Annotated in this window: 41 protein-coding genes and 2 pseudogenes (1 of these 43 running past the window's edge); 28 read left to right on the top strand and 15 right to left on the bottom strand. The window is 43.3% G+C overall.

Translation table 11 applies throughout. The features are described 5' to 3' along the window. The 4 genes from ACTS60_RS06305 to yccS form a co-directional block, all read right to left on the bottom strand. On the bottom strand, nt 1-8,211 hold the 5' portion of the coding sequence (locus ACTS60_RS06305; protein ID WP_440887540.1) for a VCBS domain-containing protein. The gene continues 4,521 nt to the left of window position 1, outside the view; the window shows 8,211 of its 12,732 coding nt (coding positions 1-8,211); it begins with the start codon at nt 8,209-8,211; its stop codon lies off the left edge, out of view. A 203-nt stretch (nt 8,212-8,414) separates the two neighbouring features. Further along, a complete protein-coding gene (locus ACTS60_RS06300; RefSeq protein ID WP_440887539.1) occupies nt 8,415-8,708 on the bottom strand; it encodes a hypothetical protein in 294 nt (97 codons plus the stop codon). 79 nt (nt 8,709-8,787) lie between these two features. Continuing rightward, nucleotides 8,788-8,982 (bottom strand): hypothetical protein, encoded by a 195-nt coding sequence (locus ACTS60_RS06295; RefSeq protein ID WP_440887605.1) that lies wholly within the window; start codon nt 8,980-8,982, stop codon nt 8,788-8,790. Nucleotides 8,983-9,172: 190 nt separating this feature from the next. Next, complete coding sequence (gene yccS, locus ACTS60_RS06290; protein WP_440887538.1) at nt 9,173-11,326, bottom strand: YccS family putative transporter; 2,154 nt, start codon at nt 11,324-11,326, stop codon at nt 9,173-9,175. Between the two features lie 292 nt (nt 11,327-11,618). Here yccS and helD point away from each other — a divergent pair, with 292 nt between their 5' ends. The 4 genes from helD (at nt 11,619) to ACTS60_RS06270 (ending at nt 16,514) form a co-directional block, all read left to right on the top strand. Then, entirely contained in the window at nt 11,619-13,685 is a 2,067-nt protein-coding gene (gene helD / locus ACTS60_RS06285) for a DNA helicase IV (RefSeq protein WP_440887537.1), read from the top strand. Nucleotides 13,686-13,795: 110 nt separating this feature from the next. Then, the gene (locus ACTS60_RS06280) at nt 13,796-14,725 is read left to right on the top strand and encodes an SRPBCC family protein (RefSeq protein ID WP_440887536.1); all 930 of its coding nucleotides are present in this window, start codon (nt 13,796-13,798) and stop codon (nt 14,723-14,725) included. A gap of 132 nt (nt 14,726-14,857) precedes the next feature. Further along, a complete protein-coding gene (locus ACTS60_RS06275; RefSeq protein ID WP_440887535.1) occupies nt 14,858-16,147 on the top strand; it encodes an alkaline phosphatase in 1,290 nt (429 codons plus the stop codon). Nucleotides 16,148-16,277: 130 nt separating this feature from the next. After that, nucleotides 16,278-16,514 (top strand): hypothetical protein, encoded by a 237-nt coding sequence (locus tag ACTS60_RS06270; protein ID WP_440887534.1) that lies wholly within the window; start codon nt 16,278-16,280, stop codon nt 16,512-16,514. Nucleotides 16,515-16,608: 94 nt separating this feature from the next. Here ACTS60_RS06270 and ACTS60_RS06265 read toward each other — a convergent pair whose 3' ends face one another. From ACTS60_RS06265 to ACTS60_RS06250, 4 genes are all read right to left on the bottom strand, one after another. Continuing rightward, nucleotides 16,609-17,055, bottom strand: a complete 447-nt coding sequence (locus ACTS60_RS06265; RefSeq protein ID WP_440887533.1) for a hypothetical protein — start codon at nt 17,053-17,055, stop codon at nt 16,609-16,611. A gap of 12 nt (nt 17,056-17,067) precedes the next feature. After that, nucleotides 17,068-18,846: a S8 family peptidase gene (locus ACTS60_RS06260; protein ID WP_440887532.1), complete on the bottom strand. Its 1,779-nt coding sequence runs from the start codon at nt 18,844-18,846 to the stop codon at nt 17,068-17,070. 255 nt (nt 18,847-19,101) lie between these two features. Beyond that, nucleotides 19,102-19,437, bottom strand: coding sequence for a hypothetical protein (locus tag ACTS60_RS06255; protein ID WP_440887531.1), 336 nt, complete (start codon nt 19,435-19,437; stop codon nt 19,102-19,104). Between the two features lie 3 nt (nt 19,438-19,440). After that, the gene (locus tag ACTS60_RS06250; RefSeq protein WP_440887530.1) at nt 19,441-21,243 is read right to left on the bottom strand and encodes a tetratricopeptide repeat-containing diguanylate cyclase; all 1,803 of its coding nucleotides are present in this window, start codon (nt 21,241-21,243) and stop codon (nt 19,441-19,443) included. A 309-nt stretch (nt 21,244-21,552) separates the two neighbouring features. Between ACTS60_RS06250 and ACTS60_RS06245 the strand changes: the two genes are divergently transcribed. Beyond that, nucleotides 21,553-21,921: a PilZ domain-containing protein gene (locus ACTS60_RS06245; RefSeq protein WP_440887529.1), complete on the top strand. Its 369-nt coding sequence runs from the start codon at nt 21,553-21,555 to the stop codon at nt 21,919-21,921. 368 nt (nt 21,922-22,289) lie between these two features. Here the strand turns inward: ACTS60_RS06245 and ACTS60_RS06240 are convergent, their stop codons facing one another. After that, nucleotides 22,290-23,546: an aromatic amino acid transport family protein gene (locus tag ACTS60_RS06240; protein WP_440887528.1), complete on the bottom strand. Its 1,257-nt coding sequence runs from the start codon at nt 23,544-23,546 to the stop codon at nt 22,290-22,292. Between the two features lie 220 nt (nt 23,547-23,766). Next, nucleotides 23,767-25,980, bottom strand: coding sequence for an EAL domain-containing protein (locus ACTS60_RS06235; RefSeq protein ID WP_440887527.1), 2,214 nt, complete (start codon nt 25,978-25,980; stop codon nt 23,767-23,769). A 347-nt stretch (nt 25,981-26,327) separates the two neighbouring features. Here ACTS60_RS06235 and ACTS60_RS06230 point away from each other — a divergent pair, with 347 nt between their 5' ends. The 11 genes from ACTS60_RS06230 to nirD all read left to right on the top strand — a co-directional run bounded on the left by ACTS60_RS06230 (nt 26,328) and on the right by nirD (nt 39,778). After that, on the top strand, nt 26,328-26,762 hold the full coding sequence (locus ACTS60_RS06230) for a GNAT family N-acetyltransferase (RefSeq protein ID WP_440887526.1): 435 nt from the start codon (nt 26,328-26,330) through the stop codon (nt 26,760-26,762). A gap of 289 nt (nt 26,763-27,051) precedes the next feature. Continuing rightward, a complete protein-coding gene (locus ACTS60_RS06225; RefSeq protein ID WP_440887525.1) occupies nt 27,052-29,715 on the top strand; it encodes a nitrate reductase in 2,664 nt (887 codons plus the stop codon). A 20-nt stretch (nt 29,716-29,735) separates the two neighbouring features. Continuing rightward, nucleotides 29,736-30,641 (top strand): uroporphyrinogen-III C-methyltransferase, encoded by a 906-nt coding sequence (gene cobA / locus ACTS60_RS06220; protein WP_440887524.1) that lies wholly within the window; start codon nt 29,736-29,738, stop codon nt 30,639-30,641. Continuing rightward, nucleotides 30,638-31,591, top strand: coding sequence for a glycosyl transferase family protein (locus ACTS60_RS06215; RefSeq protein WP_407833225.1), 954 nt, complete (start codon nt 30,638-30,640; stop codon nt 31,589-31,591). Before cobA ends, ACTS60_RS06215 begins: the two co-directional genes overlap by 4 nt. 225 nt (nt 31,592-31,816) lie before the next feature. Next, nucleotides 31,817-32,734 carry a dienelactone hydrolase family protein gene (locus tag ACTS60_RS06210; protein WP_440887523.1) on the top strand — a complete coding sequence of 306 codons (918 nt, stop codon included), beginning with the start codon at nt 31,817-31,819 and terminating at the stop codon, nt 32,732-32,734. Between the two features lie 74 nt (nt 32,735-32,808). Beyond that, nucleotides 32,809-33,390, top strand: a complete 582-nt coding sequence (locus ACTS60_RS06205; protein WP_012842515.1) for an ANTAR domain-containing response regulator — start codon at nt 32,809-32,811, stop codon at nt 33,388-33,390. Nucleotides 33,391-33,655: 265 nt separating this feature from the next. Further along, nucleotides 33,656-35,020, top strand: a complete 1,365-nt coding sequence (locus ACTS60_RS06200; protein ID WP_440887522.1) for a CmpA/NrtA family ABC transporter substrate-binding protein — start codon at nt 33,656-33,658, stop codon at nt 35,018-35,020. A 78-nt stretch (nt 35,021-35,098) separates the two neighbouring features. Further along, nucleotides 35,099-36,064: an ABC transporter permease gene (locus ACTS60_RS06195; protein ID WP_005375889.1), complete on the top strand. Its 966-nt coding sequence runs from the start codon at nt 35,099-35,101 to the stop codon at nt 36,062-36,064. Nucleotides 36,065-36,075: 11 nt separating this feature from the next. Beyond that, a complete protein-coding gene (locus ACTS60_RS06190) occupies nt 36,076-36,912 on the top strand; it encodes an ABC transporter ATP-binding protein (protein ID WP_053053060.1) in 837 nt (278 codons plus the stop codon). 10 nt (nt 36,913-36,922) lie between these two features. Continuing rightward, nucleotides 36,923-39,442, top strand: a complete 2,520-nt coding sequence (nirB, locus tag ACTS60_RS06185) for a nitrite reductase large subunit NirB (RefSeq protein WP_440887521.1) — start codon at nt 36,923-36,925, stop codon at nt 39,440-39,442. Further along, complete coding sequence (gene nirD / locus ACTS60_RS06180) at nt 39,443-39,778, top strand: nitrite reductase small subunit NirD (RefSeq protein ID WP_440887520.1); 336 nt, start codon at nt 39,443-39,445, stop codon at nt 39,776-39,778. It abuts the gene before it with no gap. Nucleotides 39,779-39,876: 98 nt separating this feature from the next. Here the strand turns inward: nirD and ACTS60_RS06175 are convergent, their stop codons facing one another. Beyond that, nucleotides 39,877-40,281: a PPC domain-containing DNA-binding protein gene (locus ACTS60_RS06175; protein ID WP_440887519.1), complete on the bottom strand. Its 405-nt coding sequence runs from the start codon at nt 40,279-40,281 to the stop codon at nt 39,877-39,879. A 1-nt stretch (nt 40,282) separates the two neighbouring features. After that, complete coding sequence (locus ACTS60_RS06170; RefSeq protein ID WP_440887518.1) at nt 40,283-40,858, bottom strand: TetR/AcrR family transcriptional regulator; 576 nt, start codon at nt 40,856-40,858, stop codon at nt 40,283-40,285. A gap of 284 nt (nt 40,859-41,142) precedes the next feature. On the opposite strand from ACTS60_RS06170, the gene ACTS60_RS06165 reads away from it, so the two are divergent. From ACTS60_RS06165 to ACTS60_RS06155, 3 genes are all read left to right on the top strand, one after another. After that, complete coding sequence (locus ACTS60_RS06165; RefSeq protein ID WP_440887517.1) at nt 41,143-41,757, top strand: glutathione S-transferase; 615 nt, start codon at nt 41,143-41,145, stop codon at nt 41,755-41,757. Between the two features lie 254 nt (nt 41,758-42,011). After that, nucleotides 42,012-42,272 (top strand): hypothetical protein, encoded by a 261-nt coding sequence (locus tag ACTS60_RS06160; protein WP_009696295.1) that lies wholly within the window; start codon nt 42,012-42,014, stop codon nt 42,270-42,272. 21 nt (nt 42,273-42,293) lie between these two features. Further along, the gene (locus ACTS60_RS06155) at nt 42,294-43,946 is read left to right on the top strand and encodes a SpoIIE family protein phosphatase (protein ID WP_440887516.1); all 1,653 of its coding nucleotides are present in this window, start codon (nt 42,294-42,296) and stop codon (nt 43,944-43,946) included. A gap of 39 nt (nt 43,947-43,985) precedes the next feature. Here the strand turns inward: ACTS60_RS06155 and ACTS60_RS06150 are convergent, their stop codons facing one another. Both ACTS60_RS06150 and ACTS60_RS06145 read right to left on the bottom strand, forming a co-directional pair. Continuing rightward, the gene (locus tag ACTS60_RS06150) at nt 43,986-44,174 is read right to left on the bottom strand and encodes a hypothetical protein (RefSeq protein ID WP_440887515.1); all 189 of its coding nucleotides are present in this window, start codon (nt 44,172-44,174) and stop codon (nt 43,986-43,988) included. Between the two features lie 216 nt (nt 44,175-44,390). Next, nucleotides 44,391-46,520, bottom strand: coding sequence for a serine/threonine-protein kinase (locus ACTS60_RS06145; protein ID WP_440887602.1), 2,130 nt, complete (start codon nt 46,518-46,520; stop codon nt 44,391-44,393). A 313-nt stretch (nt 46,521-46,833) separates the two neighbouring features. Between ACTS60_RS06145 and tagH the strand changes: the two genes are divergently transcribed. From tagH to tssB, 9 genes and pseudogenes are all read left to right on the top strand, one after another. Then, on the top strand, nt 46,834-48,027 hold the full coding sequence (gene tagH, locus ACTS60_RS06140) for a type VI secretion system-associated FHA domain protein TagH (RefSeq protein ID WP_440887514.1): 1,194 nt from the start codon (nt 46,834-46,836) through the stop codon (nt 48,025-48,027). 13 nt (nt 48,028-48,040) lie between these two features. Further along, nucleotides 48,041-48,490, top strand: coding sequence for a type VI secretion system lipoprotein TssJ (tssJ, locus tag ACTS60_RS06135; protein WP_440887513.1), 450 nt, complete (start codon nt 48,041-48,043; stop codon nt 48,488-48,490). A 16-nt stretch (nt 48,491-48,506) separates the two neighbouring features. After that, nucleotides 48,507-49,832 carry a type VI secretion system baseplate subunit TssK gene (tssK, locus tag ACTS60_RS06130; RefSeq protein ID WP_440887512.1) on the top strand — a complete coding sequence of 442 codons (1,326 nt, stop codon included), beginning with the start codon at nt 48,507-48,509 and terminating at the stop codon, nt 49,830-49,832. Between the two features lie 11 nt (nt 49,833-49,843). Then, complete coding sequence (gene tssL, locus ACTS60_RS06125; protein WP_440887511.1) at nt 49,844-51,136, top strand: type VI secretion system protein TssL, long form; 1,293 nt, start codon at nt 49,844-49,846, stop codon at nt 51,134-51,136. Nucleotides 51,137-51,153: 17 nt separating this feature from the next. Beyond that, the gene (gene tssM, locus ACTS60_RS06120; protein WP_440887510.1) at nt 51,154-54,672 is read left to right on the top strand and encodes a type VI secretion system membrane subunit TssM; all 3,519 of its coding nucleotides are present in this window, start codon (nt 51,154-51,156) and stop codon (nt 54,670-54,672) included. Further along, nucleotides 54,654-55,349 (top strand): type VI secretion system-associated protein TagF, encoded by a 696-nt coding sequence (tagF, locus tag ACTS60_RS06115; protein WP_440887509.1) that lies wholly within the window; start codon nt 54,654-54,656, stop codon nt 55,347-55,349. The genes tssM and tagF overlap by 19 nt, the downstream gene beginning before the upstream one ends. A gap of 4 nt (nt 55,350-55,353) precedes the next feature. Then, the gene (locus ACTS60_RS06110; RefSeq protein WP_440887508.1) at nt 55,354-56,145 is read left to right on the top strand and encodes a PP2C family protein-serine/threonine phosphatase; all 792 of its coding nucleotides are present in this window, start codon (nt 55,354-55,356) and stop codon (nt 56,143-56,145) included. Next, nucleotides 56,142-57,272, top strand: a complete 1,131-nt coding sequence (gene tssA / locus ACTS60_RS06105; RefSeq protein WP_440887507.1) for a type VI secretion system protein TssA — start codon at nt 56,142-56,144, stop codon at nt 57,270-57,272. The genes ACTS60_RS06110 and tssA overlap by 4 nt, the downstream gene beginning before the upstream one ends. Before the next feature lie 12 nt (nt 57,273-57,284). Next, a pseudogene (gene tssB, locus ACTS60_RS06100) lies at nt 57,285-57,530 on the top strand (type VI secretion system contractile sheath small subunit); the annotation flags it as partial. A 30-nt stretch (nt 57,531-57,560) separates the two neighbouring features. Here the strand turns inward: tssB and ACTS60_RS06095 are convergent. Next, nucleotides 57,561-57,671: pseudogene (locus ACTS60_RS06095) on the bottom strand (IS30 family transposase); the annotation flags it as partial.

The following is a 57,671-nucleotide window of genomic DNA, read 5'->3' as shown; positions in this document are numbered from 1 at the left end:
GTAAGGTTGTGAGTTTTCGCCTTTGTCGTCGGTACCAATAACCCAAAATTCCTCTGTAACTACTTGGCCTGGATCTAGGTCTTGAATGGCGTTTCCTACTACTTGATAGATCCATTTCCCATCGTCAGTGATAGTAAACTGACCATATGTACCAAGGCCTGTACTTTGGCTGCTATCTATACTCCAGCCGGAAATCGATGAGTTATCATCAACATCTGTAGCGGTCAACTGGCCTTCGGTTATAGACAAAGAACCGTCATTGCGGCCTGCATCATCTTCAACGATATAACCCGTGTTATCACCACTAATGATTGGTGTATCATTTTCACCATTAATGGTGATCACGACTTGGTCAGTGATAACAGCTCCAAAACTGTCTTTGCCAATTACGTTAAAGGTTTCAGTAACGATCGCACCTTGTTTAAGGCTGTTGACTGCAGAATCGTTCGGAATAAACTTCCAATTACCTTGAGCATCAATAGAGAAGGTACCGTAGTTTCCTTGAGAGGGGGTGCTTTCACTGATGACATTGAAGGTTGGTGAATCGCCATCGTCGATATCAATCAGGTTCAGTTTACCGGTAACGAGATCGGTTGAGTCTTCCACAAATGTTGCGCTTAAATCGCCAGTGATGGTTGGAGAGTCGTTAACACCGTCAATAGTAATCGTGATGGGTTTAGTCGATGCTTCTCCTTTACTGTCAATGACGGTGACATTAAAGGTCTCTTGATAACTTTGATTTGGGTTTAGTTGCTGAACTTGGGTTGTATCTAATATATAAGTCCATTTCCCAGTAACGGAATCGATGCTGAAGCTACCATAGCTGCCAGCTCTGTTATCAACAGAAAATGTGTGGGTATCTCCAGCGTCGGGGTCACCTGAGGATAAATTGCCAGTGGTAGTAATGGTATCTTCTGTCGTGTGCGGAGATAGGTTCCCAGACAGATTTGGGGCGTCATTTGTACCGTCGATATTGATAGTTAGATCTTTGGTTGAGGATTGACCGTATTGGTCGACAACTCGAATGGTTATGACATCTTGTAGACCTGCAATGTCTTCATCAGTAAGCGCATTCACTGCAGGATTTGAGTTATCTAGCTTATAAGAGAACTCACCAGTGACCGGGTCTATGAATGTAAGGGTGCCATACTGGCCAGTCGAACCGACGATACTCCACGTGAGTGATTCTCCATCATCAGGGTCCCCAGAATTAATGGTGCCCGTAATGGTATCAGGTATGGCATCTTCTTTAATTGTGTAAGTATCGGTAATGATGATATCTGGTGGGTTATTAACACCTGCGACATTGATCACCACGTCGATAATAGCAGTTGCACCATTTAAATCTTCTACTTCAACTTGGAAGATATCTTGTCTTGTTTCACCGGGTGGAATTTGCTGTGTTTCAAACTTATTGTTATCTAACAGGTAGCTCCATTTACCGTTTTGATCAACCGTGAGTGTACCGTATTTCCCTGCGGGGCCACCTGTTGGATCTGTATCAAGAACATCCCAAGTATGAGAGTCGTTTACATCAATGTCAGAGACGACTAATTGACCTTGTGCTGAATCTCTATTGTCCGTATTTTCAACTACGCTACCAGTATCACCAGACAAAGATGGAGTGTCATTATCACCGTGTATCGTTATGGTGATGGTTTCTGTGGTGGAGCTGGAACCATTGTTATCTTTAACCGTAACGGTAAATGTATCGGTTAAAGACTCGTTAGGTAGAAGACCTTGTACGGTGGAATTTGAGTTGTTGAGTACGTACGTCCACTTACCATCATTATCTATGGAGATTGTCCCGAACTTACCTTGATCTGAGTTTAAAGACCACGTGTGGGTATCAAGCGTATCTACATCAGTTACTGATAGGTCACCCGTCGTTGTAATCGGCTGGCTCGGGTCTGGGGTGTCTTCGGTGACAGAGCCATTGAGTTGTTCGTTAACAACGATTGAAGGTTGGTCATTGGTACCAATTACAGTAATGGTTACTGTGACGTTATCTGTTGCACCGTATTGGTCTGTTGCATGGACGGTAAACATTTCAAGTGTGCCAACTTCCCCTTCAGACAATGCTTGTAGAGCGTCATCCTGCGACTGTGTCGTTGAAGGAGTATAAGTCCATCGACCATTATCTGCGATTGTTAGCGTACCGTATTTACCTTCAGCACCATCTATTGTCCAAGTGATGTCTTTGTTGTCATCAGGGTCATTATCGTAAAGGCGACCACGGCGAAATGCTTCTACATCTTCAGTCAGTGTTCTACTTGTTCTGCCGGTAATCTCAGGCGCATCATTACTACCTACAATGTTAACGACGATAGGAATTTCGTCTGTACCACCGTTGCCGTCAGAAACAACAGCTGTGAATGTGTCTTGGTAATTTTTGCCTTCTTCCATACGGTTAGATAACGCAGGATCAAGGTTGTAAACCCAATTACCGTTATTATCGATGCTAACTGTACCGAATAGCCCTTGGTCTGAGTTTTTGATAGACCAGGTGAGGGTGTCAGGTATGAGTTCTGTATCAATATCGTTTGCGATAAGCGTACCACCGCCGGTTACAGTCACGTCTTCTACGAGATCATCTGTTGCAGTACTTAACGTCGTGTCTATGACCGGGTCGTCGTTGGTACCAGTTACCCTGACAACGATAACTTCAGTGTCTATGCCGCCATCATTATCGTTTACTTGGATAGTGAATCGTTCTTCAACAACAGCACCTGCGGCAAGCTCTTGGGCTTTGTCATTATCTAGCGTGTAGCTCCAAGTTCCCGTTGTTGGATCAATGCTAAACAGGCCGTAGTCACCCGAGGCACTGTTAGGATCGACTAATGACCAGCTATGGGTATTGCTCAGGTCTGGATCGGAATCAGATAGGTTTCCCGAAACGGTTAACTGACTAGCGTCTTCTGCGACAGTTTGGGTTAGAGTACCTGAGATATCTGGTACATCATTGCTACCCTTGATAGTGATTACCAAGTCAAACTCATCAGTACCGCCATTGCCATCGTCTACTTTGATGGTGAATGTTTCTTCACGAGTTTCGTAACTTGCTAAAAAGTCGACTTTTGTATCATCTAGCGTGTACTTCCAAACGCCATTGGAGTCTAGAGTAATAGTGCCAAAAGTTGCATTTATTGAAGCTGCTGTTCCGGATGTCGCTTCTTGGCCATCAATTGACCAAGTGTGCCCATCCTGTAAATCCACATCAGTAACACCTAAGTCACCCGTAACCATGTTCGCTAGGGCGTTATCTTCTTCAACGTTATTGTTCGTCGTAATGTTGGTGATAGTTGGTTCGTCGTTCTCACCTGTGATAGTAATTGTTACGGTCTGACTAATAGTCCCACCGAGACCATCGTCCGCTTGAACAACAAAGCGCTCAGTGATGATTTGTCCTTTTGCCAGTTCTTGGGCTTTGTCATTATCAAGGTTGTAGGTCCAGAAACCGTCTGCAGTAATGCCAAAATCACCATAGGTTGAGTCTGTTTGCCCAAGCGCTGACCATGTATGTGATGCTCCTTGATCGGCATCGACCACTGCAAGCTGCCCATTGGCGAGTTGTGTTCCATCTTCTTCTACATTACCAATCAGAGGTCCCGTAATTTGACTAGGGCTATCATTTTCACCGGTAATGTTGATGGTAACTGTCTTGACTTCACTTGCTGTACCGTTGTTATCGATAGCGATATATGTAAAGGAAACAGAGGTTTGCTGACCTTGGGCTAAATAGTCAAAGTCTGTGCCTGTATCAAAGGTGAATGTTCCATCAGGGTTTAAACTCAGCGTTCCTTGGCCGGAGGGAACATCGTCAACGAGTTGGTACGTAGTAATCGTACCGTCAACGTCTGATGCTGTCGGGACATTACTGCTTAGAACGTCATTTTCATCGATATTTTCTGTACTATTAAATGCAACTGGAGCGTCGTTGGTTCCTTGGATAGTAACCTGAATTGTGTGCTCAGTGCCGTCAACAGATTCAACGATAAAATCACTAACCAAAGGTGTACTGTTTACGTTGAGGTAATCATAAGCCTCGTCTGCAAAAAACGTCCAATTACCTTGAGCATCTATCGAAAAGGTACCGTACTTTCCTACATAGCCAGTTTGAGGAACAAACTCATCAGTATTATCAACATCTGATACATTCAATTTGCCAGACGTTTGCAACGGTGCGTCGGTTTCACTAAGTACTTTAGTGTCATCTCCACCGATAATCGCAGGATCATTTACCCCGTCTACGGTAATAGTGACCGTGGACTGTGATACACCACCGTGATCATCTGCGACCTGATAGTTTATAACGACAGTGGCTGACTCATTATCGTTTAAGTATTCAAATTCATCATTAGTGAAGAACACTAATTGGTTGTTAACAACGCTAACGCTACCTAAGAGGTTATTTGGATCACCATTAACAGAAACTACTTGAGCGCTTGTAATATTTAGAACCGTGTCGTCAACATCACTATCGTTCGCAAGTGCGTCGATAATGTAACCCGTTTCAGTGTTTGTACTCGGATCTCTGATACCATCTTCAGTCACTTTGCCAACATCAGCCACAAGTTCCGGAAGGTCGTTTGTGCCTGAAATAGTCATTGTGATGGTTTGCTCTGTACCATCAGCTGCTTTGACCACAAACTGATCCACGAGTGGTACGCTGTCGGTATTTAGGTTGTTGAATGCATCGTTGGTAACGTATGTCCAGTTACCATCTTTATCGATATTAAATACCCCGTAGCTCCCGGCTTGGTTGGTGACAACCTGAAATTCGTTTGGCCCATCAACATCTTGAACAGTTAGTTTGCCACTATCTGTTAGAATTGCGTCGGTCTCTACAAGTTGAACATCAACATCACCGGTGATTATTGCAGGATCATCTTGGCCATTTATCGTAATGGTTATTTGATGCTCAGTGCCATCAATCGTTGAAACGGTAAATATCTCTGTTTTACTTTCACCAGACTTCAAGTACTGAACATCATCATTCGCTACCGAATAACTCCAATTGCCATTCTCACTAATGGTCAACGTACCTAAAGCATTTACGGGAGGCACTATCGTTGATGGATCGAACTTAGCTTCATCCGCGCCATCAGGGTCACTGATAGTAAGCGTATCACCGACTTGCAAAAATGGTGTGCTCTCATCTTCAGTTACTTCACCAAAGTCTACACCACCAATCATGGCTTCATCGTTGACGCCCACAATAGTCACGGTGACAGTATGCTGCGTCCCATCCAATGAATTTACCGTGAAGGTTTCGATTTTTTGTTCGTCTTTACCAAGGTATTGAACTAGCGAGTTGTCAACTTCATAAACCCACTGACCTGCGGCTGTAATAGTGAGCGCGCCTAAGTTGGAAGGATTGGTGGCGACGCTTGATGGGTCGAAAGACTCCTCATCAGAACCATCTACATCGTTTATCGTTAGTAGTCCAGTATCACGCAGAGTAGGGGAGGCGCTGTCTTCAATCACTTGGCCAATATCATCCCCTCCAATAACTGCGCTGTCATTAACGCCTGTGATAGTGATTTCTACAGTATGTTCGGTGCCATCAATAGATGTAACAGTGAAGGTCTCTAGTTTGGTTTCACCTTCACCTAGGAATTGCACATCAGCGTTGTTTACTTGGTAATTCCAATTCCCTTCAGGGTCAATTGTTAAGGCGCCGAGAGTACCTGGCGCAGACGTGATGCCATTTGGATCAAATACAGCTTGCCCTTGGTCGACATCAGTCACAGCTAGTTTGCCAAAGTCGGTCAATAAAGGATTACTTTCATCTTCGGTGACTGCACCAATAGCATCACCGGTGATGATTGCACCGTCATTAACACCTGTGATCGTGATCGTGATGACTTGTTCTGTTCCGTCATCTGTTTGAACCGTGAACTGCTCAGTTTTGGTTTCGCCTTCACCTAGGTATTGAACCAAAGCGTTGTCTACTTGATATTGCCAATCCCCTAACTCGTTGATTGAAAGACTACCAAGGACAGCTCCGACAGCTGACACACTATTAATATTAAAAAGGCCACTGTTGTTGGTATCAACGTCGCTCGCTCGTAATGAGCCGTTATCGGTAAGGAGAGGGGTGCTAGTGTCTTCAACCACAGTGCCTATATCATCACCAGAAATGATCGCAGAATCGTTAACGCCAATGATTGTTACGGTAATGGAATGTTGAGAACCGTCGACAGATTGAACCGTAAAGGTTTCAACTTTAGTTTCACCTTCGCCTAAAAACTGAACGTCAGCATTGGCTACTTGGTAATCCCATTTGCCATTCGCATTAATAGTTAATGAACCAAGGTTGCCTTGTCCTGGCACGACACTGTTAGGGTCAAAGGCTTCTTGTTCTTGTCCGTCAGCGTCAGTAATGGTAAGTGTGCCACTTTCTGTGAGTAGAGGGTTGCTCTCGTCTTCAGTAACTGTGCCCGTGTCAATACCACCGATTATTGCAGTATCATTAACGCCAATAATGGTGACAGTAATAGTATGTTGAGTGCCATCTAGCGTTGAAACGATAAATGTTTCAACTTTGGTCTCCCCTTCATCCAGATACTGAACATCGGCATTCGGAACACTGTAGTTCCAGTTTCCGTTAACATCAATGCTCAACGTACCGAGTGCGTTTTGATCTGAGATGATTCTGTTGGAATCGAAGCCTTCTTGCGCTGAACCATCGGAGTCTGCAATGGTGAGAGTTCCGCTATCTGACAACAGGGGATTAGACTGATCTTCAATGACTGTACCAGTATCGACGCCTCCGATTACGGCACTATCATTCACACCAACGATAGTTACGGTGATGGTATGTTGAGTTCCGTCCTTAGATTGTACAGTAAAGGTTTCAAGTTTAGTTTCACCCTCATCTAGGTATTGAACCAAACTATTGTCGACCTGATAATTCCAATTGCCGTTAGCATCAATGGTTAGAGAGCCCAACACATCAGGTTCAGCTACAACGCTATCTGTTCGAAATGATTCTTGGTCAGAACCGTCAGCATCAGAAATTGTCAGAGTGCCTGACTCTAAGAGTAGCGGTGTACTTTCGTCTTCTACGACCTGACCAGTATCAAGACCATCAACACCAGTACCACCGATTACAGCACTGTCATTAACGCCGACAATCGTGACGCTGACAGTATGCTGTGTGCCATCAATAGACTGAACCGTGAAGGTTTCTAGTTTGGTTTCACCTTCATCGAGGTACTGCACCAAATTGTTATCAACTTGATACTCCCATTGCCCATTATCACTGATGGTTAATGTACCTAGTGTACCTTGACTTGAAGTCACTGAATCAGGCGCAAACAGGGCTTCATTACTACCATCAACATCGGTTATGGTTAGTTGACCTGTTTCAATTAAGAAAGGAACAGACTCATCTTCAACAACTTCTCCTGAGTCTACACCACCAATGTTTGCCGCATCATTGACACCGTTTACGATTATGGTGATTGTGACAGGGTCACTTGTGGCACCTTGATCATCAATTGATATGTAGCTGAATATTTGAGTCTCAGATTCACCCTCCGCAAGAGAATCAAACTCCCCATTTGTGTCAAAAGAGTAACTGCCATCAGGATTGAATGTCAGAACACCTTTACTAACGCTATCGACAAGTTGGTAAGATGAGATACTACCGTCACCATCGATTGCTGTTGGCACATTGGTAGAGATGTTTTCATCTTCAGATAATTCAACAGTGTCAGAGAAAGATAGTGGAGAAGCGTTCGCGATAAAATTTGTGTCTAATTGCTCAGTTTGGGATAGTGTTGGAGTATCTTGAGCTCTGGTTTCGAAGAATGTTGAAACCTCTGCTTCAGGGTTATTAAATTCTACTGTTGCCGCGCCAGCAATGGATGAGCTTAAACTTTCACCCGCAGCAGGGGCAATATCTTCAAATTGAGTAGGATCGTTACCTTGTTCGATGGCAGCAATGATATCGCCAACATCGTCTGGCAGAAGGTTGCTATCGAGACTGCTGGATTCGTCAACGTCATCCGAGGTAAAGTCAACGGTTTGCGTGTTATGGTTTTCCGATACCTCAACCATTTCGCCTTTGTTATCAATATAACCAAGTAGTGTGTAATTCTCAGTTGAGAACTGTTTTTCTGAAACCGTGATGATGTGCCCTTTATTGTTAAGGACAACATATTTATCGATACCATTAGGAATGAAATCGTTCTTTTCGGCCATCTAGAATCCCCTTTGAAGCAAACTTATTAATTACATTAAAGAACTCTCTTCGCCTTATAGGCTGTATTATTTGATTATCTAGAGAATTGCCGTCTTTAATGACACTTTCTTAACACGCATTTTCATGTTTTGGAAGAGGTATGTCTTCGTAAATAATTATTAAATTATAAATTAATTGGCTTAAAAGTGAGACAGGAGCGAATTTAGATATGAATATCAAGCAAACTGCCGATTACTCCATTGTTTCTCTCTACAACCGATGCACCAATGCGGTTGTAAGTAGAAGCTTGAGTGAGCGAGACTGAAGGGTCGGTAGGATCGCTTGAAGGTGGGGGGAGAGTTGTGTCGGATAAGGTGTTAAGTGGTTCTACTTTGTTGAAGCTTAGAGTTTCTTCTGGTGAGGTTTCAAACTGTTGAATTTCATGCACTGCCTGCTCAGCCATCTTTTGAGAGAGCTGAACTAATTGGTTACCGGCACTAATCCCTGATACTGGCACACCGCCTCCATCACCTAATATGCTCTATGAAGCATAGATAGGTATAGATCAACTTGCAACTTTGACGTTTAATTTTCCGCTAAACAAATAGCTTTGACAGCATGTCTTTTTCTTCAGTGGATAGTACTGGGGAGCTAGCCTTATCCAGTTGGTGATTAATCTGGCTCTTTAAGGTTTTCAATTGAGCTGAGTTCATCAAATCCAGTTTATCCATCAGTTCATTAAATTGTTGATTCGTCATTTCATCTATCTCTCTCGTTTTTATCACTGCCATGTTTGACCCCTTTGTGTAGTGGCTATGGGGAGTTGATTACATACCTAATGATTTGAGAGTAGATTTTGAACGGTGATTTATTGTCCGAAAATTGTCAGAGGCCGTAAGTAAAACGTCAGAATTTTCTGACTTGATCAAGCATCAATAACTTATCTGCGCCGGAACGCCCCGGCGCTGCGTACAAGCGTTGTTAGTTTGCTCTCACCGCAAGTTTAGATGCGAGAGAATGCAGTTCAGGTAACATTCGGTAAATTAGGTGTAATTGCTGTAATACCATGCGAGCCGAACGGTCGTCTTCGTCACGCCATTCATTCAATCGTTGCTCCAAATTAGTATCCTCAATGGAGGATAAATCGCATTCTTCACAATGTTGATGCAGTTGGCGGTGAAGTATATCTAGATGCTGGTGAATACATCTGTGCGCATCGAGAACAAGCTGATGAATTGACTCATCCTCAATTCTGGTACGGTGTGCACCAAGTGCAGATATATAGCTCAACATTGCGTGGTTTAGTGTTAGGAAGCGGAAGCTCTCATCCACTGCGGTTCGGTACTTACCAGGCTCTGCCAACATAGTACTGATAGCAGAAGAGAGGTTTGCATCGGTATTATGAGCTTGGCGACGAGCAATGCGGTAGCTTAGATTATCTTTCTTACCAATTCGATACTGGCCAATGATCTGACCGAGATACTGCTTGTTGGCATCTATCGCATCAGACATGACTTTATGCAGGCGTTTTGACTGCCAGTCAGGCAGAATTACCATAACTGCGCCAACAGCTAATACACAGCCAATCAGCGTATCGGCAAGGCGAGGGAGTACTACCGCATAGCCTTCACCTAGCTGATTGAACAAAAATAGAACGAGCAGAGTAATAAAGCCGGTCGCGTAGCCGTAGTTGTTGATTCGAAAAGCAAAGAACATCATACCAGATATTACAATGAAGACCAATTGACTTTCTTGCGAAGGGAAGAAAGTAAGAAGCGGCACACCAATTAGCAAACCTGCTAATGTGCCTATCACACGCGCAGTGAGCTTCTGTCGTGTAGCACTGTAGTTAGGTTGACAGACAAACAAAGTGGTCAACAATATCCAGTAGCCACGATCGATATCAAACGCTTGGATAATGCCATAACCCGCCGTCAGTGCTATTGACATACGCAGCGCATGACGGAACAGCATAGAGTCTTTATTAAGGTTGGCCGAAATACGTTGCCACATTGCTTTTAGTGTGTGTGGATTGGTGTCATCTAATACCCCTTCTTCTAGCCGCTCTGCATCCGGGTTACTGATATTACTAAGTTGTTTCTCTACCGTGGCAAGGTTATTGAAAAGGTAAGTCAGTTGAGCCAACAAACGCTTCCAGTGGCCTTGTTGCTGATCTTCCAAATACCCTAACGAGTTTTGTAACTCCGCTAATGCCAAAATAGATTGGTCTGTATGGGTATATTCGTTACCTAAACGGATTGCGTGGGCGATATCACGACAAGCTTGCGCTTGTGACTCGAGCAGGTATTTGAAGCGGAACAGGACGTCGGAACGCTCGAACTCAGTCGCAAGATCTTGATAACGATAGTGGCTTGAACTGACGCGTTCATGAATATCTTGCGCGATAAAGTAAATGTTCAAAAAGCGGTCGCTTGGGCCGTCGATATGTCCGCGCTTTGAGCGGCTTAATAAAGTTGCTTTACACGCGTTAAGTGCATTAACTGTTGCTGCATTAAGTTTCGCAGCTTCAATGCGCATCGGTTGCGGTGTCAGATTTGTAACCGGATGAAATAGTTTTGCTTTAGCGTCTAAGTAGTTGGCGATTTGTAGGAAAACCGTAGCAAGGCTTTGTTGAACAGGCTGAAGTGGCCAAAAAATTTGCCAAATCATTGACATAAAGTAATACCATGCTGCACCTGTCAATAGTAGTAATGGCTGGAACCAAATATTGGTACTTTCATGCGCACCAAGCATCGCATATATCGCAATTAGTAATGAGCCAAAAGCAATGCTCGCGTATTTAGGTCCAATTGCGCCCAGCATGATAAAGCCGAAGGTTGAGGCAAACAGGCCAATAGCAAATGCCCAAGGTGTATTGAAGAGAATCTCGATTGAGAAAGCTGCGACAGCGAAACAGATGAAAGTTAGAATCAGCGCTTTGATCCTACCAGTGAAACTATCATCACTTTCTGCCAACGCGGCGGCAATAACACCCAAGATAAGAGGAGTTATCAGTACATTTTGGTCGAAGTACCAGGCAGGAATAACCACTCCCAACAAGGTAATCAAAATCAGAATACTGTAATTAATAGTTTTGTTTGCCCAATAGAGGCGTAGTTTTAAAGCAGCTTGCACAATGCGCCTTTCGTTGCCGGTGGAAAACGAGAGAATTCTAACAAACTCACTATAACGTGTTTATGACCTATTTTAATAAAAATCGTCACATGGTTAGGAAATCAACAGAATAGTCATTGACTTAACTTGCTAGTTGGTAATAAGACTGTGACATATGTTCACAAATTCTACAGTAATGTGATTTTTGATTAAGAATACGGACAGAAGGCGATTTGAGCTTCATCCATCGCTATAATTTGAGCGCCTAAAATGATATAAAACGAGAATTTCTACTCCAAAAGGCGCACCTTTCATGCAGCTTACTGCCTCCAATAAAGCACAGTTTTTTATTCAAAATGAGTATTACCAAGTCGAAATAAAAGAAAACAGTGTTTTATTAAGCTCAGTGGGTAGTGATGAACACATCCCTTTTACGATTTGGAATGGCAAAGTTAGCGTAAAACGCGGTCTATTCTGGAGTTCACTTCAGTTTTTCGCTCATGAGCAAGACGGCAAGCAGCAGTGTTGGTTAGTACAAGGTTTGCCGTGGCCACAGTGTCGTAAATTTGCCGTCGAGGCGGTTCGAAAATATCAAGAGTGGCACAATAATCAGTGCCGTAAGTTGGCAGAATACCTTCCTAAGTGGGAAGATGAGTTGTATCAACTTCAGCATTTACCCGCTTATCTACCGCATTCGAAAGTTAAAAATTGGGTTGAACAACTTAATTTTGAGCTCGTTGAAATCAAGACTAGCTTGGCAGAAGCGAAAATGCGTATGCCAAATCGTATGGCAGAGATTGAACCATGGCTTTCTGACACTTCTAACGCATTGAGTAAACGAAACCATGAGTGGTTGGAGAATGAACGTCCAAACTGGGAAGTACTATTTAACCGTATTGAGTCTTCACCGTTGAACCTTTCTCAGCAGCATGCAGTGTTACTTAATGATGATCATAACCTTGTGCTAGCAGGTGCAGGTTCGGGAAAAACCAGCGTATTAACGGCACGTGTTGCATATCTACTGCAGAGCCACCAAGCTCAAGCTGAAGAACTGTTAATGCTTGCTTTTGGCCGTGATGCTGCAAAAGAAATGAAAGAACGTTTGGTCGACAAAGTTGGTTTAGCGGCTGAAAATGTTCGTGTTAATACCTTCCACCAACTTGGTTTGCGCATTCTTAACCAAGTTGAGGGACAACCGGTAGAAATAACGCCTCTCGCATTGGACGATAATCAACGCTCGGCATGGTGCATTGATTGGTTGAAGAAACACTGGATGACTCCAACCAACTTTAAGCGTTGGCAAAAGCATTTGGACAAATGGCCGATTGCTTATTTGAAAGGTGATGATGAGTTAGGTAGTCACTCAGAAAACCCAAAACTGATCGCTTGGCTGGACAATCAACTGTCACAGCTTGCTGCGGTTGGTCTCACCAAAAAGCAAGTGCAAGAGAAGCTGGTTAATCATCAGGACTACACGCGCTTGAACAGTGAACTTGCGCTATGTTGGCCATGTTTTAGTGCGTGGCAAAAAATGCTCAAAGAGACTAATCACGTTGATTTTCCAACCATGATCAGTCGTGCAACTGACTACGTAAACAAAGGTAAGTATATTTCACCTTGGCGCTTTATCATGGTGGATGAATACCAGGATATTTCTCCAGATCGTTTGGCTCTGATTGAGGCCTTGTGTGTTTCAACAGAGAAGCAAGCCGGCGCGACCTTGTTTGCTGTCGGAGATGACTGGCAGGCGATCTATCAGTTTGCTGGAGCAGATGTAGATCTTACTACAGGTTTTCAAGACCGATTTACGCATTCAACAGTGCATCACTTGGACACGACTTATCGTTTCAATAATCAAATTGGTGACGTGGCAAACCCGTTTGTTCAAGAAAACCCTTCACAGCTTCCGAAAACGCTAAATAGCCATAAACAGCGTAAGCAAAAGAGTGTTCATACTGCACCAAGTAACCAAGTTGAGAAGATCCTTGACCAGCTAAATCAACAGGCGAAGAAGGCTAAGTCGGTATTACTTTTAGGTCGTAATCATTACCATAAACCCGATCTTTATGACGATTGGTTGAAGCGTTTTCCAAATCTCGATATTCGCTTTATGACTTGTCATGCGAGTAAGGGTAGGGAAGCCGACTTTGTTATTATTCTCTCAGTCGATGAAGGACAGTTCCCTGCTAAGAAGAAGCAATTGCATATCGACGGAGCATTATGTGAATCTAAAGACAAGTACCCATATGCCGAAGAACGCCGTTTGTTTTATGTTGCGTTAACACGAGCCAAGGAAAAGGTGTGGATTACTCACACTGGTGCCGGTTCTGGTTTTGTTCAAGAGTTGGTAAATGGAGATTATCCAGTCAGTACCAGCTAACCCAACTCAACGTTTCCTAGTTAATGCTTATTCGTAGAAGTGGGTAGGTGTCATTTTGCTTGTGCATCTATAATCTAAAAGAGATTAGTACCTAAACTTAAGGAGGGGCTATGCTCTCGTATGAGGTTAGTAAAAGCATTGAGATCCACAGAACGCAAAGTGAAACGATTGATTACCTGAAAGACTATACAAATTGGCGAGAGTGGTCTCCTTGGCTGATTTTAGAGCCTGAATGCGAACTAACTTATAGCGAAGAACAAGGCAAAGTTGGCTCTGGGTATCAGTGGAACGGCAAGCGTATCGGAACAGGTGCTGTGGTGTTAGAGAGTACCCAATCGCATCGACTAGATATGGAGTTACACTTCTTCCGCCCTTTTCAAAGCCACGCAAAAGTCACCTTTATTGTCATGCCGTCCTCTAATGGTTGTACTGTAGAGTGGCAGATGCAATCACGCGTACCTTGGTTTCTTGTATTCTTTAAAAGTATGTTTAAGGCCATGATTGAAATGGATTTTGACCGTGGTTTACGTATGCTAAAAAGTCAACTTGAAAACGGCCGTGTTTTATCTAAGTTGAGAGATTTAGGCTCTCGTCAACAGAATGAGATCAACTACATCGGTTTAGCTGGAGCCGGGACTCTCTCTGAGATAGGCCCTGTTATGGAAGCGCATATCACTCGTTTGTTTGAATTGGCAGGCAAAGATAATCTCCCCGTGACTGGCGAGTTGTTTTGTTACTACCTTTCGATGGACATCAAACGAAACTATTTTGAGTTCATCACTTGCTTACCTGTGCAAGCAGGCGTTGTTGCGACAGGAGAGTTTGTTGCAGGAACGATCCCAGCCAGCGAAACTTATGTCGTTGAACATAAAGGTGACTATTGGTTCTTAGGTAATGCGTGGTCATACGCGATGAATCTCACTCGGCACAATGGCATCAAAGTAAAGACAAAACCCTTGGGAATTGAACGTTACCTTAATGACCCAAATGAAACTGATAAAGCAGAGCTACTTACTGAGGTGATTGTCTTCAAGAAATGATGTGCGTTGTAAAACTATGAAGCAACGCCATGTTTCATCCTAAGTGCATGATAGTATTCGTTTACAAATTAGAACAATACACAAGTTGATGTGTGCCTTTAGGGCACCATCGTATTATGTCATGGATGAGATATGAAACTTAAATACCCACTAATTACTACCTGTTTATTTGCGTCCGTTTGTTATGCGGATGAAGCCCCCAAGAACATTATCTATATGATCGGTGATGGGATGGGACCAGCCTTCACAACCGCTTATCGATACTATCATGATGATCCAAGTACAGAGGAAATAGAGCCGACGGTTTTTGATTCTATTTTGGTTGGTATGGCGAAAACCTACCCAGATGATACAACTTACGTTACTGACAGTGCGGCTAGCGCCACGGCGTTAAGTACTGGGGTCAAAAGCTATAATGGCGCCATCGCGGTTGACACAGATAAAAAACCGATAAAAACCATGCTAGAGATGGCGAAAGAAAAGGGCATGACAACAGGCTTGGTGGCAACCTCACAAATTAACCATGCAACCCCTGCGAGTTTTGCCGCGCACAATGAGTCGCGCCGAAACTATGATGATATCGCCAATGATTACATCGACAACAAAGTGGGTGAGAAGTTACCAGTAGATTTACTCTTGGGTGGCGGCGTACGTTATTTCGAGCGTGAAGACCGTAACTTAGTCGAGGAATTCAAGCAGCAAGGGTATCAGTACGTCACAGATTTCAAACAGCTACCTGCACTGCAAACTTTACCTGCACTAGGTTTGTTTGCTGACAAAGCGTTTCCGTTTGCTTTGGATGAAAACCCAACTCGACTACAAACAATGACTAACAAGGCCCTCTCCTTACTCCAACGTCAAGAAAGTGGCTTCTTCGTGATGATTGAAGGCAGCCAAATTGACTGGTGTGGGCATGCTAATGATATTGCTTGTGCCATGGCGGAGATGGATGACTTTTCTAAGTCTATTGAGTTAGCCAAAGCTTATGTTGATGCTCATCCAGAGACGCTATTGGTTGTCACTGCGGATCACTCCACTGGTGGGTTAACCATGGGCGCAAGAGGTCAATATCGCTGGGATACCGAAGTTATTAAAGGTGTCCACAAAACAGCGTGGCCGTTGGCAATGTCTTTGGCTCAGTCACACAATATGCTTAAAACGTGGGATGAATCGGTAGATTGGGCATTAACGAAGGAGCAAAGTAGACAACTTGCTTACGCGAAGCTAAGCGAGGAACCAGCGAAAGCACTTTATAAAGAAGTAAAAGATATCATCAACAAGAAAAGTCTTACCGGCTGGACAACAAAAGGGCATACAGCTGTTGATGTTCAAGTTTTTGCTTATGGTAAAGGCTCGGAAAAGTTTGTGGGTTCTCAGAATAATACTGACATAGCGAAAAAGCTTATTGGCTTTATCAACTAGCTTACAACCTCAAATTAACCGATGAAAATGCAGGCAACATCACAGTCATGTTAGCTATTTAACATGACAAGTTTGCGGTTTTGAAATAGTTTAAATTTTGTTCAATGTCCAGTTTAAAGGCAGAGGCACTATGCAGCTAGAGAGCAAAACGAATCCATATGCTATTAGTAGTCAACTTGATTTAAAAAATGCAAGTCGGTATATGAACCTAGCGTTTAAAGCTAACCGAATAGGTGTTAGTGCAGAGTTGAGCAATCAAACAGGTAAGCCAACCATGATGATAAAAAATGAGGATGGTACTGTAGTAAAACGAATTGATGGCCAAAAGATTGTGAACAAAATGAATAATGTTGATATTTACGTCTAACTTTTGAATGTTCAGCTATTTTTAATCATAGAGATGAAATGCCTCAGCAATTGCTGAGGCATTGTTTTAAGAGCCAACTTCTCTTGCTAGAGAATTATTGTGCACGGTATTTACCGCTGTTTAATTCAATTTTAGACGCTTTTACGCGACTGTCAGCATCGAGATAGTTACTAATAGCAAGTAGATCTTGCCCTTCAGATGCTTTAAACACTGCGGATTCACCCTGCGCAAAAACAACGTCAAGCTTAAGGGCTTTAGCTACCGCTTTGGCATCTGATGGGTTTTTCACTGTAACAAAGATGAGGCCAGTCGCTTTAGATACGTTGCTAAACGCATTCTTAAACACCTCGTCGCCGACGTGCAACTCTGCCACTTCCGATAAGCTGTTAGTGGAGAGTTTACGATAGTTTTGGCCATTCACTTCAACACCATCAGATGCGACGAACAAGTTTGGTGCTGGCTGCTCAGCCAATTGTTGCTCTGCGTACACCGTTGTTGCCATAGTGGATAGAGCCAGAATAGAAAGTGTCATAAATTTCATGTAATTGACTCCTTAGTGACCGAAGATACGCATGGACCAGTTTTTGATAACACCTGGTTGTACGTTATTTGCCATTGGTACATCATAAATAGCTGAAGAGTTGAAATATGCAATGAATGAGAACACTTCATCACCATTGGTATCGATCGCGCGCAGCGTCCATTCACCTTTCGCATTCTCTCCGTAGAATTGGTTAGAAAGCATCAATTGGTTTTCATAACCTATTACAGTTGGATCCAGTGATTGACCAACTAGACCATTACGAGGTGTTTGTAGAACAGATCGCGTACCTGATGGAGAAATCAGTTCAATTGCCAAATCAGGTAGACGAGTGTGCTCTAACGTCAGCTTGACTTGAACAGACTCAACAGTAATGTCGTCCGTGAAAGCAATAGCAGAAGAACCACCAGTTAAACTTGCATCAGGAACGCTCACTTCTGTCGTGTTACTTACCCATGGAGTGATGACTTGGGCTGGTAAGACATTGTTCGTCATACGTGCTCGTTTCATCGCTTCATCTAGATTAACCGCACCGAAACCGTAGAAGGCATGGAAATTAACACCGGCTGCGTTTTTTTGCCATGGTGAAATTGCTTCGTAACTCACGAGTTGACCTTCGCTATTAACGAATTCAAGAGCAACGCCGGAATGCTCTTTGTCAGTTACACTTGCTGTCTCGGCAAGAAGTGCACGAACATCACGAGCTGACAATGCGTGGTTGGTTGACATAATCGCTGCAATCGCACCAGAGGTGTTTGGAGCAGCAGAAGACGTACCGTTCATGGTACTAGTGTAGTTACAGTTAGGATCTTGCTCAGTACCACCGTGTAAGTCGTTAATACCAAGATCGCCACTGGTGTTTTGTCCTTCTTCACAACCCATTAGATCAGTTGTAACCATTGCAGGGAAATCTTGACCGTATTCACCAGCTGGTGCCGCTACCCAGACGTTGGTACCGACAGAGGAGTAACTTGCACGAGTACCATCAGCACGTAGTGCACTGGTCACGAGGTTATAGTAGCTAGAGTTGTCGTATGACTGAGCTGAGTTATGCATTGGTAGGCCTTTGTTACCGCCGCCAACAAAGAAATCGCTTGGAAGTACGAAAAAACGCCCGGTGTTGAAATAACGATATCCGTTACCTGCTGACTTCACAAATACTGCACCATGGCCCCAAGCGTTTCCGTCGCTTACGTCTTGCATTACGTCCATTTCAAGCTTGAACTGAGGATCATTCTCGTCGAATGGGATAGGGTAGATAGGACTAAAGCCATAACTTTGATTGAAAACCCGTACATCGCTGGTTGAAGCGTCTGCACCGTGAGAGATCAACCAGCCTTCTAGCGTTTGGTTTGCGAGCCAGTTAAACCCCATTAAAGAGGAGCGAGAAGCCACACCACGAACGCCTTCACCGTTGTTACCAACTGCGCTGATCAAGCCTGCTACAGCAGTACCATGGCCATTTGTATCAACTGGGTAATCGACTGGGAATGTTGAGTCTTCGACAAAGTTTCTGCTACCTGTGACTACGTTACCCGCAAGGTCTGGGTGGTCGATCTGTACGCCAGAATCAATGACAGCAACTTTCACTCCCACGCCAGCAATGCCCATTGCTTGCGTGAGCTTAGTGTTCAAGTCGTTACCAGCAACAGCAGGGTTGGCTGCAAACGCAGTTTGGCCTGTGTTATCTAGGTGCCATTGCTCTGAGTAGAGCGGATCGTAAGCCGAGACGGCAGGTGAAAGGCCTACTGCTAGCATTGCAGCGAATAGGCGATTAATGCGTGTTTCCATTTGTGACCTCATGTCTTTGTTTGGAATTTTTGTCCCTGTTCGATACTCCTTTAAACAGGTCTAAACAAAGCTAGCGGCTTAGAATGGAAACGAAAACCGTTTACATTCTCTTTACTTTCGTTTTTCGACGGATCGCGTTGTAATAACGTTTAGGGGTTGATAGAACGCAAGATTCTAGATAATAGAGGTGGGGAAGAGAGGTAAAAAGTAGCAAAAAAGTAGCGATTATTCTCGCTACTTAGAGGTGTGAGGAGCTCATATAGCAGGTTGTATTGCAACCTCTGCCTCAGTGTGGTTATTTTCTTTCGTTGTGAGCAATGTATCGACCCATTTTTCGATGTACCATTTATTGCGTTCTTGCTCACACCACTTTTTGTTCAAACCGCGACGGTTAAATTCAGAGCCAATTGCTGCCAAAGTCTGGTTTGTTTGGCGCTTATAAAACAATGTCTCACATAGCTGCATGTTGCTCATCTGTTGTGCATATACATTAACACTACTACCTCGCATGCCCATTTCAGCAGCTTGTTGGTTAGAGCATGCAGTAATGAGCAAAGTGGCAATGGTCGTGACTAATAGACGTTTCTTCATAATTTAACCGGAATTGATTTTGTATTGGTTTCTTCCTGCTTGCTTTGCTTCGTAGAGAGCTTGATCAGCAGATTTGAAATAATCATCCCAATGATGGTTGAGCATAGCAATGTTAATTGTATTTATTGCTCCAATTGAGATAGTTGCACTCAAGTTTAAACTATCAACGTTAAGCTTCTCGTTTTCAACTGATTTCCTAAGTCTTTCAAGAGTTTTTGAGCATTCATCGATGTTTTGCGCTTCGAAGACTAAGACAAACTCTTCTCCTCCCCAACGTGCTAGTAGATCTTTGGAGCGAATAGATTGCTTCATTACAGAAGATACATGCTTTAGCATTTGATCTCCTTTATCGTGGCCATACGTATCGTTAAACTTTTTAAAATAGTCGATATCAATGATAGCTAAAGAAAACTGGCGTTCTGGTGCTGTATTGGCCATGGTATTAAGCCAATAGGGTAAGTAACGACGGTTGTGGACGTGAGTTAAAGGATCAATTACGTTTTGCTCCGCTAACTCTCGGTTCACTTTATTTATGCGAGACACATACCTTACTCCTAGACATGCAAGGCCAATGAGTGATAAGAAATAGAAAATGTCTCTATATCGTTGGGCTTGCAGTTTAGATGCTTGCAGAGCATTCTGCGCTTCTAATAATTTCAGCTCTTTTTGGGCTAACTTAGCTTCCAAATTGAGCTTGATATCTAGCATCTCTTCGCCATTGGTATGGTCTGCATATTCTTTTTCTAAATCTCTAAGTTTCGATAGGTAATGAAAAGCCCGTTCATATTGTCGTAAGCCTTGATTTGCTTGAACTAGTACTAAGAGCATATCCCTTTTTTCCCTCGATTCGGGAGCTAAAGTGAGTTCCATTTGTTCAAGTGCTTTGTTTGCATTGTCTATCGCAAGGTCAAACTCACTGGTTTTCAAATAAGCCTCTGAGAATGCTTCATAACAAGATACTTTGATACCGCTATTGGGATTAGTTGTCGGAAGTGATAAACAACGTTGGGCGAGTGAAAGAGAATCCGTCGTTTTGCCCATTGCACTTAAAAGCTGAGAGAGATTGGCTAGTGATGTGTGCTTTAGGCGATCAGATCCCGTCTCCATACTTAAATTAACGGCTTGCTCAAAATAAAACTCTGATTCTGAATACCGTTTTTTGGCAAACTCAATGACACTTTTGTTTGCGTAAAGAATGCCAAGAAAAAGACTATTGTCAAAATGATTGGACTTGTTGAGATAAGTTTTGATTGCTTGATTAATATAGTTCTCAGCTCGCACCCAATCGGATGTTTCCATGTACACAGAAGCAATATTATTGAGTGTCATTGCAACTTGAATCTCAAAATGCGAATCATCTAATAATTCAAATGCGGTACGATAGTGTCTCATACCCGCTTGTACTTGCGAGCGGCGAACTTCTGCATTACCAAGCCACCGGAAGGCTCGGCCTTGTAGAGCCTTGTATCCAATTTCACGGCTAATATTGATCACATCATGTAATAGCAGTTCGCCTTGCCAGATATCGTCAGTCTCGATGTACTCAATCGCTTTGTTTAACTTGGCTTCGGCAACAACCCATTGAAGTTGGTGCTTTTCCCCAAAGGCTACCATGTCAGGTAGATCAGATATCGGAACACCTTCGTAGCGTTCCAAATAGATACGAGCGAAGTGATATAATGCTTGTGCTTGAGGAGACTTGGGCTCAGGTAGTTCTAGCTCAGCGTTTTTGAGCGCTTTGGGTTTACCGATCGAGTCGAAATAAAACTGCAGTGTGGGAAGATCTTCAGCTGTCGTATTTTGCATTAAGTAACACGAGTGCTTTTTGTCTTCCTTTGCTACAGAAAGAAAAGGGAGAGACATGAGAAAAGCAGCTAGAATTACTAAACGAAGCTTTGAATAAGAAAGTAGATGCATTTATAAGAGATTATTACCGAGAATGATGCAAAGACATTGGTAATATAGCATTTATAAAGTTGCATTTCTTGAAAATTAAGTTGTGGTATATAAGTTGCACAACTCACTACAACCAAGCTGTAGTGTAGTGAACGAGAGTAGATTTTAAAATCTCGAGAAATGACATCCAACAATAAGGATATGCTTAGGAGGGCGGTTATGAATAGATTCACAACGTCTTTATCTGGGGGAGTGGCAGGGAAGTCCACACAACAACGTGCGTATTATCGATTACAGTATCCGAATTGTGCGAGGCCAAGTTTACATATCTCTGGTACTAGATACTCGGTTACTGAATTATCGGAACAAGGTTTAAGGTTACTGAAAGCTCACCGTTTTTTAGACGCTGTAGGGGGTAAGGTCAGAGGGGAACTATCCTTACATGATAATACAGAGTTAAAGCTTACTGGTCATGTATTGAGGTTGGAAGCAAACGAAGTGATTGTGAAACTCGAAGAAGGGCCAAGCTTCAAAAACATGCTAGATGAGCAGCGCTTCATGAGAGCAACTTATCCAGAGTTCATGTGATGGCAGCAGCAACCATATCATAGGAAAAATACGCCATCTATTAATGTTCATGTTGCTGTCATAAATATTTAATATTTATATGTATTGTGCAGAAAGTCGTTTTTGGACATAGTGTTATTAAGCCATGAAAAGTGGCTTTTCTAACAATATTGGAGATTGCCTATGCACAACGAAATGATTCAACCATCCCGTTTCGGTATTATCGGTCGTACTTGTATCGCATCAGTGCTAATGATTGCAGGGGTTTTCACTCTCATCCCATGAGCTAGTAACTGCTAGTTACTAATAAGAAAACCAACAAAAAATTCAGGGAATTACCTTAATAACAAGAAGGTATTCCCCTGAAAATTACGTCTAAGTTCTTATTCTTAACTCAGTAAGCTAAAAACCAACGCACTTACTGCAACAATGCCTGTTATCAGTACAAAGTAAGTTGATACTTTCCCACGATACTTCTGTAGCCCTTCCACTTTGTATACCGCCAGCATCGGCATAATAAACAAGATCATGGCAATAACGGGGCCCGACAAAGCTTCCATCATGCCTAGAATGCTCGGGTTCATGATTGCAGCAATCCAAATAGACACAAACAGCACCACGATACTAATTCGATCAACACGTTGCTTTGGCATATTGGAATGCTTAGTGATTAACCCATTCAGGCTTTCACGTGCACCAAGAAAGTGACCTAAAAATGAGGAGGTAATCGCAACAAACGCAACGAGGGGACCAAGCGTTGCAATGAAAGGGTTTTCTGTAGCGTTTGCTAGGTAAGACAATACTGATACATTTTCAGCTTTTGCTTCAGCCAATTGCTCTGGAGAAAGCGCAAGCACACATGAGAAAACAAACAAAAGCACGAAAGCAATCAGCATAACGCTTGTACGGCGTAGAATCAGTTCGGATTTTACATCAGCACCTTCACCGTAGTGTCGGCGTTGTACATTCGCAAAAGTTGAAATAGCAGCAGCGTGGCTGAAAGAGAAGATAACTACAGGAATAGCTAACCACATCGTGCTAGAAAACGACCCCATTTCCGGCGCTTGCATGACGGGCATGCTCCAGTTAGGCATAAGATAAAATGAGAGGAATGCCAAGATCGCAACCAATGGGAATACCATCATTGCGAATGCTCTCAGCATCACTTTCTCACCCGCCATCATGATAGCAATCAAGCTAAACACGAGCACTCCTGACAATAGCGGACGTGGTAGCGGCGCCATACCAGCTTGGTTAACCATAAAACTGTCAACAGTGTTGGTGATGCCCACACCATAGATAAGTAGAATTGGGAAGATAGAAAGAAAGTATAAGATTGAGATTGAACGACCAGATTTCGCGCCAAAGTGCTCTTCAACAACATCTGTAAAATCGGCGTTTTTGATTTTTGATGATAATACAAAACGAGCAAGGCCTCGGTGTGCTAAGTAAGTCATTGGGTAAGCGAGGAGCGCCATAACAACCAACGGCCAGAAACCACCGATGCCCAAGTTAATCGGAAGAAATAGAATGCCAGCACCCACGGCCGTACCAAACAGACTTAATACCCAATGAGTATCATGTTTCGTCCAAGTAGTTGTTGTGTTTAATTCACTAAAATTTAACGTTTCTCGAGATTCTTTCACTTAAAACTCGCCTTTATAAAAATAATAATCGCGCGGATGTTATATGTTTTAGTGATTGTTATCACATTGGCGTGGTGGTGAATCATGCTAGTGAAAAGGTAAAGGTGTAAACTATCGAACCATGAAAATTTGAAAAAAGCGATATATAGTTCTAATTTGAGATGCATAAACTGAAACTATATCGTGAAATTTAATGATTTTTTGGTTTTAGATGTTGTGGTTAAGATTTGTTCGATAACTTTTTAAGGTAGCCCTGCAAAGGAAGTGGCTTAGCAACGCCAAACCCTTGAGCAAACTGAATATTTAGTGATTCTAGTGTCTCTATGTGTGCTTCTGACTCTACAAACTCGGCTACCGTTACAAGCTTCATGCTGCTAGCGACTTGGCTGATGGCTTGAACGATAATTCGGTCATTTTCACTATTAACAATATCTTTGACAAAAGAACCATCCACTTTAAGTACATCAAGTGGCAGGCGACGCAGATAGTCAAAATTCGCATAACCAGTGCCAAAGTCATCTAAGGCAATAGTACAACCAGCCTCTCTCAATAGAGAGAGATTCTCTATAGCTATGGATTCATTTCGAAGCGCATCTGACTCAGTGATCTCAAAACATACCTTTTTGAGGGGAACACCATATATATCGGCGTGCAGTCGAATATTATGTGCCAGTGCCGGAGAGTTTAATGCTTTTGCTGTCAAATTTATGGAGCATTTCCCTAAGTTGTCCCAGTCGACGATATTCTGGCTCAATTTGCAAAATGTATTGGTAATTACCCATTCGTCCAGTTCAATCTCGAGTCCAAATTCATGAATTAATGGAAAAAACTCAGCTGGCGACATGACGCGTGAACCATCTTGGTTCAATCTGAGTAGAACTTCAAAATAGCTCCCGGTATTTTCCGCATTCAACGCTAGATATGGCTGGCAGTACAATTCAAACTTGTTTTCTCTAAAACAAGATTGAATGAAGCTGAGCTTGTTGAGTTTACTTTTGCTTGTGCTTGCTGCGTCTAGCCAGTTAATCGCTAGATTGCTTTGAGGTAGTTGCTGACACAGTTTGGAAACTAAAGCTTCGACATTGTCACTTTCAGCAATATCGACACACTGAATGGTTCGTTTCACTAAACTCACCGAGCTATCTTCAAAATAGAAGTAGAAGTCATCAAGTAATTGAATCAGCTGTTTAAGCTCAGTATTAATGTACGGAAGACGTGGAGCGAAACATATCAAACCATTTGCAAAAGGCGGCAAGTAAGCACGCTGCAAGTACTCTGTGTTTTGTGCGAGGTATTGGCTCAATTGTCTCATCAACTGAGCTTGGCCTTGGTGGCCTAATCCATTTAATTTTGAAAGTGTTGGCTTTAAGTCGATATATATCAAAACCGCATTAGATTTTGACGATATATCCTCTTGCAGTTGAGAGAGTGTGTGTAGGCCAGTAAAACTGTCAACACGCTCTTTTTCTACGGCTTGACGTGCTGTTATATAGTTTTTAATTGTGTGGGCGCCAAGCAGAAATGTTAGCATCGACAATACAAACAAGACCAAAAGCATGCTGTATAAATGCTCTTGTTGGATAAGCTCAGCATTGTATTGATTTACTATATTTTCTACACAAATCAATAATGTAGTTGATGCGACGAGAAATGGTCTAATCAAACCGAACTTACCAAGTCCGACTCCCACTAAACAGAGCAAAGATAGACAGAGTGTATTGATCAAAAGTGGGTTATGTGACGTAACCGCTCCAAGCAATATCATCCCACAAATAATGAGCCATACTCGATAACCTTGTTGAGAGGGTTGACTCTTCAGCATAGTGAGATCTAGCCTGAAATAAGGAGACTTATTACCATCAAGAGCATAGCTAAAGCCCAGACTCAACAGAGGGGTCAGGGTCATGTGTGTGAGTACGCCACTGAGTATTGAGTAAGAGAAAAAGTCAAAAGATAGTGGGGAGTGCTCAATATATATATGGCTCATACTCCATAGCGTGACAGTGTTCGCTATTGGATAAAGCAGGCCGAGAATAAGCACATAATACCCAAGCTTTAACGTATAGTTTGAGTCTTCAATAGAGATCAGCGCTCTTTTATATAGAGCAGTAAATACAAGCGGGATGCAAGGAAGAAGAGACGAAAACAATAGTGCAACGTTAATAGGTCGTCCGGATACTACTAAATAGTAAAACAGTAAACTAACACAAAGTGTCGGTAGTGCTTTCCAACCAGATCTAAGTAAAGCAGATACGACTAAAGCAGCAGTGAATGACAGCACCTGGACGCTGTCTTTAGACACGACAAAAAAGCTTGAAATAACGAAGCTGACTTGAACGGCAACAAATAGTAGGACTTGTATTCCCAGCCACTGCCAAATGGATAGTTTCTTGTCGAACGCAGAACGACTTTGTTCGAGACAGTATAACGACATTAATCAACTACACTTAAAATAAAGAATAATAAAAACAAAAAGTTAGCCTTATAAAAATAGTTGAAACTAATAATAGGACAAAACTAACTAGTAAGTAACGAGCCATTAATAGGCTCTGTCATGCACCTTTTTTGTTATTTCTATCTGTAAGTGCGCGAAACATTTTACAAAATTATGGCAATAAGTAAACTCTAATAGGAATGCTGTTCCATTAAATGGTGTATTGTTACTACTTGCATTTTAGTCAGGGTGATAGAGAACTATTAGTTTAACTGGCTGAAAAATATTAAGCTTCAGTATTAATCTCAGATATTACACTTTAGATCAGAACATAGAACCAAAACATCATGGAATTAGTTATTACCCAAAAGTCAGATCTTGACGCTATTTTTCAGCTAGAGCAGAAATTGTTTGGTCATCACGCTTACCCTCGATTTTTCTTTCGGCAAGCATTTGATTGTTGGCCGCAAGGCTTATTGATTGCCAAAGAAGAAGAGCAAATTAAGGGTTATGTACTGATGGCGACAAGCGATGAGCAAAACACACATTGGATCTTGTCACTTGCGGTTGATAGCCAACATAGAGGCAAAGGGATTGCACGTTTACTTGTAGAAGCGGCTCTAACTAAAGCCAGCGCGGGTTCTGTCGTCAAACTGACTGTCGACCCAAACAATGCGCCGGCTTACAAGTTGTACACTTCATTAGGCTTTAAGGTTCTGGAAAAAGAAGAAGATTATTTCGGTGATGGAGAGCCGAGACTGGTCATGGCACTAGCCCGTTAATCTTGCACTTCTGTGATTCAAACTCGCACCTAATCAGTGCATTGCCAATTATAAAGTGAAAGCTTGTTTTGTTAAGTTATTGAAATATAGTTAAATATAAAATTGGCATCGGGTTTGCAATTTAGATTATGTTCATCGTTAACTCGATGCGCCGCTTTCCCTTAGCAGGCGGTGAAGCGGATAGGGTATTACTTTTTGAGCTTTTATAGGCAATGCAGCCTCTCTCGTTTCGGGAGAGGTTTTTTTTCGCTTGTAGCTCGTCATTCTAAGGAAAGAATCAGGGGGCGGAATGTCGCAAGGATGCAAGAAAACCACTTGTCCCTATTGTGGTGTTGGATGTGGTGTCGAGGTTAATGCGAAAGGAATAGTTGGAGATGCATGCCATCCTGCGAATGCAGGGTCACTGTGCGTAAAGGGCGTCGCGTTGGCAGAGAGCTTGAATATGCCTTCGCGTTTGTTGTATCCAAAGCTTATCACTAAGCAGCGAACTCAAGGACGGGAAGTGCAATGGCAACAGGCTACGGATCTGATTGCTGAAAAGATCCATCAAGCAAAAGCGGAGTTTGGACCTGACTCCGTCGCGATGTACGTGTCAGGTCAGTTGCTAACGGAGGACTATTACGTCGCCAACAAACTCATGAAAGGCTATGTTGGCAGCGCAAACATCGATACTAACTCGCGTTTGTGTATGTCTTCGGCGGTTGCGGCTCATGTACGAGCATTTGGCGAAGATGTCGTTCCCGTCAATTACGACGACATTGATAATACCGAGCTGTTGGTCATCTGCGGTGCGAATACCGCTTGGACGCACCCTGTTTTATTTCGACGTATTCAACAAGCGAGAGAAAACAATCCTAACCTCAAGCTGGTGGTCATTGACCCGCGCGAAACGGTCACAGCGCAGCAAGCGGATTTGCATCTACCGATTAAAAACGATGGGGATGTGTCACTTTTTAATGGGCTGCTCAAGTTTCTTATCGAGCAGCAATGCATTGAATCTAAGTACATAAATTCCTATACCGACGGGTTTGATGCGCTTGCAGAAGAAGTTTTCGACTCGCGTTACAGTGTCGCTAATCTAACGTCTTCCATTGGCATTTCAGAAGAAAAACTCACTACATTCTTCCAATGGTTCGCACAAAGCCCAACCGCAATCACATTGTTTTGCCAAGGGGTAAACCAAGCCGAAAATGGTGTCGATAAAGGCAATGCCATTATTAATGCACATTTGGCGTCAGGTAAAATTGCCAAGTCAGGTTGCGGGCCGTTTTCTATTACAGGTCAGCCGAATGCGATGGGTGGACGAGAAGTTGGTGGATTGGCAAATCAATTAGCGGTTCATCGTGCTTTTGACGCAGAGTCTATCAAGCAAGTGCAGGCGTTTTGGGATTCACCAGAAATTGCCACTCAGCCCGGTTTAAAAGCCGTTGAACTGTTTGAGGCGGTAGAACGTGGTGAGATTAAAGTTCTGTGGATCATGGCAACCAATCCTGTTGTCTCTTTGCCAGATAACCAATTGGTAAAACGAGCACTAGAGATTTGTCCGTTTGTGATTGTTTCCGATATCACAGCGGATTCGGATGTCGCGCATTACGCGGACCTGTTGCTGCCCGCCGCTGGCTGGGGGGAGAAGCAAGGCATGGTGACCAACTCTGAGCGTCGACTTTCAAGGCAGCGCCAGTTTCAAACGCCTCCGGGTGAAGCAAAATCAGATTGGTGGGCGATAAGCCAAGTCGGACAAGCTCTGTGTGCATTGGAAAAGACACAAAATGGCTTTGCGTTTACTTCTGAGCGGGCGGTATTCAGGGAATATGCGGCGATGACAGGCATGAATGCAGATTCACCTTTGAAGTTCGACCTGTCTCAACACGCGAACTTAACCGAGCAAGAATACGAAGAGTGGATGCCAACACAATGGGGAGGAGAGCGTCCTTTTGCTGATGGCGTCTATTCGCACCCAGATGGTAAAGCGCGTTTTGTCGTGACCAGTGAATCTCCGACGCGTTTAGAGAGAACAAAAGGCTGGTGGCTCAATACGGGCAGGCAACGCGACCAATGGCATACCATGACGCGCACAGGTCATATCGCCCACCTTGCAGCCTCTGAGTTAGAACCAACCGTGTACATGAACACACTCTCTGCTACTCAAAATCGCTTAAAAGCAGGACAACTCACCAAGCTGTTTCAGCCTGCTTCAAACACCAGCATTTATGCCAAAGTTGCCATTGATGAAGGTTTAGGTTTTCAAGAGCTGTTTATGTCAATGCACTGGGCGGGTCGATATGGCGGCGAAAGCAGTGTTAACGCGATAATAAACAGCGCAAAAGACCCTCTTTCTGGGCAGCCTGCATTTAAGTCGTCTTATGTTGAAGTGCAGGGCGCGGCGGTAAAAACCTACGGTATGTTTATCGGTACACAGTTTGATTCCGGCAAGTTTCTCTACAGCGCATTTCAATCAGAAAGCAATCTGGGCATTTGGCGCTTTGCACACCATAAACGACCAAAAAAGCAGAGTTTTTGTCGAGCAGAAAAGAGCCGCAGGATTACGATAGATATTGCCCAAGGTTGGCTAGCGGTGGATTACGACCTCGTTGGAGACGTTCGTATCATTCGTTCTGTTTTGGTGGTGTCTAGCGAACCGATTCAAACCGACTACACCAACTTTACCGGCTTGATTGGCAAACCGACGGAGCTATCGCAACTGCTTACCATCACTCAATCGCAAAGCAGTGCCAAACTGGTTTGTAGTTGTTTCCGTGTCACCGATAAACAAATACATGACGCGATGGAGAAACAAGACTGCACGTCACTGACTCAACTTCAAAACAAACTCAAATGCGGGACTAACTGTGGCTCGTGCGTTTCTCAAATCAAACAAATGGTCGACAGCCATCAGCATCAAAAGGGCAAACAGCAAGCGAACCAGCAAAGTTTGGCTATTCAAATAAAGTAAGTCATAAAGAGGATAAGCACATGGAAGCGCCTTATCAAAAGTCTTGGTTTAAGAAAGGACAAGCGAGTCAGAAACAAGAAGGCTCGTCTCGCTTTTCTAAGCATGACCAAGCAAGCAAACTGAACCAACTTTTAGAAAATCACTCCGCAGGTCTAGATGCGAACCACAAAGGTTTTGTCTCGATTGTTGGGGCAGGGCCGCACGATCCTGACTTGTTAACCGTGAAGGCTGTGAAAGCGATTATGTCGGCAGAGGTTCTGCTGTACGACCGTTTGGTTAACAAAGATATTTTGGAGTTGGCTTCGCCACAAGCCGATTGGATTTACGTGGGCAAACGATGCGGACAACCTAGTATAGGTCAGGAAGAAATCTGTGACTTGATGGTATCGCTCGCTCAACAAGGAAAGCGAGTTGTACGCTTAAAAGGGGGAGATCCTTTCGTATTTGGTCGTGGAGGCGAAGAGGCGTTAGCGCTCGTCAAACACTCAATCGCGTACGAAGTCATACCGGGTATTACCGCTGCGATTGGATGTTCAGCAAACAGCTTGATTCCGCTGACTCATCGTGGCGTTGCTCGCAGCGTTACCTTTGTGACAGGGCAAGTGGTAACAGGCGCATTTGAAGCGTGGAGCCAACTGATGCAAAGCGGACAAACGTTAGTCTTCTATATGGGGTTAGAAAAGTCATCGCAAATACAAACGGGTTTAATCAACTCCGGTTTGAGAGCAGATTTCCCTGTCGCGATCATCACTCATGGTTGTAGCCCTCAACAACAAGTGCACGTTACACAGCTCAATCAGCTCAATGATTTATCGATTACACTTAAGGGCGTGAGCCCAGCATTGATTGTGATGGGAGAAGTTGTCAAACTGCGCGAACAACTAATAGAAGCCGTACAGTCAGTGACGGAATACGAGGGAATATGAGCAGCATTTTGGAGTGTATCAGAACAGTCGGTCGTGGTGAACGTGGACGAAAACCACTGAACTTTGACCAAGCGTTTCGAGTTATGGATGAATACCTAAACGGAGAGTGCGACGACGATCAGATGGCGATGTTATTGATGCTGATCCGCGTACAGAACGAGACTCAACAAGAAATCGCAGGCTTTGTGAAAGCATTCCAATCCCGCATGCCTGCTATTGGTGCAGACATTGACTGGCCATGTTATGCAGGCAAACGTGAAGCGGCAGGTCAGCCTTGGCACCTGTTGGCAGCGAAGATTCTCGCCGATAATGGTCATAAAGTGCTGATGCACGGCTATCACGATCGTCAATCTGGTCGTTTACACGCAGAAGATTACCTCGACAAGTTTGATATCAACAAAGCGGAATCAGCAGAAGACGCGAAGCGTGTGTTAGAAACACAAAACATTGTGTATCTGCCGCTGAGTTCGTTTGCACCTCAAGCAGAAACCATGATTGGTTGGAAGAATCGTTATGGGCTTAGAACGCCGATTAATACCGTGGTTCGAGCACTGAACCCGGGGCAGGCGACCGTCGGTATTCGTGGTAGCTTCCATCCTGGATTCCAACAACTTCATGCTGAAGTCGAATATGAGATTGGTCAAACCGCTCACGCCGTTGTGTCATTCAAAGGACAATCGGGTGAGTCAGAATACAACCCGAAAGTAAGCCAAACGGTATGGTTAAGCCAAACAAGCGGCGTGACATCGCACTACTGGACGGAGCAAATGTTGTCTGAGGTGCCAATGCCAGTAAATTGCCCGTTTGGTACGTCAGAAGATGACATGAACCAAATGGCGAATACGGTTTTAGCGACGATGACAGTGGTTCTATTTGCACAAATGCACGAAAGAGAAAAAGCATTCGAACGCGCCTTCTCTTACTGGCAAGCATATTGCGGCCAGCAATAACGTACTATTGTCAATGAATGCAAAACCAACGACGTAAAGTTGTTGAATCTGAATCCATTATCTATTGTTTGAAGAAGGTAAAAGATCCTAGCTCGCCAATGTGTGTTTCACCGCTGCGTTCCTTATCAGGGGTGAAACCACCGTTCAAGAATCAGTCGCGTTCAACTTCGTTTCGCCGCTGAGAGTTTGAAATAAACATATGGTAAGACGTAGAGGACATGGATAATGGTTCTAAAGCATACCCCTCCCAAACAAAAGGCTTCTCATCCTATCCCGCAAGAAGCCTTCGATTGGTACGATGAATACGCTCACGGAAAGATCTCACGCCGCGAGTTCCTAAATCGACTTGGTGGACTCGCAGTACTGGGTTTTAGCATGACAGCACTGGTCGATGCGTTAACTCCGAATTACGCACTGGCAGAACAAGTTTCATTTAACGATCCTGACATCAAAGCAATCTACGAAACCTTCCCGTCCCCAAACGGGCATGGAGAAGGGCGTGGTTATTTGGTAATGCCACAGAAGAAGACCTTAAAATCACCGACGGTGTTGGTGATTCATGAAAATCGCGGATTGAACCCTTATATCAAAGACGTGGCTAGGCGACTCGCGAAAGACGGCTTTATTGCTTTTGCCCCAGATGCCCTATACCCACTTGGTGGTTATCCGGGGAATGATGATGAGGGTCGCGCCATGCAGAAAGAGATGGACAGAGCCAAGATCGAGCAAGACTTTATTGCGGCGGCTAATTTCATCAAACAGCACGAGGATGGGAACGGTAAGTTGGGGGCGGTCGGGTTCTGCTTCGGTGGTTATATTGTCAATATGCTTGCAGCAGTGATACCCGATGAGCTCGATGCAGGTGTGCCTTTCTATGGAACACCAGCGGCACAAGAGATCCAAAAGCAAGTCAAAGGGCCGTTGATGATTCACTTTGCAGGACTCGATAAGCGTGTTAACGACACATGGCCCGCTTATGAACAGCAATTGATTGCAACCGACGCACAGTATCAAGTGCTAATGTATGAGAACGTCAATCACGGTTTCCATAACGACTCAACAGCCCGCTATGCGCCAGAAGAAGCTGCGCTCGCCTGGGAACGCACACTAGGATTCTTCAAAGAACATCTCGCTTCCAGTTAGTAACGCTTCAACCTTAGTTGGCACAGTCCTTGTTATGTCTCTCTTAGTGAGTGAGATATAAACAAGGAATGTGCATGACTCAATCTACGTCAAAAACACCCATCATAGTATGCTGTGATAGCCTCCAAGAGCAGGCTCGATTGTCCGGCTTATTGAGCAAAGATTACGACAACATCATTGGCTGCCAATTGGCACAACTAGAAACGCTAATGCAACGAGAACCGTCGGCAAGCGTTGTGGTTGGATGGCAGCAACCAACCGCGGAACTGCGTTTGATCGTCGATTTCTGTCGCAGAAAATCGGCACCACTTCTTATCGTCTTAAAGCAATTATCATCCAATGATATCAATCGCTTATCGGAAAAAATGGACTATGTTCTTATGCCGCACGATAGTGAGTTTGCACTTCAACCTTGGATTGAACATGCGACATTAGTGAGAGCGAAATTCGAAAGTATGCAATCGGAAATTGAATCGCTGACCCACAAGATTGAAGAGCGCAAGCTGGTGGAAAAAGCCAAAGGCCTGCTGATGAAGATGCACAGCGTTGATGAAGAACAGGCTTATAAAGCGCTTAGAAATTCAGCCATGCAATCGAGCCAAACGCTCGCACAAGTTGCCAAGAATTTGATAACAACTTTGGAGGTGCTTGATTAGTTGCTCTACCACTTTGGGGTTAGGGTGTATTTTCTAACGTGGTGCGTGTTGCACTATCAGCAAGCAATAACAGGGAATAACAAACGGCAATATATACTAATCTATTGTATTTACAGTGAAAAATAAGTTGGCACAGTAATTGGATTAGTAGATTTGGGTTTATTGTTGAATCGCTTATCTCAATTATCAACGGCGGTAATTGTAGACTTAGCAACGGCGCTACTGCTCTTTGGAGTAGTGGCGCTTTTTTTATGGGAGCAAACCAATGAAATGGAGTTCGATGCTGAAAGTGTCAGCAATTTCGTTATCGGTATTCACCACGGTCAGCGTAAAGGCAGAGTTGGGTGAGCCAGAAATTGAAGACCTGAAGTTTGGTTTTATTAAGTTAACCGATATGGCACCGCTGGCGGTTGCTTATGAGAAAGGCTTTTTTGAAGACGAAGGCTTGTACGTCACTTTAGAAGCGCAAGCAAACTGGAAGGTGCTATTAGACCGAGTCATCGATGGTGAGCTTGCTGGCGCGCACATGCTTGCTGGTCAGCCATTGGGCGCAACGATTGGTGTCGGCACAAAAGCAGAAGTGATTACCGCGTTCAGTATGGATTTGAACGGCAACGCAATCACGGTTTCCAATGATACTTGGGAACAGATGAAGCAGTACATTCCAAAACAACCAGATGGCAAACCTGTTCACCCAATCAAAGCGGATGCACTGAAGCCTGTGGTCGACAGCTATCTGGATAAAGGCAAACCGTTCAACATGGGCATGGTGTTCCCTGTATCGACGCACAACTATGAGTTGCGATACTGGTTAGCGGCAGGTGGGATTCATCCAGGCTTTTATGCCCCAGAATCAGGCGATAACAGTGGCCAGTTGGATGCTGACGTCCTATTGAGTGTTACACCGCCACCACAAATGCCAGCAACAATGGAAGCGGGCACGATCAAAGGGTACTGCGTAGGCGAACCATGGAACCAACAAGCTGTATTCAAAGGCATTGGTACGCCCGTCGTGACCGATTACGAGATCTGGAAGAACAACCCAGAGAAAGTATTTGGTGTTTCTAAAGCTTGGGCTGAGAAGTATCCAAACACGCACATTCGCGTAGTGAAAGCCTTGATTCGAGCTGCACATTGGTTGGATGAAAACGACAATGCCAACCGCCAAGAAGCAGTGAAGATGCTATCAAAAAGCGAATACGTCGGAGCCGATGCCGAAGTTATTGCCAACTCAATGACCGGCACGTTTGAATACGAGAAAGGCGACAAACGAGACGTGCCAGACTTCAACGTGTTCTTCCGTCATAACGCCACTTATCCGTATTACAGCGATGCGATTTGGTATCTGACTCAAATGCGCCGTTGGGGACAAATCTCAAGCGAGAAATCCGATGATTGGTACATGGATGTCGCAAAAGAGGTTTACCGTCCAGATATCTACCAACAAGCGGCTCAAGCACTGATTGCAGATGGTGTGTTGAGCAAAAAAGACTTCCCAGATTTCAGTGCTGAAGATGGTTTCCGTGCGCCGCAAACACACTTTATAGACAACATCGTTTATGACGGTCGCGAGCCAAATAAATATCTAGAGAAGTTCTCTATCGGGCTGAAAGGAAAAGACAAGGTTTAACCATAACGATAAAGATAAACGCCACAGGCGAGAGGATTCGCTTGTGGCAACAAGGATGTAAATTTCTTAGGAGTGAGTATGTCTAGTAATGTCATTTCCCTTTTTCCTGCTAAGCAGGTAGTGAACCGAAGTCGGTTGGTGCTTTTACCCGTCATTGGTTTGCTGATCTTTTTGGCAATGTGGCACTTAGCAGCGAGAGAAGTGCAAACCTCATTAGGTACGCTACCGGGACCGGTGCAAACTTTTCAGCAGTTCAGCAACCTTGTCGATGACCATTGGCAAGAGCGAGAAAAGGAACAAGCGTTTATCGAACGTCAGGAAAAACGAAATGCTGCGAAGTTAGCCAAGAATCCAGACGCGGAAGTGAAGATTCGTCCTTACACAGGTAAGCCGACGTTCTTCGACCAAATCATAACAAGCTTAGTGACTGTAACTGCGGGCTTTTTGTTGGCGACGGTTATCGCGATTCCGCTTGGCATCGTGCTTGGTCTTAATCAGGGGTTGTATCAAGCGTTCAACCCAATCATTCAATTGCTCAAGCCTGTATCACCTTTGGCTTGGCTGCCTATCGTCACTATGGTCGTGAGTGCCACTTATGTGAGTGATGATCCGATGTTTGCTAAGTCGTTCATCAACTCACTGATCACTGTGGCGCTGTGTAGCTTATGGCCGACGCTGATTAATACCGCTGTGGGTGTAACGAGCGTTGATAAAGACTTAATCAACGTGAGCAAAGTGCTTCAACTTTCGTGGTGGCAGCACATTCGTACCATCGTTTTACCTTCTGCCATTCCAATGATCTTCACTGGTTTACGTCTCTCTTTAGGTATCGCTTGGATGGTGTTGATTGCGGCAGAAATGCTCGCTCAGAACCCAGGGTTAGGCAAGTTCGTTTGGGATGAATTCCAAAACGGCAGCTCGGCATCATTGGGTCGTATTATGGTCGCAGTCATCACAATCGGCTTTATTGGATTGATGCTCGATAGAGGCATGTTGCAACTTCAAAAGTGGCTGTCTTGGAATAAACAACAAGCGTTGAGATAAGGGAAAAGATCATGGAAAAAGCATTATTAGATCTAACGAGATTAGGGATGCGATTCCCAACGCCAGATGGCGAGTTCATCGCGCTTAAGAACGTCGATTTACAAATCAATAAAGGTGAGTTTGTATCCCTGATTGGCCACTCTGGCTGCGGTAAATCAACGGTATTGAACTTAGTTGCGGGTCTACACATGCCAACAGACGGCGGCGTGATCGTCGATGGACGAGAGGTGGCAGGACCGGGACCCGACCGCGCAGTGGTGTTCCAAAACCATTCATTATTGCCTTGGTTAACCGTGTATCAAAACGTTGAGCTCGCAGTAAAACAAATTGCTGGCAAAAAGGGCAAAGCGTGGATTCAGGAGCAAGTGAACCACTATTTAGAGTTGATTCAAATGCAGCATGCCGCGCACAAAAAGCCGGATGAAATCTCCGGGGGTATGAAGCAGCGAGTCGGCATCGCGAGAGCACTGGCACTTCAACCGAAGGTTCTACTGATGGATGAACCGTTTGGCGCGTTGGATGCGTTAACACGTGCACACCTACAGGATGCACTGATGAAGATTCAAGCCGAGCTAAACAACACTGTCATCATGATTACCCACGACGTGGATGAAGCCGTGCTGCTATCCGACAAAATCGTGATGATGACTAACGGACCGGCAGCAACCATTGGTGAAGTGTTAGAAGTGAATCTACCTCGCCCTCGTGAGCGTGTCGCACTGGCGGATGATGCGCAGTATCAGAAGTGTCGACAAGCGGTGCTGAAGTTCCTTTACGAGAAGCAATCCAAAGTCGAGATTCCTGTTTCGAAAGAAGACAAACCCAAAACCGCAGCGCAAACGGCATAAGGAGGCAGCGATGAACAGTCCTTTAACGATTCCAGTAAAGAACGCATTAAGCCACATCGTTGTGGTAGGCAACGGTATGGTCGGGCAACACCTCGTCGAGCAATTAGTGCAGAAAAACGCGCATTTGGAGCACCGAATTACCGTGATTGGTGCAGAGCGCTTTATCGCGTATGACCGTGTACAACTTTCTTCTTTATTTGCGGGTAAGTCTCATGATGATTTGATGCTGAGTAATCAAGAATGGTACGACATGCATGGCATCCAACTCGTACTTGGTAGCCAAGTAACTGGCATCGACAGAGAGCAAAAGCGCATCCTACTTGATGGTGAAGATGTGCTGGGTTACGACCAACTTGTGCTCGCGACCGGTTCATACCCATTTGTGCCGCCAATTGAAGGTAAAGACCGCGATAACGTGTTTGTCTACCGCACTCTTGATGACCTTTCACAAATCAAAAAGGCATGTGAAGGCGCAAGAACGGGCGCCGTGATTGGCGGTGGATTGTTGGGTTTAGAAGCGGCAAACGCACTCAAACTATTGGGGTTAGAAACTCACGTTATTGAATTTGCGCCTCGCCTGATGCCCGTACAGTTAGATGATGGTGCCGGCTTAGTGCTAAAAGAGAAGATTGAAGCGCTAGGGCTAACCGTTCACACCTCAACGGGTACGGAACGAATCTGCGATGGTGAAACGGCTAAGCATCGTATGGTGTTTAAAGACAAAGATCCTCTCGAAGTGGATGTGATTGTCTTCTCCGCAGGCATTCGCCCTCAAGATGAGTTAGCAAGGCTGGCTGAGCTAGAAGTAGGCGAGCGAGGTGGCATTGTGATTAACAACCAATGCCAAACCAGCGATGAGAACATATACGCGATTGGCGAATGTGCTCTTTGGGAGCAGAAGATCTTTGGTTTAGTCGCACCCGGTTACACCATGGCGAGAACCACTGCCGATGTCTTGACTGGGATGCCAAGCGAAGGTTTCAAAGGGGCAGACATGAGCACCAAACTCAAGCTGCTTGGGGTGGATGTGGCGTCTATCGGCGATGTACAAATGCAAACCGAAGGCGCACAAGAAATGGTCTTGCAAGATGCGGTCGCAGGCATCTACAAAAAGCTGGTGGTTGATGCGAGTGGTACCCAATTACTTGGTGCGATTCTCGTCGGTGACAACAGCGACTACGATGCGCTCCTACAGTGTTATTTGAACAAAACGGTCCTGCCAGACCACGCGGCGAACCTGCTGTTTGATACCGGAATGCTTGATGGAGAGATGCCAGACAGCGCCATTATCTGTTCTTGTCACAACGTCACAAAAGGTGACTTAGTTGCCGAGATACAAGCTGGCACCACCAACCTGACGGACCTCAAAGCCAACACCAAAGCCGGTACTGGCTGTGGTGGGTGTAGCAATATGGTGAAGTCGGTATTGGATACTCAACTGGCAGCTATGGGGGTAGAGGTTAACAACCACCTTTGTGAGCATTTTGAGTTAAGTCGCCAAGAGATGTTCCATATTTGCCAAGTGGAACAAATCAAAGACTTCGACACCTTAATTGCACTGCATGGCAAAGGGCATGGGTGTGATATCTGTAAGCCGACAGCAGCATCTGTATTTGCTTCTTTGTGGAATGAACACATCATGGAGCCACAGCATCAATCTCTGCAAGATTCTAACGATGCTTTTATGGCAAACCTACAAAAAGATGGCTCTTACTCGATAGTGCCTCGTGTTCCGGGCGGCGAAATCACACCAGATAAACTTATCGTACTTGGTGAAGTCGCTCAGCAATACGATCTGTACACCAAGATCACTGGCGGTCAGCGCGTGGATTTATTTGGTGCGCAGTTAGAACAGCTTCCTGAAATCTGGCAAAACTTGATTGATGCTGGTTTTGAAACAGGGCACGCCTACGGCAAATCAGTGCGCACCGTGAAATCTTGTGTGGGTTCTACTTGGTGTCGTTATGGTGTTGATGATTCAGTTGGTTTAGCCATTGAGTTAGAGAACCGCTACAAAGGATTGCGAGCGCCCCATAAGCTTAAGTTTGCCGTATCGGGTTGTACTCGCGAGTGTGCAGAAGCGCAAAGTAAAGACATTGGGGTGATCGCCACTGAAAACGGCTGGAATCTATACGTTTGTGGTAATGGCGGCATGAGGCCACGACATGCAGATTTATTTGCATCCGACCTATCCAAATCAGAGTTAATCACTATGATCGACCGAGTCTTGATGTTCTACGTCAGTACCGCAGATCGCTTGCAGCGCACGTCGGTTTGGATGGAGAACATGGAGGGGGGCTTAGACTACCTTAAACAAGTAATTCTGGATGACTCTCTCAACCTATGTGATTCATTGGATGAGCAAATGGCACGAGTCATAGATACCTATCAATGTGAGTGGAAGAGTACGTTGGATAATCCTGAGAAACTGCAACGCTTCCGTCCTTTTTTGAACAGCACGTCGGGCAGCAAAGTCTTACCGTACCAGCGTGTGCGCGGTCAGCGTATTCCGGTGAAACAGGAGGTGTAAATGGCAGCAATAACCAAAGTGAAATTGTGTCAGCTTGATGACTTAATGCCGTTTATCGGTGCCACGGTGTTGATTGAAGGTGAGCATGTCGCGTTATTCTACATTCCTGATAGCGGTGTTTACGCAGTTCAGGATTGGGACCCAATTGGTAAGGCTTATGTGATGAGTCGAGGGATTGTCGGTGATATTGATGGTGAGATGTGTGTTGCATCACCACTGTACAAACAGCATTTCAGCTTAAAGAGCGGGCAATGTTTGGAAGACGATGCGCACTGCCTAAAAACGTGGCAAGTAACGGTCGACGATAATCAGGTTTGTTACTTAGTCGAAAAATGATCCTCGAAATTAGCTTGCTCGATATGAGTAAATTCTTAGCGTAAGAGATAAGCGAATAAAGCTCCAGAGACAGCACAGTAAGGCTCTGGAGCTTTTTGCTATTTGGAAGGATTCACTTGTAGTTCGGTATAGCCAGTCGATTCGTCCATCGCTCTGGTAAACTCAAGTTCTGGATAAGAATGGATGATCAATTCTGCGGTAGTATCAATCACTGTACCTTCTAGCAAATGCCCACCCCAAACTCGTCCTTCACGATCAGATACCGAGATATGAACGTGTTGATGTTCAGGCGTTAGGGTTCCCATCACAGAGACGATTTCAAATGGCTCTTGTTTGGTTAACGTACCCTCTGCACCTGCCAAACGAAGGTTGAGGTCAGAGACACAGCCAACGCATGAGGCAATCGAGCCTGCTTTGATACCATGCTGCTCGACCAATTTCGCTAGGCTCAGCTTTAAGTCCATGCCTTTGGTAAGACGTACTGCTATCACTTCAATCGACATGTTACTTCCTAATCAAAACCAGCAAGCAGGAAAGCGCCGTATCCAAATCGGCATAACGTTTGGCTTTGCCAAGCACGCGCATACCTTGCATGTTGTTGAGAACAAAACGAGCAAGCTCTTCTGGTTTCAGCGTTTTCGGCACTAAGGTTTCTTTTTGTGCATTGGTCAGCGCATCCGCGATGATGTCGATAAGATGGTCAAACAAAAAATGCCCTTTGCGCAGTACGTCATCGTCTTCATCAGCGTGCTCAATCAACGCATTTTGGATAAAACACCCACAGCTGCGTTTGCGTTGCAGCTCAGCAAAAGATTTAAGGAACGATTCTAATTCAGGTAAAGACGCGTCGTCTTTTTCCAGATCATTCAGTGAAGGTAGCGAGACCTTTTTCAAGTAGGTATCGAGCGCTTCGTAGTAGAGCTGTTGCTTGTCACCGTAGGTGTTGTAAAGGCTGAAGCGGTTGATGTTCAACTCGTCGGTGAGATCCGAGATAGACGTGTTCGCAAAGCCCTTGCGCCAAAACACATCCATAGCCACGAGAAGCTTTTCATCTCGGTCGAAGTTGGCTTTTCTTGCCATAAATTACCTGCCTGGGTCTGCTTATCGGGTAATTAAATTGCTTTGGAGGGATGGTACAGAGAACCTCTAGCGTTCGAACTGAACCAATATGATGAATACCCATCTATTCTTGGGTATCAGCCCCCAAATTCATGTGAACTAACAAACGGCATCAAAAATCTCGCTCAGCAAACAGACCCAAAACTGTTTGAAAATTTTTGATAATGAAGTTCTTGACTGATCGTTTATAAACTGACTACAGTATATCCTAACCAATCGGTTAGAAAAAGATAAAAGGATGTGAAATGAAACTGTATGAAACCGCAATGACTCCAAGTTGTAAGCGAGTTAGCATTTTTCTAAAGGAAATCGGTGGAGAGGTTGAGCGAGTAGCGCTGAATGTGCGCGAGGGCGATAACCTATCTGAAGCGTTTAAATCGAAAAGTGTGAACGGCAAAGTGCCTCTACTGGAATTGGATGATGGCACGACGATCTGTGAAAGCGTGGCGATTTGTCGCTACCTAGATGAAGCGTTTGAAAATGATCTGGCGCTGTTTGGTGCTAACCAGCTCGAACGTGCTCAGGTGGAAATGTGGCATCGCGTTGTCGAATTCCAAGGTTTGTACACGGCTTTTCAGGCGTTTCGCAATATCACAGCAATTTACCAAGACCGTGAAAACTGTGTGGCTGCGTGGGGTGACGAGTCGAAATCTCGCGTATTAGAATTCCTACCAATTCTTGACAAGCGCCTATCAGAAAGCGAGCACATCGCCACGGACAACTTCACCATCGTAGACATTACCGGCTACATTTTTGTTGGTTTTGCCGTAAATGGTTTGAGTATTGAAGTGTTCGAAACCTACCCAAATATTGCACGTTGGTTTGAACAAGTATCGGTGCGTGAAGCGTTTCAAGGCTAACTTCTAGCGTGATTTTTCTAAGCAGCAAGGCTTTTGTAGACTTGCTGCTTTTTGTCGTTTTAAGCGCAAAGATCTTCAATTTGTTCAGGTTTTCTCTTCTTTTTCTGCCTTTCTCCTATAATTAACTCTGTTAATGCAACAACATCAATTGGCTCTCACGGCGTTTTGGAACCTTGAGTTCTTAGTTTGTAGACGTCCCAATCATTATTGGACTTCACCAAGTAATGAAGGACACCAAGCGACAAGGAGAGGTTATGCGTGTTCGAAGTAAAACCATCAATGGCGTGTTGTGTACGCTGCTCGTAGCGTCTGTGTGCGGACTCGTTGCCATGTATCAAAACCACAGTCAGCAGCATCAACAAATCGAGTTGCTGCGTGGGCAATTGATGGAAAAAGAAAACCAAATCGTCATCTCGAATGAGGCGTTGTCTTACACTCGTTATCAACATCAACTTTTAGCGGAAGATTACAGCCGTTTCAGAGATGAGCAATCCATAAGTAGTGTGTTGCCATAAAGCAAACAGGCAAGGAGAGGTATGAAGTCCATATTGTTGGTCGACGACAGCAAAACGGTCTTGCTCTACATGACCAGTGCATTGCAAAAGCAAGGGTACGAGGTCATTGCCGTTGAAGATGGTGAGTCTGCGTTAGAAGTGCTGACTCACCGAACTGACATTCAGTTTGTCCTCAGTGATTTGATGATGCCGGGTATCAGTGGCATTGAGCTTTGCCGTGAGCTTAAATCGTCGGCGTTTTCTCGTTATATCTTCTTTGTTCTTCTCTCTTCCCGTAACGATCAAGAATCCATCATCAAAGGCATGGATGCAGGCGCCGATGACTTTGTCGACAAGAAGACATCTGTAGAGGAACTACAAGCGCGCATCCGAGCGGGCTTTCGTACCTTAGAACTGCACAACACGCTCACGACAAAAAACCAAGAGCTCGATTTAGCGTATCAAACCATTCAGCAGGATTTGGATTCTGCCGGAGAGTTAATGGGGCAACTGTTGCCCGTGGAAGAACAAATTCACACGGCACAATTTAGCTTCACTTATGTCCCTTGTACCAAGATCGGTGGGGACATGTTGGGCTATGTCGAGCTGGATGAGTCCCACGTTGCGTTTTATGTCTTCGATGTCTCCGGGCACGGTATTTCTTCGGCGTTGATGGCATTCTCGATTCAACAAACTTTGTCACAACGTAACAAATCGGAGTCGATAACGTTAGACTGGAGCGACAACGAATACCGCATCAGTGAGCCTGCTGCTGTGATTGAAAGGCTTAATCGACGTTACCAGCAAACGCAAAACAGCAAGCTCTATTTCACTATCGAATACGCCGTGTTGAACACCGAAACTGGTGAACTGAATTATTGCACTGCAGGACATCCTAAATTTGTTTGGCAACAGACGGAACAAAACCGCTTGGAACTTGTTGGTGACAACAACTTCATCGTCGGGGCATTGGAGCCGATGATGTACCAAGGTGGAAGTATCCAACTCAAGCCCAATGACGCGCTTTGGTTCTTCTCCGATGGCTTATTGGAAGCCAAGCAAGGCGAGGAGCTTTACGGCATTGACCGACTGCTAGCTAACATCGAAGGGAGTAAAGCGATGCCAGAAAAGGCACAAACCAATTCCGTTTTGGAGCAAGTGCAAAGCTGGCAAGGAAAACCAGAAATCGACGATGATGTGAGCTTGTTGAAAGTGCAATGGTTGGGCTGTGCACAATCGCAAGCCGTTAAGTCGACAAGTTCGCTATTTCAGAAATCCTATCAGGCGTCTTTAGAAGTTTCACGCCAAGCGAGTCTCGAATTGGTTGAGTTCCTTCAACAACATTCGGTTTCTTCTCATGCCATGCAAGCGTTGGAGTTATGTGTGGTAGAACTAATGAACAATGCGTTTATTCATGCCTACCAAGAACAAGCAGGAAAAATGGTTGAGTTAGAATGCGAAGTGCTTCGAGGGGAAAAAACAAAAGTTGAACTGCGCGTGGCTGATTATGGAAGCGGTATTGATGACGATACGTTCAAAGGTCGCATCTCTAAGCAGATTGAAGCCCCCAACTTGCTCGATGAAAACAGTTGGTTGCCTTCAGGGAGAGGTATTATATTAATTTCTCAAATGACGGATGAGTTTACCGTATCGATAAAAGGTGAAAGGAACATATATATCGTCACCATTTACTGACCGCTGAATAAATAACAAGAATAATCTCAAGTTTGCTTACTATTCGTCATTCGTATCGCCAATGGATAGGAGCGCATCTAGTTCATCTTTGGAAAGGATGTCCATTATACTCGCGTTTATATGGGATGGTTCTAAAGATAATAGTGCTTTATCTATCAGGCATTTCTTTTGCGGATCGGTTAGATCATCTAGCTTAGCTAGCAATTCTCTAAAACGTACATCTTCCATTGCGAAATCTCCCATGGGAACATTCAGAGTGTAGATGTATTTACGGGAATTGCCAAAGTCTCCCATCGAAGCCAATAATGAATATCCAATTATTGTGCTATCCCTTGCGGAATGAAGCGTTGACAGTGAAAACATGTCTACGTCGCAAAGTGACAAGGGATAGTATGGCTGAACTAGGAGCTGAACATAAGGTTACTATGTCAATTGTATCTATGCTTATCCTTGACCCGTCTGTTGCAACAGGGCGTTGGCTTTTTGCATTGCTCGTCTTGCACTTTTCGACTTACGCTTATTTAAAAGGATGTCTGAAAAGTGTAGATACTTATTGGCAATTTGGAATTTAAACGCATTAATATCTTCAAAGTTTTCAGGAAAACGTTTAGACAGCAAATTCAGATCATCAACGAGTTTGTCGAGATGAACTGTTGTTTTCGCCTTATCTAAACGGAAGTGCAAGCCATCGAAATCTTCTTTATACAGAACTTTTGCGGCTTGAGCTGGGAAAGGTAGGGGCGTATTTGAGTCTAAAGATTGTAAGTACAGCTTCATCTCTAGGATTGAGTCTTTCATCTGATTGCTAGTGATGAGTTTCTCTTGATAGTCCTTAACGTCAGCAAAAAATGTGTTGCCAACTTTTAATAGTGTGACAAGAGATGCAGCATCTTTTTCCTTAAGTGCTTCAGTCAATTGCTGTCCAAATACTTCAGAGGCAAGCGAACTAGGTACAAAGCGGTACTCTTTATGAATCGTTGTTAAATCATGATTAAGATCATAAATAGAACGTACATCAGGCTCTTTTACGTAGCGAGACTTTTCAAGGTGGCTGTTGATTTTACGAGATATTGATAGCAAAGTCGAATGCTTGCTGGATTGGATGTCTACGGATAATACTTCGACTTTATGAGAGTCTGGATAGTAAGCTCTCGCATTAGATAGAACAACTTCAATCTGATCATAGTTTGGGTAACTATTGTTGTTTGTGTTTAGAATACTATCAAGCTCGGATTCAAACTGTCCAAGAATACTGTCTTTGTGTACACGTAAGTAACCTTCCCTGATAATAGGGTGAAGGTCCTCCCCACTGTCAATGAGTTGCTTGGCCTCACTCGCCGGTATCTCAAGCAAACTTAGTTGGTCACTTAATGCTTCTTGACTTTGCTTTAAGGCTAACGCTAATGAGGAGACTTTGGCTTGTTGGTGTTGGAAAGTAAAGGCTACCCCAACTATCAGAGCTACTGTAGCAGCCAGTGGAGTAATTAACTTCCAGTAATTTTTGTTAAGTTGAGCCAGTAGTCGTTGTGCATTTACATCATCACTCACACTACCTTTACTAAGGATAGAGGCTAACACAGACCACTTACCAAGAGGGAGATTCTTGGGTTTTGTCGCCTTTAAGCCGTTCTTTAAGGCCTCATTGACAGGTGTTCTATTGTAGGGGTGTTTGCAAGAGAGCAACTCATAAATAATGCAGCAAAAAGCAAATAAGTCATCTTGAAACGTTGGATTTTTTCCTTCAAGAACGTTCTGTGATGCGTAATTTGGAGTGTATCCCAAAGTGTCAATATTTTGAGATTGTCTTTTTGCAGCATACTGATCTTGTTTTACTTTGTGAGTTTTTGATACCCCAAAATCTAGCAGTTTCACGCTACCTTCTGGCGTTAGCATAATATTTGCAGGCTTTAGGTCGGCATGAACAATCCCTTTGGTATGAGCATAATCAAGGGCTCTAAGTGCCTGATCAACAATACTCATCGTTGCGGAAAAAGATAACCCATTTGGCCTAGAGCGCTGAATTAACTGTTCTAGAGTTTCACCATCAACATATTCCATGACTAAAAAGTATACGTCACCATCTACGCCGAAATCATAAACTCGGAGTATATTGGGATGACTTAATTTTTGAGTTTGTTGAGCTTCTCTAATGAGCATTCGAGCGGTTTCTGGTTGTTCAGCAAACTCATTTTGAAGGATTTTAAGTGCGACATGAGGATTGTCAGCTCCAGATGAATCAAGAATTAGATCTTTAGCCAAATAGACGTCACAGAGCCCTCCGTGTCCAATCAGAGATTCTATTTCATACCGATTCTTAATTACCTTTCCGGTAAGAGACCTTTCACGCTGAGACGATGTTGTATTGGTTGAACTATGCTCGTTATTTTTAATCTTCTCCTTGTTGCAAATTTGAGATGTCTTTTCATTTTTCACCGTATTTTCTTTGAAGTTAGCCTCTCTTTTTAAATCTTTATTATTAATTTTATTCCGGTCTTCATTTTGACTTTTTACTACTTTCGTTTTATCACCATCAGATATATTACTAATAGATCTATTTTTATTACTATCTACCATCACAAAAAGCTCCATAAATAATGATGATTGGAATATATAAGTTACTGTCTACATAAAAATGATTAGATTTTTGTTTCTCGATTAAGCTAACACCAGAAAATTGACGCATGAAATCCAATGCGTCAAAACTTTGAACTCTGCTGTATTATTGCAGTAATCCAATATCCACTTATTGCTTTGGATGGAAAATGATTCATTATTCTTTCCGTGTATTTTGAAATTAAGATTACCTAAACTATTTACTTAATTGTAAATATGCTTATTGATTTAATTGTATTTTATTTTTGCTATGTAAATTGTCGGCGAGGTTTATTTGATGTTGCTTTTAAGCATTACAAGTTTTCACAAGTTTACGCCAGAGATTGAAACAGAATTTGGCTTTGATGAAGGAAGTGAACATGCTAAGGCTACGTTTGGCCGTTCAGAAGACTGTGATTGGGTCTTGCCAGACCCAGAACGAGTCGTGTCCGGCGTACACGGAGAGTTCGTCAAATTTGGTGACAAATTCTTAGTTCGAGATTTGTCTACTAATGGCATTTTCATCAATAATTCGGTAACCCCGATAGGGCAAGGAAACGAAGCTCATTTAAATGATGGCGATACGTTATCTTTAGGTGATTATCAAGTTACGGTAACAATCAGTTCTAATAGTGACTTTACATCAACTAGCCACGAACGTGTTGTGTCTGATAACAACCAAAAGACTCTCTTACCAGCGATTCAACCAGCTTTAGATGAGTTTGGCTTTAGTATGAGTATGTCAGAAGTAATGGAAACTGAGCCAGAAGAGACTCCACGTGAACAATTAGATATTGGTTTGACCGATGATTTCTTTGATGTAAACGAAGCTCATAAAAATGTCGATAAGAAGATAGAAGATGATGCAATATTAGATAATAGCTCGTTGATTAATAATGGAGAGTGCCGAGAGTTAAACGCTTTTATTGTCGGGCTTGGTATAAATCCCCAAATGATTCCTCAGAGCAACCGAGTTGGCTGGTATAAACAACTTGGAGAGTCATTTTCTCTGATGTTGCTCGGTCTGATGGAAACACTACACAAGAGGGCAGAGTTTAAGCAGAATAATCGTCTTAATCATACTGCATTTCAAAAACAGGAAAATAATCCACTAAAGTTCTCTGCTAATTTAGAAGATGCGATCCACAATTTATATAATAGACAAACATCAAGTTTTATGAGCCCCAACTCTGCTATCAGAGAAGCTTTTTTAGATATCGAAAAACATGAATATGCTTTGATGAAGGGGGTTGAAGGTTCAGTCCATGGTGTTATGTCATTAGTGGATCCCGAGTCAATTTCAACATCAAATCAAAACAATAGTTCGCTGTTTAGCAAGATAAATCCATCAAAGAAATATGTTGATAGTTGGCGGGATTTTCAAAATATCCACCGCCAGCTCTCTGATGAAATAGTCAGTAGTGATGTGCCATTTTATTTGGAAGACTTTGCTAAATATTATGAAGCATCACTTCGTGGGGATAGTTAGGAGAAAGACTAATATGTTACGCTTATCTTTAGTTTTGTTTTTATCAATGATTATGATTGGTTGTAGTGCTGCAAATTTCGTTGTAAAGCCTTATTCTGATTTAGAAATAAATTCAGCGCATAATATCAATCCGGACTCAAATGGAAGGCCGTCACCTGTCGTTTTTTATGTCTTTGAGCTTACGTCGGATACTATTTTTTCCAATCAGGATTTCTTTTCATTATACGAAAATCCGGAAAAAGTTCTTGGTCCTGATCTAGTTAATAAGTATGAACTTTCGCTGACCCCAGGGTCTGTAGAAAAATATCAATCGAGTATGAGCCCAGAAACAGAGTTCATTGGATTAGTTGCTGCTTTCAGAGATATTGAGAACTCTAATTGGCGACAAGTAATCAAAGTAGATAAAACTGGGTATAACACCTACGAAATCTTGATCGACGATTTATCACTAGTAGTAAAATAAATATTGGCAATTATTAATGACTGAATACTCTTTAACTGCATGGTGTGAGGGAATGTTCTTACGCCCGCAACATTTCCAACAGCAAGACCGGGCCTTGACCGCTGAATTTAGGGATTTAGCAAAGTACAGTTCTCCGTATTACTGGGGAGTATGGGACTTACATTTGTCAGAGGCAGCGCTGAAAGATGGTAAAGTTAGAATCGATTCTTTGACGGCTATTTTTCCGGATATGACTGTAGTTGATTGCCCAGCTAAGCATAAGTCTCCTAAATCAGTCTCCATAGATAAAGGTGTGGAGAACACTCTGCTTAAAATTGTATTGCCGGAATTAAATTATCAAGAGAAGAGTGTTCGTCATGATAGCGCGGAGGAGATTACACGGTTTTCTCTTGATGATGTCGATCTAGTTGACACAAATACAGGCTTGGATGAAGAAACCATTCAGGTTAAAGCGCTTAATCTTGAACTCAAGCTGTCGAATGAAAGATTAGCAGGCTATGTAGAGATCCCAATTTGTCGAATAAAAGAGGTGAGTCCTGAAGGCGAAGTCATTTTAGATAACGATTATATTCCACCGAGCCTGAATGTAATGAATAACTCTAAGCTAATAGAGTGTTTGGAAAATGTGACGGCAATGACCAAGATTCGAGCAGACTCTATCTCTCAAAGATTAGGTCAAGGTAAGGCGGCGTCTGCATCAGCCGTTGATTTCATCATGCTGCAGATGTTGAACAAATATGAAGCTAAGTTTCGTCATCTAAAGGAGTTGGATCACTTTTCAACGGTTAACTTTTCTATGTATTTACAGAGTTACCTTGGTGAATTGGCAACGTTTTCCAACAAATCCAAACGTATACCAAGTATCGAACAATACGATCATTTAGGGTTAGGGGGCTTCTTTAGTTCATTAAACCAAACAATAAGCCAGTACCTGAGTGTTGTTTTAGATCAAACTGCAACTAAGCTACCACTGGAGCCGAGGCAATATGGGATACAAGTTGCCCCCCTTCCTGATAAGAAGTTGCTAGAAAGTTGTCAATTCGTACTAGCGATCAAGGCGGACATTAATACTGAAGAAATTCGACGCCTTGTCCCTGGACAACTGAAGTTTGGTGCGGTGGAACAAATACGTGATCTTATCAATAACCAAATTAATGGTATTTCTGTCGCGCCTTTATCGGTTGTTCCTCGTCAAATCGCTTACCAAACAGGGTATGTTTACTTTGAAGTAATAAAGAAAGGACATTTCTGGACACGACTCAATGAGAGTGGAGGCTTGGCATTACATCTGTCTGGCAATTTCCCTAATGCTGAATTAGAGCTTTGGTGTATCAGCCAATAAGAGTATCTCGAATGGAACAAACAATTGTCAAGCCAAGCCCTGGGCGCAAGAAAGCAACAACGCCAAAGGCTAACGAGGGGGTATCTGACAGTACCATTGTACTAAGTTCAAACATTGAACATACCAACAATGACAGTGTCGTTGCCTATGGTAGCAACTTAGTACTTGCAGAGGCAAATGGGCTGCTGTCTATAGTTGCGCAGATCCGAGCAACGTCGACTCACTCAGATATCCACCACTTAAAGGAATCACTAGCTCAAAAGTTACGTGATTACGAAAATCGTTTACGTCAAAAGGAAGTGAGTCTAGAAACGATTGATGTCGCTCGCTATAGCCTTTGCTGCGTTATTGATGAAGCTGTCCTAAATACGAATTGGGGTGGGCAATCTGTTTGGAGTCATGATTCATTGCTTTCATCTTTCTATTCGTCTTCGAAAGGAGGGGAGGCATTCTATGAGAATCTCAATAAATGTATGAGTAGCGCAGAAAGCAACCTTGACTTGTTAGAGTTAATGTTTGTTTGTATGTCTCTTGGTTTTGTTGGCCAGTACCGCTTGGAACAGAATGGTTTAGAGTCACACAGAAGGTTGCGAAAACGAGTTACTACCATACTTAAGAATTTTGGACGATGTAATAATATTGAATGGGCCTATGACCCAAGTGAAGGTATTACAAATGGTTCTAGGTCAACAGAACGAGCTCCATTATGGGTGTTATGCTCTGTTACTGCTGCGGTTCTGGCGTGTATTTTTATGTACTTCAGCCATGACCTAAATTCGGCATCGAACAAAAGTTTCTCTAACCTAATGAACCTTGTTGCTAAAGAGCAATCGATTTTACTCACCTCTACGACTGTAAATACTAAGCCGATAGCAGAAAAAATTTCACTCTATCTTGCTACTGAAATCGAGAGAGGCATTGTTACTGTAGATTCATTACCGGATAGAGTAAGGATCAGAATTAAAGCTCAGAATCTATTTGAATCTGGAAGTGCAGACCTTGTTGAATACATTGACCCCATTATCTTTAAGATCGCTCGAACTTTGGAGTCAGTCGAAGGGAAAATAGTGATTACTGGGCACACTGATAACAAACCGATATTTACTAGCAAGTTTCCCTCGAATTGGCATTTATCTCTTGCAAGAGCGACGACTCTTACCGATAGACTTTTGGATAGTGGCTCTTTAGAAGGCAGGGTTATTCCTGAAGGGCTCGGTGATGCGAGACCTTTGGTAGAAAATACAAGCGAAGTAAATAGATCAATTAATCGTCGTATTGAAATTGATTTGCTATTAACCAAATAACGATTGGGATCATTAAAATGAGCATGAAAGAAGTTGGAAGGTTCTTTTCTCAAAGGTGGCTTATTGGCTTAATTGGAGTTTTTGCCTTCTCAATATTTATTTGGTTTGTTGGTCCACTTATTAGTATTGCATCTTACGAGCCCTTAAAAACTGACTTTCAACGCCTTATTGCTATTCTTCTATTAGTCCTTGTATGGGCTTTGGTTTCAATATTGAAGCAACATAAGCAGAAGGCCCAAGATGATGCGAGCATTCAAAACTTGTTAGAAGTAGACAGTCAATTTGATAAAGAGGCTGCATCTGAAATTGCTCTATTGCGTGAAAAAATAGAACAAGCGGTAAAAGTCGCTACTCACAGTCATAAAGGAAAAAGAAGCCTCTATAGTCTACCGTGGTACGTACTGATTGGACCTCCTGGAACGGGTAAGACGACAGTTCTCAAACAATCTGGATTAGAGTTCCCTTTAGCCACTTCTATGGGAGCGGAATCGGTTGCGGGTATAGGTGGTACTCGACATTGTGATTGGTGGTTTGCAAACAAAGCTGTGCTTATCGATACTGCTGGCCGATATACTACGCAGGATAGTCAAGCAGCTGTCGATTCAAAGGCGTGGCATGGTTTCCTCGGGTTACTAAAGAAGTATCGAACACAACGCCCTATCAATGGGTCGATTGTTACCGTTAGTTTGGCGAGTATCATGTCTCAGACACGCACAGAGAGAAGCTTGCATGCGCGTGCCATTAAATCTCGCTTGCAAGAACTCAAAAACCAACTCGGAATGCAGTTTCCAATTTATGTGTTACTTACTAAAGCAGATCTCGTTGCGGGATTTAACGAATTTTTTGCTGATATCACAAAGCAAGAACGTGAGGAACTTTTGGGGTTTATGTTTCCAACAGAAGTTGCTGATGAACGTGGCGCAATTGGTTTATTTAATAAGGAGTTCTATGGGCTATTAGAGCGTTTAGATAAGAGAATGCTGCGTATTTTAGAAACAGAAGATGACTTAGATAAACGTGCACTGATATTCGAATTTCCAAAACAGTTGAGAATGATGCAAGCGAACTTAGATGAGTTTTTGTCAGAAATTTTCGCTCAGAATAGTTTTGAAGAACCAGCAATGATACGTGGCGTTTTTGTTGTCAGTTCGGTTCAGGAGGGGGCTCCTGTAGACCGACTGATGCATGAATCTGCGAGCGGCTTAGGACTAAACCGACTAACACTAGAAATGACCAAAGGAGCATCACACAGCTTCTTCGTAAAAAGTTTGTTTGAAAAAGTCATTTTTAAAGAACAATGGCTAGGTAGTGTGAATAGACATTATCAAAAGCAAAATCAATGGCTAAGGAAAGGAGTACTTGTTGGTTGCCTTGGTCTGTTGATATGTGCATCGTCATTGTGGTTTTTTAGTTATCGTTGGAACTTAGATCTTATCAATGAAGTCAATCAACAAACCAGTGACATTGAGGTGATGATTAATGCTGGCGGGCTAGACTTTGAGCAAGATCTTATAAATGCAGTCGCGACACTCGATCAAATAATGATGCTTCCATTGGGCGTTGATAATCGCTATCCCGATTCACCGCCGTTCAACAAATTAGGTTTGTATCAAGGGGATAAAATTTCTCAGTCCGCTAACCAAGCCTATAAGGACGCACTATCATTTTACTTCTCAACGCTCCTTTCGAACGCTCTTATATCAGAGATGGATGAGAATAAGCATCATCGTGAGTACTTATACGAAACACTAAAAACATACTTAATGCTATTTCATGCAGACAAGTTCGACCTACAACAGGTTTCAAATTGGTTTGATTTTTATTTTCAGCGGGAATTCCCAGGGACGCTTAATGAATCACTACGAGAGCGATTAAATATTCATACGCATCAATTCCTTACAGCGAACGAACAGGGGTTGGTTTTTAACGAAGAATCCGTTAAAGACGCAAGGGATGTTCTAACCAAAATGTCGCTTCCGGAAAGAGCCTATCAACGTATGAAAATGCAATTTTCGAAGAGCCATGTTCCTTCGTTTCGACTTACGGATGTTCTAGGACCTAAAAGTTTAGAACAGTTTGAGAGACGGAGTGGAAAACCGCTCTCTCAAGGTATTCCCGGTTTTTACACTTATAACGGCTTTCATAGTGTTTTCCAAATCCAGCTGGGTCGAACAGTGAAAAGTTTGATGGAGGAAAACTGGGTCTATGGTGATGATCTCGAAGTAAGAAGCATTGATGAAAATGCTGCTCTTAAAGGAGTTCAACAAAGATATTATCAAGACTATGTCAATGAGTGGAAAGGGCTTATAGAAGATATTCAACTAAAACAAGCACCAACATTATCTATGGCTACTGAGCAAGCTCGAGTTTTAAGTAGTGTTGAGAGGCCGATAGAGTCCCTCTTACGAGCGATTCAAAAAGAAGTTGGTGTAACGAAAGTGACGTTAACTCAAAATCAGCAAGCGGCTTCAGAAGTTGCGGGTAAAGTTGCTAAAGTTAAGTTTTCGAATACTGCAGACAAGTTGGACCTTTACTTACCTGATGAAAGTGAGTTCGCTGTATCACTACCCGGAAAGGAAGTTGAAGTGCACTTTACTGATATTCTTCATTTGAGAGAGCAGGATTACAGCGATATTCAAGATGCTATGTTGAATCTTAGATCTTATCTCTCAGATTTATCTAGCTCGGGAAATAATCAGAAAATTGCATATAAGAGCATACTTGACGGCACTCTTACGCAAGAAGTTGCTTCTTCAATTGGTGCTGCAAAGGCTGTTTTGCCTAAGCCTTTTAATAAATGGTTAGGAGAGTTATCTCAAGAGTCAGTCAAGTTTGCGGAGTCTGGATCGAAAGATCACCTCAACAAATTATGGCAAACAAGAGTTGTTAAAACGTATAACCAGACTATTGCTGGAAGGTATCCTTTTAAGGCAAGTGCGGAAAAAGAAGTTCGTTTGAAAGATTTTAAGCGCTTCTTTGGGTATGGCGGCACTTTAGACGCTTTTTTTAACGAGTACTTAGAACCGTTCGTTGATACGTCTTCAGCGCGTTGGCGATTTGAAAAAGAGATCGGCGTGAAAACACAAACGTTACATGTTTTCCAGCGAGCGCAAAAAATTAGGCAATCATTCTTCGAGTTAGATAACTCGTTAAAAGTTGATTTTGGAATGAAGCCTGTCTATCTAGATCAGCACATAACTAGATTTGTGCTTGAACTTGGAAAGCAAGATTTAGTTTATAAGCATGGGCCAGCAAGAGCGAAAGAGCTGACTTGGCCATCGACGTCATCCCAAACTAGGATTGTGTTTACGCCTCCAGATTCTAAACGAGAGATATCACATACATACGAAGGTGAATGGGGCATCTTCAAACTATTAGATCAATCGCTAAAAGCCAGACCTGAGTCAAGAAACGACAATATCGTCATGATTGATTTAAAGGGAAATAAAGTACAACTCGAGTTAATTCCCAAAAGTGCTTTTAATCCGTTTTGGTCCAACGATATGGAGAGGTTTAGATGTCCGAAAACCTTATAACCGAGGGCTGGGGCTATATAGGTAAAATTCCCTCCAAGGGGGATTTTATCAAAGAGGGGGTGCCATCAGAGTTTGCATCGCAGTTTCATGATTGGCAACAAGCCGTCTTAGCAGTAAGTAGAGAGCAACTGAGTGATAGTTGGGTTGAATTATTCCTTAACGCTCCAATTTGGCATTTTGCTATAGATAAAAATTTTACAGGAGATGCAACCTATATAGGTACTTTGATTCCTAGTGTTGATGCTGCAGGACGCTATTTTCACTTCTCTGTATTAAGACCTGTACGTGGTCGAGCAATCGATTATTGGGAGAATCGGGCCTGGACCCAATTGACAGAACGCTTAGCTCTTGAAGTACTAGGAGATGATTTTTTGTTCGACCAATGGCATCAGCAGTTAAAAGAAATGGGTGAAGGATTAGATGGTATCGAAACTACTAGTCATAACGCAGAGATCGTTGACCCTAGTACAGCAAACCCTGTATTTCGGTTTTCTGATTCGTTCAATCAACGCGTACTACTAAATCACATCTTAGCTGCAACGACTAACCGGTCTTGTTTTTGGTGGACTGATGGGGCTGATGCAGTGGAGTCATCGATGGTTATTACAAATGGTTTTCCATCAATTGGTCAGTTTTCAGCGATGCTTGATGGAAACTGGAAGCTGTGGGGGTGGTAATAGAGTGAACTGGAATTATTTTACATTTGCGAAAAGCCATGCTGGCAAAGTAAGACCATATAACGAAGATGCTCTATTAGACATGACAGAGAAAAGAGTTTGGGTTGTTGCTGACGGGATGGGAGGGCACTGTGCCGGTGATATTGCCAGTCAGATGTTGGTCGATCATATAGAACGTCGTATTAATGATGATGAAATAAACAGTATTGATGATCTGAGATTTGCAATACAACAAGCAAACGCTGCTATTTATCGATACGCGCAATCAGAACTTGATGGTGCAACAATGGGGACGACTTTAACATTATTATTCATTAATGATGGTTATTTCCATTGCCTTTGGGTTGGAGATAGCCGCATCTATCTATTGAGGAACAATACTTTAACGCAAAAGACTCGTGATCATAGCCAAGTAATGGATCTAGTCGATCAAGGATTGTTGGCCTTAGAGGATGCAGAGTCACACCCTCTATCGAATGTAATAACTAGGGCTATTGGTGTTGATGAGTATGTCACGATTGACCAAGTGTCAGGGCAACTTGTAGATAGAGACCAATTTTTGCTTTGTAGTGATGGTTTAACGAAAGAACTAAGTGATCAAGAGATCAAAGCAACGCTACAAGCAGATACGGTTAATCAGGCTGGGTTAGCGCTACTGCATTCAGCCTTGGTTAGAGGGGCGAGTGACAATGTGACTTGTGCGATCGTAAAGGCACGTAGCGAGAAAGTTGAACTGGAAGTGGATGGGAATAATGATGCGACGATTCCTGTATTTATGAATGGAGACTCTAGATGATTAGCAATTCTCATTTATTTGATTGGTATGAGAGTGCTTTGGATCCAATCGAAGGGAGTTCTGCGACTGGAACGGATCCACGAGAAGATGTTTCACCACAGTCAACATATTATCGATTAAAAGACCAACGTATGCTTGCGCGAAATGAGGAACGTAATGCCATCATCGAGGAAGAATCCATATTACTTCACAGCGGATTGTGGCGAGTATTCTTGGAAGAGGTGCCTGACGTTTTATCGAATCAGGCAAAGGATCTTGAATTTGTTGCTTGGTTGATTGAAGCACTGACTCGATTGCACGGGTTCAGAGGGTTAGGGATCGGCTATGAGCTAGCAACTGAATTGGTTGGGGCATACTGGGATGGAATTTACCCAATGCCTGACGAAGATGGGATAGAGACGCGCATCTCACCACTTATTGGGTTAAATGGCATTGAGTCTGAAGGTACGCTTATATTTCCAATTGCTTCAATTCCCTTGACTGAGATGGGGGTGGATCAAGCGTTCGCCTATTGGGAGTATCAACAAGCCATAGATCTAGAACGATTAGATGAAGATAAGCGTCGTTACAAGATTGATGGAGGGGCGATTGAACTGGGTAAAATACTTGATACGGTAAAGACAACATCTGACGAGTTTTATAATAGCCTAATTGCAGATCTCGAATATGCAAAAACTTCCTTTGATAAGTTTACTGAAGCGTTAGATAACGCTGTTGGTGATGTAACACCTAGTTCTTATATCTCACAAAAACTTGAATCAATACTCTCGGCACTTAAACATGTGCTCGGGGGGCGGTTCCCAACTAAAAAGGGAGCGAAAGAAATCGTCGATGATGAATCCGAACAAGATTGCATTCTTGAAGAGAACGATAGTCAGGTAGAGCCCACGGAGTTGTTGGCAACTAATATGCGATCGAGAGAACAGGCAATTACTCAGTTACAGAGTGTCGCGGATTTTTTCCGTGAAACTGAACCTCACTCACCAGTTTCTTACACCATAGAGCAAGTGATTCGGTGGTGTGGAATGCCTCTGCCAGATTTACTGGCGGAACTAATATCCGATGGGGATGCAAAAAACAGCTATTTCCGTCTGGTTGGCATAGCAAATCAAAACAATGAAGGATAAAGGGAGAACGGTATGACGAGTATCCACTCGAAACTATCACGAGTAAGGAAGCCTCGTGTTCACATTACCTATGATGTTGAAACAGAGGGCGCAACGCTTAAAAAAGAGCTTCCTTTTGTTGTAGGAGTAATGGGAGATTTTGCTGGACAGAACACTTCAGAATTGAAGCCGCTTAAGGATCGCCGATTTATTCAAATTGACCGTGATAACTTTGATGACGTGCTAAAAAAGATGAGTCCATCTGTTCGGTTCAAGGTTCTTAGTATCAAGTTTGAAGTGCGACACTTTTTACAGATGCGCATGAATATACTCCGTTGGTGTCCTATACCCAAGTCTTTTGCGTGGGCGCGTATTTAATTTGTGTGCAATTTCATTGCAGAGCTTCTGTGTTACGTGTGA

The sequence above is a fragment of the Vibrio sp. WZ-1 genome (genome assembly GCF_052037695.1).
Lineage (GTDB): Bacteria > Pseudomonadota > Gammaproteobacteria > Enterobacterales > Vibrionaceae > Vibrio.
Note: the sequence above shows the minus strand (reverse complement) of the source record. Positions and strands in the feature narration are given on the sequence as shown.

What these genes read in the sequence shown, in the direction of transcription:
- ACTS60_RS06295 (WP_440887605.1), bottom strand. Translation starts at nt 8,982, where the DNA reads ATGGCAGTGATAAAAACGAGAGAGATAGATGAAATGACGAATCAACAA.
- helD (WP_440887537.1), top strand. Translation starts at nt 11,619, where the DNA reads ATGCAGCTTACTGCCTCCAATAAAGCACAGTTTTTTATTCAAAATGAG.
- ACTS60_RS06280 (WP_440887536.1), top strand. Translation starts at nt 13,796, where the DNA reads ATGCTCTCGTATGAGGTTAGTAAAAGCATTGAGATCCACAGAACGCAA.
- ACTS60_RS06275 (WP_440887535.1), top strand. Translation starts at nt 14,858, where the DNA reads ATGAAACTTAAATACCCACTAATTACTACCTGTTTATTTGCGTCCGTT.
- ACTS60_RS06270 (WP_440887534.1), top strand. Translation starts at nt 16,278, where the DNA reads ATGCAGCTAGAGAGCAAAACGAATCCATATGCTATTAGTAGTCAACTT.
- ACTS60_RS06265 (WP_440887533.1), bottom strand. Translation starts at nt 17,055, where the DNA reads ATGAAATTTATGACACTTTCTATTCTGGCTCTATCCACTATGGCAACA.
- ACTS60_RS06260 (WP_440887532.1), bottom strand. Translation starts at nt 18,846, where the DNA reads ATGGAAACACGCATTAATCGCCTATTCGCTGCAATGCTAGCAGTAGGC.
- ACTS60_RS06255 (WP_440887531.1), bottom strand. Translation starts at nt 19,437, where the DNA reads ATGAAGAAACGTCTATTAGTCACGACCATTGCCACTTTGCTCATTACT.
- ACTS60_RS06250 (WP_440887530.1), bottom strand. Translation starts at nt 21,243, where the DNA reads ATGCAAAATACGACAGCTGAAGATCTTCCCACACTGCAGTTTTATTTC.
- ACTS60_RS06245 (WP_440887529.1), top strand. Translation starts at nt 21,553, where the DNA reads ATGAATAGATTCACAACGTCTTTATCTGGGGGAGTGGCAGGGAAGTCC.
- ACTS60_RS06235 (WP_440887527.1), bottom strand. Translation starts at nt 25,980, where the DNA reads ATGTCGTTATACTGTCTCGAACAAAGTCGTTCTGCGTTCGACAAGAAA.
- ACTS60_RS06230 (WP_440887526.1), top strand. Translation starts at nt 26,328, where the DNA reads ATGGAATTAGTTATTACCCAAAAGTCAGATCTTGACGCTATTTTTCAG.
- ACTS60_RS06225 (WP_440887525.1), top strand. Translation starts at nt 27,052, where the DNA reads ATGTCGCAAGGATGCAAGAAAACCACTTGTCCCTATTGTGGTGTTGGA.
- cobA (WP_440887524.1), top strand. Translation starts at nt 29,736, where the DNA reads ATGGAAGCGCCTTATCAAAAGTCTTGGTTTAAGAAAGGACAAGCGAGT.
- ACTS60_RS06215 (WP_407833225.1), top strand. Translation starts at nt 30,638, where the DNA reads ATGAGCAGCATTTTGGAGTGTATCAGAACAGTCGGTCGTGGTGAACGT.
- ACTS60_RS06210 (WP_440887523.1), top strand. Translation starts at nt 31,817, where the DNA reads ATGGTTCTAAAGCATACCCCTCCCAAACAAAAGGCTTCTCATCCTATC.
- ACTS60_RS06205 (WP_012842515.1), top strand. Translation starts at nt 32,809, where the DNA reads ATGACTCAATCTACGTCAAAAACACCCATCATAGTATGCTGTGATAGC.
- ACTS60_RS06200 (WP_440887522.1), top strand. Translation starts at nt 33,656, where the DNA reads ATGAAATGGAGTTCGATGCTGAAAGTGTCAGCAATTTCGTTATCGGTA.
- ACTS60_RS06195 (WP_005375889.1), top strand. Translation starts at nt 35,099, where the DNA reads ATGTCTAGTAATGTCATTTCCCTTTTTCCTGCTAAGCAGGTAGTGAAC.
- ACTS60_RS06190 (WP_053053060.1), top strand. Translation starts at nt 36,076, where the DNA reads ATGGAAAAAGCATTATTAGATCTAACGAGATTAGGGATGCGATTCCCA.
- nirB (WP_440887521.1), top strand. Translation starts at nt 36,923, where the DNA reads ATGAACAGTCCTTTAACGATTCCAGTAAAGAACGCATTAAGCCACATC.
- nirD (WP_440887520.1), top strand. Translation starts at nt 39,443, where the DNA reads ATGGCAGCAATAACCAAAGTGAAATTGTGTCAGCTTGATGACTTAATG.
- ACTS60_RS06175 (WP_440887519.1), bottom strand. Translation starts at nt 40,281, where the DNA reads ATGTCGATTGAAGTGATAGCAGTACGTCTTACCAAAGGCATGGACTTA.
- ACTS60_RS06170 (WP_440887518.1), bottom strand. Translation starts at nt 40,858, where the DNA reads ATGGCAAGAAAAGCCAACTTCGACCGAGATGAAAAGCTTCTCGTGGCT.
- ACTS60_RS06165 (WP_440887517.1), top strand. Translation starts at nt 41,143, where the DNA reads ATGAAACTGTATGAAACCGCAATGACTCCAAGTTGTAAGCGAGTTAGC.
- ACTS60_RS06160 (WP_009696295.1), top strand. Translation starts at nt 42,012, where the DNA reads ATGCGTGTTCGAAGTAAAACCATCAATGGCGTGTTGTGTACGCTGCTC.
- ACTS60_RS06155 (WP_440887516.1), top strand. Translation starts at nt 42,294, where the DNA reads ATGAAGTCCATATTGTTGGTCGACGACAGCAAAACGGTCTTGCTCTAC.
- ACTS60_RS06150 (WP_440887515.1), bottom strand. Translation starts at nt 44,174, where the DNA reads ATGGAAGATGTACGTTTTAGAGAATTGCTAGCTAAGCTAGATGATCTA.
- ACTS60_RS06145 (WP_440887602.1), bottom strand. Translation starts at nt 46,520, where the DNA reads ATGGTAGATAGTAATAAAAATAGATCTATTAGTAATATATCTGATGGT.
- tssJ (WP_440887513.1), top strand. Translation starts at nt 48,041, where the DNA reads ATGTTACGCTTATCTTTAGTTTTGTTTTTATCAATGATTATGATTGGT.
- tssK (WP_440887512.1), top strand. Translation starts at nt 48,507, where the DNA reads ATGACTGAATACTCTTTAACTGCATGGTGTGAGGGAATGTTCTTACGC.
- tssL (WP_440887511.1), top strand. Translation starts at nt 49,844, where the DNA reads ATGGAACAAACAATTGTCAAGCCAAGCCCTGGGCGCAAGAAAGCAACA.
- tssM (WP_440887510.1), top strand. Translation starts at nt 51,154, where the DNA reads ATGAGCATGAAAGAAGTTGGAAGGTTCTTTTCTCAAAGGTGGCTTATT.
- tagF (WP_440887509.1), top strand. Translation starts at nt 54,654, where the DNA reads ATGTCCGAAAACCTTATAACCGAGGGCTGGGGCTATATAGGTAAAATT.
- tssA (WP_440887507.1), top strand. Translation starts at nt 56,142, where the DNA reads ATGATTAGCAATTCTCATTTATTTGATTGGTATGAGAGTGCTTTGGAT.